The 57,003-nt window shown below is 55.4% G+C and carries 54 protein-coding genes and 1 pseudogene (2 of these 55 cut by a window edge); 26 read left to right on the plus strand and 29 right to left on the minus strand.

Features of this window, described 5'->3' with window-relative positions; translation table 11 throughout:
* A protein-coding gene (locus ABJL60_RS07390) for a ferredoxin--NADP reductase (RefSeq protein ID WP_348289648.1) crosses the window boundary here: on the plus strand, positions 1–332 show its final stretch. 517 nt of this gene lie to the left of the window's left edge; the window shows 332 of its 849 coding nt (coding positions 518–849); its start codon lies off the left edge, out of view; it ends in the stop codon at positions 330–332.
* Positions 333–388: 56 nt separating this feature from the next.
* On the opposite strand, the gene ABJL60_RS07395 is transcribed toward ABJL60_RS07390, so the two are convergent.
* Positions 389–1,207 (minus strand): TauD/TfdA family dioxygenase, encoded by an 819-nt coding sequence (locus ABJL60_RS07395; RefSeq protein WP_348373720.1) that lies wholly within the window; start codon positions 1,205–1,207, stop codon positions 389–391.
* A gap of 110 nt (positions 1,208–1,317) precedes the next feature.
* A complete protein-coding gene (locus ABJL60_RS07400; RefSeq protein ID WP_348373721.1) occupies positions 1,318–2,511 on the minus strand; it encodes a hypothetical protein in 1,194 nt (397 codons plus the stop codon).
* A gap of 229 nt (positions 2,512–2,740) precedes the next feature.
* Here ABJL60_RS07400 and infC point away from each other — a divergent pair, with 229 nt between their 5' ends.
* A complete protein-coding gene (infC, locus tag ABJL60_RS07405; RefSeq protein ID WP_108830075.1) occupies positions 2,741–3,292 on the plus strand; it encodes a translation initiation factor IF-3 in 552 nt (183 codons plus the stop codon).
* Positions 3,293–3,394: 102 nt separating this feature from the next.
* Here infC and ABJL60_RS07410 read toward each other — a convergent pair whose 3' ends face one another.
* The 6 genes from ABJL60_RS07410 to ABJL60_RS07435 form a co-directional block, all read right to left on the minus strand.
* Positions 3,395–3,862, minus strand: coding sequence for a hypothetical protein (locus ABJL60_RS07410; protein ID WP_348373722.1), 468 nt, complete (start codon positions 3,860–3,862; stop codon positions 3,395–3,397).
* A gap of 35 nt (positions 3,863–3,897) precedes the next feature.
* Positions 3,898–4,686, minus strand: coding sequence for a xanthine dehydrogenase family protein subunit M (locus ABJL60_RS07415; protein WP_348287608.1), 789 nt, complete (start codon positions 4,684–4,686; stop codon positions 3,898–3,900).
* A 99-nt stretch (positions 4,687–4,785) separates the two neighbouring features.
* Positions 4,786–7,152: a xanthine dehydrogenase family protein molybdopterin-binding subunit gene (locus tag ABJL60_RS07420; protein ID WP_348318677.1), complete on the minus strand. Its 2,367-nt coding sequence runs from the start codon at positions 7,150–7,152 to the stop codon at positions 4,786–4,788.
* A gap of 169 nt (positions 7,153–7,321) precedes the next feature.
* The gene (locus ABJL60_RS07425) at positions 7,322–7,807 is read right to left on the minus strand and encodes a (2Fe-2S)-binding protein (RefSeq protein WP_108828089.1); all 486 of its coding nucleotides are present in this window, start codon (positions 7,805–7,807) and stop codon (positions 7,322–7,324) included.
* 96 nt (positions 7,808–7,903) lie between these two features.
* Positions 7,904–8,926: a molybdopterin-binding protein gene (locus tag ABJL60_RS07430; RefSeq protein ID WP_348318676.1), complete on the minus strand. Its 1,023-nt coding sequence runs from the start codon at positions 8,924–8,926 to the stop codon at positions 7,904–7,906.
* A complete protein-coding gene (locus ABJL60_RS07435) occupies positions 8,923–9,891 on the minus strand; it encodes an XdhC family protein (protein ID WP_348373723.1) in 969 nt (322 codons plus the stop codon). The genes ABJL60_RS07430 and ABJL60_RS07435 overlap by 4 nt, the downstream gene beginning before the upstream one ends.
* A gap of 183 nt (positions 9,892–10,074) precedes the next feature.
* Between ABJL60_RS07435 and ABJL60_RS07440 the strand changes: the two genes are divergently transcribed.
* Complete coding sequence (locus ABJL60_RS07440; protein WP_348373724.1) at positions 10,075–10,317, plus strand: BolA family transcriptional regulator; 243 nt, start codon at positions 10,075–10,077, stop codon at positions 10,315–10,317.
* A gap of 59 nt (positions 10,318–10,376) precedes the next feature.
* On the plus strand, positions 10,377–10,739 hold the full coding sequence (gene grxD, locus ABJL60_RS07445) for a Grx4 family monothiol glutaredoxin (protein WP_348286806.1): 363 nt from the start codon (positions 10,377–10,379) through the stop codon (positions 10,737–10,739).
* A 159-nt stretch (positions 10,740–10,898) separates the two neighbouring features.
* Here grxD and ABJL60_RS07450 read toward each other — a convergent pair whose 3' ends face one another.
* Together ABJL60_RS07450 and ABJL60_RS07455 are read right to left on the minus strand one after the other, a co-directional pair.
* Positions 10,899–11,294 carry a cell division protein ZapA gene (locus ABJL60_RS07450; protein ID WP_348286808.1) on the minus strand — a complete coding sequence of 132 codons (396 nt, stop codon included), beginning with the start codon at positions 11,292–11,294 and terminating at the stop codon, positions 10,899–10,901.
* Positions 11,294–11,800 carry a hypothetical protein gene (locus ABJL60_RS07455; RefSeq protein WP_348286810.1) on the minus strand — a complete coding sequence of 169 codons (507 nt, stop codon included), beginning with the start codon at positions 11,798–11,800 and terminating at the stop codon, positions 11,294–11,296. The genes ABJL60_RS07450 and ABJL60_RS07455 overlap by 1 nt, the downstream gene beginning before the upstream one ends.
* A gap of 284 nt (positions 11,801–12,084) precedes the next feature.
* Between ABJL60_RS07455 and tkt the strand changes: the two genes are divergently transcribed.
* Positions 12,085–14,100 carry a transketolase gene (gene tkt / locus ABJL60_RS07460; protein ID WP_348373725.1) on the plus strand — a complete coding sequence of 672 codons (2,016 nt, stop codon included), beginning with the start codon at positions 12,085–12,087 and terminating at the stop codon, positions 14,098–14,100.
* Between the two features lie 222 nt (positions 14,101–14,322).
* The gene (locus ABJL60_RS07465) at positions 14,323–15,306 is read left to right on the plus strand and encodes a hypothetical protein (protein WP_348373726.1); all 984 of its coding nucleotides are present in this window, start codon (positions 14,323–14,325) and stop codon (positions 15,304–15,306) included.
* Positions 15,307–15,332: 26 nt separating this feature from the next.
* On the opposite strand, the gene ABJL60_RS07470 is transcribed toward ABJL60_RS07465, so the two are convergent.
* The gene (locus ABJL60_RS07470; RefSeq protein ID WP_348373727.1) at positions 15,333–16,298 is read right to left on the minus strand and encodes a DUF808 domain-containing protein; all 966 of its coding nucleotides are present in this window, start codon (positions 16,296–16,298) and stop codon (positions 15,333–15,335) included.
* Positions 16,299–16,498: 200 nt separating this feature from the next.
* Here ABJL60_RS07470 and gap (ABJL60_RS07475) point away from each other — a divergent pair, with 200 nt between their 5' ends.
* From gap (ABJL60_RS07475) to ABJL60_RS07485, 3 genes are all read left to right on the plus strand, one after another.
* Positions 16,499–17,500 carry a type I glyceraldehyde-3-phosphate dehydrogenase gene (gap, locus tag ABJL60_RS07475; protein ID WP_108828080.1) on the plus strand — a complete coding sequence of 334 codons (1,002 nt, stop codon included), beginning with the start codon at positions 16,499–16,501 and terminating at the stop codon, positions 17,498–17,500.
* Between the two features lie 102 nt (positions 17,501–17,602).
* On the plus strand, positions 17,603–17,746 hold the full coding sequence (locus ABJL60_RS07480; RefSeq protein ID WP_348286821.1) for a hypothetical protein: 144 nt from the start codon (positions 17,603–17,605) through the stop codon (positions 17,744–17,746).
* A gap of 110 nt (positions 17,747–17,856) precedes the next feature.
* Positions 17,857–19,293 (plus strand): FAD-binding oxidoreductase, encoded by a 1,437-nt coding sequence (locus ABJL60_RS07485; protein WP_348373728.1) that lies wholly within the window; start codon positions 17,857–17,859, stop codon positions 19,291–19,293.
* A 20-nt stretch (positions 19,294–19,313) separates the two neighbouring features.
* On the opposite strand, the gene ABJL60_RS07490 is transcribed toward ABJL60_RS07485, so the two are convergent.
* Both ABJL60_RS07490 and ABJL60_RS07495 read right to left on the minus strand, forming a co-directional pair.
* Positions 19,314–19,937 (minus strand): isochorismatase family cysteine hydrolase, encoded by a 624-nt coding sequence (locus ABJL60_RS07490; RefSeq protein ID WP_348373729.1) that lies wholly within the window; start codon positions 19,935–19,937, stop codon positions 19,314–19,316.
* Between the two features lie 11 nt (positions 19,938–19,948).
* Positions 19,949–20,386 carry a MarR family transcriptional regulator gene (locus tag ABJL60_RS07495; RefSeq protein ID WP_348373730.1) on the minus strand — a complete coding sequence of 146 codons (438 nt, stop codon included), beginning with the start codon at positions 20,384–20,386 and terminating at the stop codon, positions 19,949–19,951.
* 213 nt (positions 20,387–20,599) lie between these two features.
* Here ABJL60_RS07495 and gap (ABJL60_RS07500) point away from each other — a divergent pair, with 213 nt between their 5' ends.
* Positions 20,600–21,601: a type I glyceraldehyde-3-phosphate dehydrogenase gene (gap, locus tag ABJL60_RS07500; protein ID WP_348373731.1), complete on the plus strand. Its 1,002-nt coding sequence runs from the start codon at positions 20,600–20,602 to the stop codon at positions 21,599–21,601.
* A 131-nt stretch (positions 21,602–21,732) separates the two neighbouring features.
* Here the strand turns inward: gap (ABJL60_RS07500) and coaD are convergent, their stop codons facing one another.
* The 3 genes from coaD to ABJL60_RS07515 all read right to left on the minus strand — a co-directional run bounded on the left by coaD (position 21,733) and on the right by ABJL60_RS07515 (position 23,708).
* Entirely contained in the window at positions 21,733–22,224 is a 492-nt protein-coding gene (coaD, locus tag ABJL60_RS07505; protein WP_348373732.1) for a pantetheine-phosphate adenylyltransferase, read from the minus strand.
* A gap of 94 nt (positions 22,225–22,318) precedes the next feature.
* Complete coding sequence (locus tag ABJL60_RS07510; RefSeq protein WP_348286833.1) at positions 22,319–22,753, minus strand: CBS domain-containing protein; 435 nt, start codon at positions 22,751–22,753, stop codon at positions 22,319–22,321.
* A gap of 55 nt (positions 22,754–22,808) precedes the next feature.
* A complete protein-coding gene (locus ABJL60_RS07515; protein ID WP_348373733.1) occupies positions 22,809–23,708 on the minus strand; it encodes a LysR family transcriptional regulator in 900 nt (299 codons plus the stop codon).
* Positions 23,709–23,812: 104 nt separating this feature from the next.
* Between ABJL60_RS07515 and ABJL60_RS07520 the strand changes: the two genes are divergently transcribed.
* Positions 23,813–25,312, plus strand: coding sequence for a CoA-acylating methylmalonate-semialdehyde dehydrogenase (locus ABJL60_RS07520; RefSeq protein ID WP_348373734.1), 1,500 nt, complete (start codon positions 23,813–23,815; stop codon positions 25,310–25,312).
* Between the two features lie 125 nt (positions 25,313–25,437).
* Here ABJL60_RS07520 and ABJL60_RS07525 read toward each other — a convergent pair whose 3' ends face one another.
* Both ABJL60_RS07525 and ABJL60_RS07530 read right to left on the minus strand, forming a co-directional pair.
* Positions 25,438–26,808 (minus strand): metallophosphoesterase, encoded by a 1,371-nt coding sequence (locus ABJL60_RS07525; RefSeq protein ID WP_348373735.1) that lies wholly within the window; start codon positions 26,806–26,808, stop codon positions 25,438–25,440.
* Positions 26,809–26,816: 8 nt separating this feature from the next.
* A complete protein-coding gene (locus ABJL60_RS07530; protein ID WP_348286841.1) occupies positions 26,817–27,671 on the minus strand; it encodes a hypothetical protein in 855 nt (284 codons plus the stop codon).
* Between the two features lie 121 nt (positions 27,672–27,792).
* On the opposite strand from ABJL60_RS07530, the gene ABJL60_RS07535 reads away from it, so the two are divergent.
* From ABJL60_RS07535 to ABJL60_RS07555, 5 genes and pseudogenes are all read left to right on the plus strand, one after another.
* Positions 27,793–28,935, plus strand: coding sequence for an acyl-CoA dehydrogenase family protein (locus ABJL60_RS07535; RefSeq protein ID WP_108828069.1), 1,143 nt, complete (start codon positions 27,793–27,795; stop codon positions 28,933–28,935).
* Positions 28,936–29,007: 72 nt separating this feature from the next.
* Positions 29,008–29,313, plus strand: a complete 306-nt coding sequence (locus tag ABJL60_RS07540; RefSeq protein WP_348373736.1) for a hypothetical protein — start codon at positions 29,008–29,010, stop codon at positions 29,311–29,313.
* Positions 29,306–30,271 (plus strand): annotated as a pseudogene (locus ABJL60_RS07545) (enoyl-CoA hydratase/isomerase family protein); the annotation flags it as partial. The gene ABJL60_RS07540 and the pseudogene ABJL60_RS07545, both read left to right, overlap by 8 nt.
* Before the next feature lie 24 nt (positions 30,272–30,295).
* Positions 30,296–31,219: a 3-hydroxyisobutyrate dehydrogenase gene (mmsB, locus tag ABJL60_RS07550; RefSeq protein WP_348373917.1), complete on the plus strand. Its 924-nt coding sequence runs from the start codon at positions 30,296–30,298 to the stop codon at positions 31,217–31,219.
* 358 nt (positions 31,220–31,577) lie between these two features.
* A complete protein-coding gene (locus ABJL60_RS07555) occupies positions 31,578–33,140 on the plus strand; it encodes a choice-of-anchor L domain-containing protein (RefSeq protein ID WP_348373737.1) in 1,563 nt (520 codons plus the stop codon).
* Between the two features lies 1 nt (position 33,141).
* Here the strand turns inward: ABJL60_RS07555 and ABJL60_RS07560 are convergent, their stop codons facing one another.
* The 9 genes from ABJL60_RS07560 to ABJL60_RS07600 all read right to left on the minus strand — a co-directional run bounded on the left by ABJL60_RS07560 (position 33,142) and on the right by ABJL60_RS07600 (position 46,337).
* A complete protein-coding gene (locus ABJL60_RS07560; protein WP_348286846.1) occupies positions 33,142–33,402 on the minus strand; it encodes a hypothetical protein in 261 nt (86 codons plus the stop codon).
* A gap of 143 nt (positions 33,403–33,545) precedes the next feature.
* Entirely contained in the window at positions 33,546–36,416 is a 2,871-nt protein-coding gene (gene uvrA / locus ABJL60_RS07565; RefSeq protein ID WP_348373738.1) for an excinuclease ABC subunit UvrA, read from the minus strand.
* An 81-nt stretch (positions 36,417–36,497) separates the two neighbouring features.
* Complete coding sequence (locus ABJL60_RS07570; protein ID WP_348373739.1) at positions 36,498–37,649, minus strand: MFS transporter; 1,152 nt, start codon at positions 37,647–37,649, stop codon at positions 36,498–36,500.
* Entirely contained in the window at positions 37,646–38,206 is a 561-nt protein-coding gene (locus tag ABJL60_RS07575) for a methyltransferase domain-containing protein (RefSeq protein WP_348286851.1), read from the minus strand. The genes ABJL60_RS07570 and ABJL60_RS07575 overlap by 4 nt, the downstream gene beginning before the upstream one ends.
* A 36-nt stretch (positions 38,207–38,242) precedes the next feature.
* Entirely contained in the window at positions 38,243–39,637 is a 1,395-nt protein-coding gene (gene lpdA / locus ABJL60_RS07580; protein WP_348373918.1) for a dihydrolipoyl dehydrogenase, read from the minus strand.
* Between the two features lie 148 nt (positions 39,638–39,785).
* Positions 39,786–40,370 carry a DUF924 family protein gene (locus ABJL60_RS07585; RefSeq protein ID WP_348373740.1) on the minus strand — a complete coding sequence of 195 codons (585 nt, stop codon included), beginning with the start codon at positions 40,368–40,370 and terminating at the stop codon, positions 39,786–39,788.
* Positions 40,371–40,460: 90 nt separating this feature from the next.
* Positions 40,461–41,729, minus strand: a complete 1,269-nt coding sequence (locus ABJL60_RS07590; RefSeq protein WP_348373741.1) for an MFS transporter — start codon at positions 41,727–41,729, stop codon at positions 40,461–40,463.
* Between the two features lie 126 nt (positions 41,730–41,855).
* Positions 41,856–42,917 carry a tRNA preQ1(34) S-adenosylmethionine ribosyltransferase-isomerase QueA gene (gene queA, locus ABJL60_RS07595; RefSeq protein WP_348373919.1) on the minus strand — a complete coding sequence of 354 codons (1,062 nt, stop codon included), beginning with the start codon at positions 42,915–42,917 and terminating at the stop codon, positions 41,856–41,858.
* A gap of 21 nt (positions 42,918–42,938) precedes the next feature.
* Positions 42,939–46,337, minus strand: a complete 3,399-nt coding sequence (locus ABJL60_RS07600; RefSeq protein ID WP_348373742.1) for a DUF3971 domain-containing protein — start codon at positions 46,335–46,337, stop codon at positions 42,939–42,941.
* Between the two features lie 82 nt (positions 46,338–46,419).
* Here ABJL60_RS07600 and ABJL60_RS07605 point away from each other — a divergent pair, with 82 nt between their 5' ends.
* From ABJL60_RS07605 to ABJL60_RS07620, 4 genes are all read left to right on the plus strand, one after another.
* Positions 46,420–46,881: a peroxiredoxin gene (locus ABJL60_RS07605; protein ID WP_348373743.1), complete on the plus strand. Its 462-nt coding sequence runs from the start codon at positions 46,420–46,422 to the stop codon at positions 46,879–46,881.
* Positions 46,878–47,684, plus strand: coding sequence for a ferritin-like domain-containing protein (locus ABJL60_RS07610; RefSeq protein ID WP_348286858.1), 807 nt, complete (start codon positions 46,878–46,880; stop codon positions 47,682–47,684). Before ABJL60_RS07605 ends, ABJL60_RS07610 begins: the two co-directional genes overlap by 4 nt.
* 200 nt (positions 47,685–47,884) lie before the next feature.
* Positions 47,885–49,216: a M23 family metallopeptidase gene (locus tag ABJL60_RS07615; protein ID WP_348286860.1), complete on the plus strand. Its 1,332-nt coding sequence runs from the start codon at positions 47,885–47,887 to the stop codon at positions 49,214–49,216.
* A complete protein-coding gene (locus tag ABJL60_RS07620) occupies positions 49,206–49,703 on the plus strand; it encodes a polymer-forming cytoskeletal protein (RefSeq protein ID WP_108828057.1) in 498 nt (165 codons plus the stop codon). The genes ABJL60_RS07615 and ABJL60_RS07620 overlap by 11 nt, the downstream gene beginning before the upstream one ends.
* Positions 49,704–49,810: 107 nt before the next feature.
* Here ABJL60_RS07620 and ABJL60_RS07625 read toward each other — a convergent pair whose 3' ends face one another.
* Positions 49,811–50,362 (minus strand): peptidylprolyl isomerase, encoded by a 552-nt coding sequence (locus ABJL60_RS07625; protein WP_348286862.1) that lies wholly within the window; start codon positions 50,360–50,362, stop codon positions 49,811–49,813.
* Positions 50,355–50,861 (minus strand): peptidylprolyl isomerase, encoded by a 507-nt coding sequence (locus ABJL60_RS07630; protein ID WP_348286864.1) that lies wholly within the window; start codon positions 50,859–50,861, stop codon positions 50,355–50,357. The genes ABJL60_RS07625 and ABJL60_RS07630 overlap by 8 nt, the downstream gene beginning before the upstream one ends.
* 141 nt (positions 50,862–51,002) lie before the next feature.
* On the opposite strand from ABJL60_RS07630, the gene ABJL60_RS07635 reads away from it, so the two are divergent.
* The 6 genes from ABJL60_RS07635 to ABJL60_RS07660 all read left to right on the plus strand — a co-directional run.
* Positions 51,003–52,208 carry a phosphoglycerate kinase gene (locus ABJL60_RS07635; RefSeq protein ID WP_348373744.1) on the plus strand — a complete coding sequence of 402 codons (1,206 nt, stop codon included), beginning with the start codon at positions 51,003–51,005 and terminating at the stop codon, positions 52,206–52,208.
* 88 nt (positions 52,209–52,296) lie between these two features.
* Positions 52,297–53,073: an SDR family oxidoreductase gene (locus ABJL60_RS07640; RefSeq protein WP_348373745.1), complete on the plus strand. Its 777-nt coding sequence runs from the start codon at positions 52,297–52,299 to the stop codon at positions 53,071–53,073.
* Between the two features lie 88 nt (positions 53,074–53,161).
* Complete coding sequence (locus tag ABJL60_RS07645; protein ID WP_108828053.1) at positions 53,162–53,461, plus strand: septum formation initiator family protein; 300 nt, start codon at positions 53,162–53,164, stop codon at positions 53,459–53,461.
* Positions 53,462–53,610: 149 nt separating this feature from the next.
* The gene (pdhA, locus tag ABJL60_RS07650) at positions 53,611–54,600 is read left to right on the plus strand and encodes a pyruvate dehydrogenase (acetyl-transferring) E1 component subunit alpha (protein ID WP_108828052.1); all 990 of its coding nucleotides are present in this window, start codon (positions 53,611–53,613) and stop codon (positions 54,598–54,600) included.
* Between the two features lie 13 nt (positions 54,601–54,613).
* Positions 54,614–55,972, plus strand: a complete 1,359-nt coding sequence (locus ABJL60_RS07655) for a pyruvate dehydrogenase complex E1 component subunit beta (protein WP_348286871.1) — start codon at positions 54,614–54,616, stop codon at positions 55,970–55,972.
* A 12-nt stretch (positions 55,973–55,984) separates the two neighbouring features.
* Positions 55,985–57,003 carry the 5' portion of a pyruvate dehydrogenase complex dihydrolipoamide acetyltransferase gene (locus ABJL60_RS07660; protein WP_348373746.1) on the plus strand. It continues 283 nt past the right edge of the window, so the window shows 1,019 of its 1,302 coding nt (coding positions 1–1,019); it begins with the start codon at positions 55,985–55,987; its stop codon lies off the right edge, out of view.

The raw sequence follows: 57,003 nt of genomic DNA on the forward strand, positions 1-57,003 counted from the left end.
AATACAGCCGCAAACTGATCGAAGATTTGCAATCGGATGAGCTGATGCAGGAATTGATCGGCGCCGAGAACCTTGCGAAAATCCGCTATTACCCAACAACCACGCGCGAACAAAGCCCGAAGATGGGGCGGATCACGACGCTGTTGCAAGATGGGACCGTGTTCAAAGACCTCGGCATCGACGGTATTTCGGCGGACACAGACCGTGCAATGGTGTGTGGATCAATGGGACTGAACACCGATATCAAAGAGATCATGGAAGGGTTCGGGCTGGAAGAAGGCGCGAATTCAGATCCCAAACATTATGTTGTGGAAAAAGCGTTCGTCGGGTGAGGCGCACGGAAAAATCGAATTTTTCCGGCCCAGATTTTTTCAAAAAATCTGGGTGCCTACAAACCTGACAATGGCACACCCTGAACGGTGATCCGGTGCATCAAACGGTCGTGCCCCGCATAGTCAGCCGTTGCATAATGCTGCACCAAGCGGTTGTCCCAAATCGCAACCATGCCCGGACGCCACTGCACCCGACAGGTGAAAATCGGTTGGGTTGCATGTGTATAAAGATACGCCAACAAAGGCGCACTTTCCTCGCGGCTCCAACCCTCAAAGTGGGTGGTGAAATCACCATTCACATACAAACACGGCGCACCGGTTTGTGGATGCCGTACGACCACAGGATGTAACACCGGATAGCGGAATGCATCCGGACTTTCGTTTAAACCCAATTGACTGTCTGCAAAGCTGCTGTCGGAGTGCCACGCCTTCAAGCCCCCTAGAAGTTGCCCCAATCCGGGCGACAACCCGTGATAGGCCGCAGTCATGGACGCAAAATGCGTATCCCCGCCATAGGGCGGTAATTTTTGCGCTGATAGAATGGAACACATTGCAGGGGCGGCATCATAGGAATGATCGGTATGCCACGTGCCACCGATCACCGCAGTCTGAACCGACGTGGTACGGACTTCTGCGATCATCGGGTGGTCGTCTACAGGGGTGAAAAACCGATTGACCTCTATCGGTCCAAAGGCCTCGGCAACCGCGATATGGGCGTCTTGCGACAGATGCTGATCCGGCAAAACAACAACACCATGTTCAAACAACGCTTGCTTTACAAAGTCGAAGTCACTTGGCGTCATGTCATTCAGATCACGCCCCATCATCATGGCGCCGCAATACCCTGACAGTCGTCGCAATACCCACTTCGCCATAAACTACCCCTTTGGGCACTAGTTTGCATGAACCCATACGCCGATCACAACAAAAAAATCGCGCCCCCTCGGGAACGCGATTTCATCAACTTTTGTAAGGTGCTTAAGGCTTAGAGGCCCATAGCTTCTTTGATTTTGCCCAGTACAGTTTCCAGCACTTCAGGGTTGTCACGCGCTTTTTCCAAAGACGTTTTCAAAGCTGTTTTCTGGAATGCGCCCATCTCGGAACCTTCAACCATTTCAACAACTTTGTCGTAGTCGAAGCCTTCAGTTGTCAGCAAATCTGCTATTCCTCCAGAGGTTGCTTCAGTAGCAGCTTCAGTTGTCGCATCTACGGCTTCCGTTGTTGCGTCTGTTGCGGCTTCGGTTGTCGCTTCAGCAGCTTCGGTTGTTGCTTCAGCAGCTTCGGTTGTTGCATCGGTGGCTTCGGTTGTCGCTTCAGCCGCTTCCGTGGCAGTGTCTGCCGCAGCATCCGCTGTTGCGTCTACGGCTTCTGTTGTTGCGTCGGCGGCCTCAGAGGCTGTCTCCGTGGCAGCGTCCGCTGTTGCTTCCGCGGCATCTGTAGCAGTTTCGGTGGCGTCTGTTGCAGCATCAGCTGTTGCGTCTGCCGCTTCAGAGACCGTGTCTGTGGCAGCTTCCGTTGTCGACTGAACCGCGTCGGCAGTGGCGTCAGCAGCCTCAGAGGCCTTCTCTGTTGCAGCTTCTGCGGCGTCACTTGCAGCTTCTGTTGCTGTTTCTGTGGCATCGGCGGCAGTTTCCGTCACAGCGTCTACCGTATCTGCAACTGCATCAGTTGTCGCCTCTACCGCATCTGTGGCTGTTTCTGTTGCCGCGTCTGCAGCATCGGATGCTGTATCTGTGACCGCATCAACCGCATCGGATGCGGCTTCAGTTGCTGTATCCACAGCGTCGGATGCTGTTTCAGTAACCGCGTCGACTGCGTCGCTTGCAGCATCCGTGGCTGCATCAACGGCGTCACCGGCAGTTTCTGCTGCTGCAGCCGCTGTATCCGTTGCAGCGTCAACGGCTGTGTCCACTGCATCGGCCGCACCTTCGGCTGCATCGGTTGCAGCATCTGCCACAGCGTCCGCAGCTTCAGTGGCTGCATCGACAGCACCTTCAACAGCGCCCTCGGTTGCCTCAACTGCATCGCCAACAACGTCGGATGCACTTTCAAGCGCCTCAGGGGCATTCACAGCCTCGGCCGCTTCGTTCAACGCTTCGGTTGGTGTTTGGCCGGAATAGAGCAAATATGCCCCACCTGCGACAGCAGCAGCCACAACGATCCACAACAGATTTTTCATAACTCAAGTCCCCTCAGACAGTCTCGACACAGCATACGCACCTGATGGTGGCTATGTCGTTCACAATTGTGGGTGTCAGATGCGCTCTTAGATGGAAAGGTTCAAGGGGGAAAATAGCCACTTTCGGCGCAAGACAGCTTATATTGCGGCTTGCAGACCGGTCGCGGCAGGTTTACCTTGCGGCCTCAATATCAATCACACGCATCAAAACCACCGAAGGAAGACCACCATCGCTCGCAGACCTCATAACGCGCCGCCACAACGTGACACCGGCCCGCGCATCAACGACAAAATCCGCTCCAACGAAATCCGCCTGATTGGCGCTGATGGGGAAAACGTAGGTGTCGTAACGCCCGCCCGCGCCATGGTTATGGCAGACGAGGCAGGGCTTGATCTGGTCGAAATTTCGCCCAATGCCAATCCACCTGTGTGCAAGATCATGGATTTTGGCAAATTCAAATATGAGACACAAAAACGCGAAGCCGAGGCCCGCAAGAAACAAAAGATCATCGAGATCAAAGAGGTGAAGTTCCGTCCAAACACGGACACCAATGATTACGAAGTGAAAATGCGCAATGTGTTCAAGTTTCTTGAAAACGGCGACAAGGTGAAAATCACCCTGCGCTTCCGTGGCCGCGAGATGGCGCACCAGAACCTGGGTCGCGAATTGCTGGAACGGGTTGCAGAAGACACCAAAGAAGCAGGCAAAGTGGAAAACTTCCCCAAAATGGAAGGCCGCCAAATGGTCATGCTAATCGGGCCACTGCCACAAAAAGGGTAAGCTCGTTCTGACACACCACCGAACAAAGCCGCACATCGTTGCGGCTTTTTCTTTTTCACAACGGCGAGCCTTTGCGCAAAACGCGGCCAAGTTCCTCAAATTTCATGGCAATTCAATCTGCGCCAACCTTGCAGCATCCAGTGCCAGTTTCAGCCGCCCATAACTGCGCTGCACATCACAAAGCCCCCGACGCACGTCAACAGATACGGTCGCTATAGACGGCACCATGCATCCTTGGGGCGTGCTTGCGTCCTTCCGAAGCGATCTCAGCACGCGGGGGTATGACAATCCCTGCCCTTCACGCGACGCGATGGTGTCCGGCAAAAGTGGCACAATCCGGTCAACGTAATCTGACAGACTTAACGCAGTTGTACTGTAGCAAACCGCGACTGTGCCAACGACCCCGGTTTTGCACAAATCCCCTGCTTGCAGCAGGCATGCATCGCGTAATCCGCCACGCAGGCTTGGCTCCTCAACCTCTGCTGCAAGAATACAGGCAACAACGGCGTGCGTTTCCACGTTCGCGTCATCCGCCACAGCGGTCTGGCCAAAACACAAAAGGGCCGCCAAACAGCAGCCCTTTCGTAAAACTCCAAACGAAAGCGTCACGCAGCAGCCGCAACCGCCCGCTTTGCCATGACAGCGCATAGATGCGCACGGTAGTCGCCAGACCCATGCAAATCGCTGATCATGCCGTCACCCGAAAGGCTAAGACCTTCCAAAGCAGACGCCGAGAAATCGGCAGACAAAGCCGCTTCCGCCTCTGTCCAGCGGAAGACACCTTCTTCAGAAGCACCCGTAATCGCCACACGCACACCGTCCGCGTATTTTGCGACCATGACACCCACCAAGGCAAAACGGGACGCAGGTTGGACAAACTTTTGATAGTTTGCCTTTTCCGGAACCGGAAGACGCACTTCTGTGATGATCTCGCCATCATTCAGGGCTGTGTCGAACATGCCTTGAAAATAATCATCGGCCGCGATCTCGCGCGTGTTGGTGACGATTGTAGCGCCAGATGCCAGCGCCGCACAGGGATAGCAAGCGGAGGGATCGTTGTTGGCCAATGAACCACCAATAGTGCCACGATTGCGGACCGCGGGATCGCCGATATGGCTGGCCAGATCGGCCAACGCAGGATAAGCGCCTGCACCAGAGGCCACCGCACCATGGGTTGTCGCCCCACCAATGCACAAGGCACCATCGTCACCGGTGCAGATGCCCTGCATCTCGGAGATGCCGCTCAAGCTGACCAAAGTTGTAGGCGACGCCAAACGCTGCTTCATTGTGGGGATCAGGGTTTGACCACCACCCAACGCCTGCGCGTCGTCGCCACCCAACGCCGCAACCGCATCCGCGATCGTACCCGGCTTTTCAAATTCAAAGTTGTACATTCTCTTGTCCTTTCACTGGCAAGATGAACCGGATCCCGTATTCATCTCGCCAAATAAACCTCGGGGGTCCGGGGGCTGGCCCCCGGTCCGACCGTTCATTCATGCATTGTTGATTGCGGCCCACACTTTGTCAGGCGTCAAAGGCATATCGATATGACCGACATTCTTTCCACCTGATGCAAGCGCATCAATGACAGCATTCACAACGGATGGGGGCGACCCAATCGCGCCCGCTTCGCCGCAGCCTTTCACACCCAACGGGTTGTGTGTGCACGGCGTCTGGCAGGAATGGTCCACCGAATAGAACGGCAAATCATCGGCACGCGGCATGGCATAGTCCATGTAAGACGCGCTCAGAAGCTGGCCGTTTTCATCATAGGAACAGTTTTCCAACAACGCTTGGCCCACACCTTGGGCGATCCCACCATGCACCTGACCAGATACAATCATCGGGTTGATCACATTGCCGAAATCATCCGCCGCCGAGAATTTCTCGATGGTGACTTTGCCAGTTTCTGGATCGACTTCGACCTCACAGGCATAGGCGCCCGCAGGGTATGTGAAGTTGGCCGGATCATAAAACGCTGTTTCTTCCAGACCCGGTTCAATATCTTCCAGTGGGAAGTTGTGCGGCACATAAGCCGACAATGTCACATCGCCCCAAGCCACGGATTTATCCGTGCCAGCAACGCTGAACACACCGTCTTTCAGTTCCACATCCGCGTCAGACGCTTCCATCAAATGCGCAGCAATCTTGGTGGCTTTGGCAATGATTTTCTCAGTTGCACGCACCATGGCAGAACCACAGACCGCCAAAGACCGCGATCCATAGGTGCCCATACCGAACGGGATTTTGGACGTGTCGCCATGCACGATGTCGATCTGATCTTCAGGAATACCGATCATTTCGGCGACCACCTGCGGGAAGGACGTCTCGTGCCCCTGCCCGTGGCTGTGTGCACCCACCATGACGGAAATAGAGCCCGTCGCGTTCACGCGCACAGTCGCTGCATCGTAAAGGCCGGCACGCGCACCCAATTGACCCACAAGGTTCGACGGCGCAATGCCACAAGCCTCGATGTAGCTGTTGATGCCAAGCCCACGCCATTTGCCTTTGGCCTCTGACGCTTTGCGGCGGGCCTCAAAGCCCGAGAAATCACCGATTTCTTCCAGCTTATCCATGGTCGCATTGTAGTCGCCTGTGTCATATTCCACGGCCACTGGGGTCGCATAGGGGAATTCGGTGACATAGTTCTGGCGGCGCAAAGCAACCGGATCAACGCCCAATTCACGGGCGGCTTTGTCGATCACACGCTCCACCTGGAACGTCGCCTCGGGGCGGCCTGCCCCGCGGTAAGCGTCCACTGGAACCGTGTTGGTGAACATCGCTTTGACGTTGGTGTAGATCAGCGGTGTTTTGTAGTTACCCGCCAACAACGTACCGTGCAGCCATGTGGGCACCGACGATGCAAAGGTCGACAGATACGCGCCCATGTTGGCGTAGGTGTCGCAGCGCAACGCGGTAAAGTTGTTGTCTGCATCCAGCGCCAATTCGACTTTGGTGACGTGGTCACGGCCTTGCGCGTCCGAAATAAACGCCTCGGAACGCGACGATGTCCATTTCACCGGACGGTTGCAGGCTTTGGCGGCAAATGTGCAGAAGGCTTCTTCCTGATAGTGGAAAATCTTTGTGCCAAATCCGCCGCCCACATCCGGGGCAACCACACGCAGCTTGTGCTCTGGAATGCCCAGAACAAATGCGCCCATCAACAGGCGAATAACATGGGGGTTCTGGGATGTTGTATACAGCGTGTGCTGATCGTCGGACCGCGCATAGTCGCCAATGGCCACGCGGGGTTCCATGGGGTTAGCAACCAGACGGTTGTTGACCAGTTCCAGCGTTGTGACGTGGGCCGCATTCTTGATGGCCTCATCGACAGCGGCGCGGTTTTCTTCAACGAAGCCCCATTCGTAGCATAGGTTCGACGTCAGATCGTCGTGCACCTTGGTGGCACCAGCAGCGGCGGCGGCCTTCATATCGACAACAGCAGGCAATTCCGCGATGTCCAATTCGATGGCTTCCGCCGCATCACGGGCTTGGCCCAGCGTCTCGGCAACAATCGCAGCAATCGGTTCGCCCACGTGGCGCACTTTGCCTTCTGCCAAAACCGGATGACGGGGTTCTTGCATCGGCTCACCGTGCAAATCCGTGATCTGCCAACCGCAGGGGATGGATCCCACCGCTTCAAAATCAGCACCCGTGAAAATCTGCACAACGCCGTCCATTGCGGCGGCGGCTGTGGTGTCCAGCTTGGTGATCGTGCCGTGCGCCACATCAGAGCGCAGGAAATACACATGTGCTTGACCACGGATATTCATGTCATCTGTATAGTTGCCGGTTCCGGTCAAAAACCGGATGTCCTCGCGCCGCTTCGGGCTGGCGCCAATTCCATTGTCTTTAGGCATATTGATATTCCTCCATGTCGCCGCAGGTGCATTGCATCTTTGGCTTGTGTCGATGGGCGTTGACGGCCCTATCATTATCTCTTGTGTCCGGTCTCGGCAGCGTGGCCCCTTCTCCTCCCAGAGCTGACCACGCGCCGTCAGAGGGGGCTAAGCACCGCCCAAACGAGACCTATTCAGCAGCAATCGCACCAACGTCCTGACCGGACGCGGCCATGATCGCCTTGACGATGTTGTGGTAGCCTGTGCAGCGGCAGATGTTGCCTTCCAGATGCACACGCACCTCATGCTCGGACGGTTTGGGGTTTTCTTCCAGCAGCTTCACCGCTGTCATGACCATACCCGGTGTGCAGAAACCGCATTGCAGGCCGTGGTGATCCTGAAACGCCTGTTGCACAGCACTTAATGTGCCATCTGGGGCCGCTTGGCCTTCGATTGTGGCAACCTCTGCGCCGTCGGCCTCCGCGGCCAGCATCGTGCAAGATTTCACAGCCACGCCGTTCACATGCACCACACACGCACCACATTGGCTGGTGTCACAGCCCACGTGTGTGCCTGTCAAATTCAGCTCGTCACGCAAAAAGGACGACAACAAAGTGCGCCCTTCAACCGTTCCTTTTGCGGCCTTGCCATTCACCGTCATTGAGACTTGTGTCATGGTCTTCCTCCCTTGATATATTTTTACTTGCCCCGACTTAAGCACACGATTTGAAGCATGAGAACCTAAAAAGTGCGCAAATCCGTGTCACTACGACTAAGGTGTAGACGCCCTTGGACGGGGGCGCGTTGGAATTTCTTTCAACAAACCACCCACGCCCATTGCTGCGATATCTTCAGGACGCAATTCGACGCCGCATATGAGACGTTCCATCACCCAGTCCGCACCGTTCAGCGCAGGTGAGCGCGCACACCCCGGCAGGCCAATAACGGGCTTTGCCCCGCATGTCCCAAAGAACAACAAGTTGCCCGGATCGACAGGCATTCCATAAGACGTCACACGCCCCCCTGCCTGACGCAGCGCTTCGGGCCCCACATCATGCGTGTCTGATGTCGCGGATGCCGTCAGCAGAAACACAAAGTCTCCGGTGGCTTGGGAAATCGCCTGTGCGATATCGCCTGTTTTGTGGGGCACAATCACACGGTCCGTCAGCATCATGCCAAAGCGCTGCAAGCGTCCCAACAACGCATTGCGTCCTTTGTCCGACGGATCATCCCGTCCAACGCGCGTTTCGATCAAAGTGGCAGATGCAAATTGCGCAGGCAAAACACGCAAAGCATCGGCAAGGGCCGCGCTGGCACGGATGACGTCACGATCCGGGACCGCGTAGGAAATCACCTTGATCGTCGCAATCATCCCGTCGGCATCCACGCGGTGATACTGTGGCACCGTCGCGATTGTGATCATCGGGTTGACCGTGTTGAACGCGGCAATCGCCAAGCGGTCAATCTGCACGATGCCTGCATGTAGTGCGTAAAGGTTCACACGCCCAGCGCCGGCGGCCGACATTCTCAGGCCCAGCTCTGCCGGGTCTTGTGCCACTGCAGCCCCCAGCTGAGTGGCCGCATCATTTTCTTCCACATCGCCGGTTTCCAACCGGGCCACCACAAGGCTGTCGTGACCCTCTTGGGCGAAATCCGCGATATGCTCTGCCGTTAAAACCGTGCCTTTTGGCACGCGATACGTCATTTGCATTTCATAGGGTCGTTCCGCCGCCTCCATGCTGTGCGCAAGGATCGCACCCATTGCTTCAGCCGTTGCGACAGGTCCGAACTTCATGCGCCCTTCCGCAACACTTGCGTCATCTCTGACAAGATCGAAACAGCAATTTCCTGTGGGCTGCTTGCGCCGATATCCAGACCGATGGGGCCGTGAATACGGGCGATGGCGTCGGCTTCAAATCCGGCCTCCTGCAAACGCTCTACCCTTTTGGCATGGGTGCGGGTTGATCCCAAAGCCCCGATGTAGAAACACCCCGACCGCAGCGCCAGATGCAGCGCCGGGTCGTCCAGTTTGGGATCATGGGTCAGCAAGATCAGCGCTGTGCGTGTGTCGAGGCCAACCTGTTGCACGGCGGCGTCTGGCCATTCAGAAATCAAAGTTTCACCGGGAAAACGCGCGTGCGATCCGAAGGCTTCGCGTGGGTCAATGACGAAAGGGTCGTAGCCCGCGATCCGCGCCATCGGCACAAGCGCTTGGGCAATATGCACAGCGCCCACCACGGCCAGACGCAAACGCGGGTTATGGATGGCCACAAATGTTTGCGCATCGTCTTCAAAGCCGGACCGGTCGCGGGCGAAGCGCTGTGTATGGCCGTTGCTGGTAAGGCGGCGCTGACCGGTTTTGACATTCACTTCGTAGGCAATGGGTGTTCGGGCAGCACGTGCCGCAACCAGATTGTCCAGAATATCCTCAGCCATGGCGCTGCCGACAGGCTCGACATACACACGGATCGTTCCCCCGCATGCCAGCCCGACTGCAAAGGCGTCGCCATCGCTGACGCCGTATTCCAGCATCACAGGGTGCCCTGTTTCCAAAGCATCCATGGCCTCAAGAACCACAGCGCCTTCAACGCAGCCCCCCGACACCGACCCCTGCATGTCGCCCTCGCCCGACACAACCAACTGGGCACCAACGCGGCGTGGCGCACTGCCCCATGTTTCGACAACAGTGGCCAATGCAGCGCCCTTGCCTGCGCGGTGCCATTCCAGCGCTTGCTCCGGTGCGGTGTCAGTTGTGTTCATCTGCAAATCCCCTTTGGAGCATCACACCAAAGAATGTCGCCAATTACCAGAGCCGCAACCTACGACTAAAGCGCCATTCCACAATAGCGTGCAGGCTTTGACTGCACCTTTGGATCACCCGCGCTTGCACATCATGCAACACCTGCCTATTTCTGACCCGAACCGATACGCAGGACCACACACATGCCTATGCAAGCCCAAGACATCGAAGCTTTGATCCGTGAGAGCTTTCCCGATGCAGAAATCACCATCACCGACCTTGCTGGCGACGGCAATCACTATGCGGCCGAAGTGATAGACGCCTCTTTCAAGGGGAAGAACCGTGTTCAGCAACAACGTGCTGTTTACGCCGCCCTGAAAGGCAAAATGGACGGTGCGCATGGCGAATTGCATGCTTTGGCCCTGACCACAAAAGTTCCGGAATAACCCCTTAAAACCGCTAAATCGGGCCCGAAACGGGCCACCTGACATAGAAAGTGATGAAAATGACAGACGTAGCTGCGCAGATCCAAAGCCAAATCGGCGAGAACCCAGTTGTGCTTTACATGAAAGGCACCAAAGAGATGCCGCAATGCGGGTTCTCTTCGCGCGTGGCCGGTGTTTTGAATTACATGGGCGTCGATTTCGCCGATGTGAATGTGTTGGCCGATGAGGCGTTGCGCCAGGGCATCAAGGATTTTTCCGATTGGCCCACTGTGCCGCAACTATACGTCAAAGGCGAGTTTGTAGGTGGATGTGACATCATCACAGAAATGACCTTGTCCGGTGAGCTGGACACATTGTTCACAGAGAATGGCGTAACATTCGACAAAGACGCCGCAGATAAAATTCGCGAAGCCAACGGCTGACGACTGGTTTTGGTGGGGTGCACCAAGGTGCACCTTACCGCTTTACTTTTTGGTCGATCTTTGTACCGGCCCAAACAGGGGCTTTGCCCCCGGGGCATGCGCCCCTTCCCCCAAAGTATTGTTTTGCGAAAGGAAGGGATGACCAGCCCAGACCGGGTTTCAAGTCGCGGCCTTTTCTTCGACTTCTGCCGCCAAAGATTCGGCCCGTGCTGCAAGTTCTGCCAAAGTATCCGTCACCGAATCCGGTATAACCGGCACTTCAATCCGTTCCGGTTCGGGTGCCGCCACATTGCGCAGCCCCTCAATTTCCGCTTCTTTTTCTTCGAGCTTTGCCTCGACCTCTTTCACCCGGTCTTCAAAACTCGCTGTTTTGTCTGCCAACATCAGTCCCGCCATAAGCAACATCCGCGCTTCGGGCATCCGCCCGACCTGGTCCGACAGCACCTGTGCTTCGTCGTCGAGCATCTTTGCAGCTGTGTGCAGGTAATGTTCTTCGCCTTCCTGGCAGGCCACACCAAATTCGCGCCCCCCTATGGTGATTGTGACTTCGGGCATCAGGCGTCCTCCTCGGAAGGTGTTTGGGGCTCGGAAGGTGTTTGGTTTTCTGTCTGGATCAGTGGTGTCAGCGTGTCGATGATCGTGTTCATTTCCGACACATCTGCCGCGCGTGTTGCCCGCAGCCCTTCCAGTTCCGCCATCATCGCCTTGTTGATCAGATGCGCATCGCCGACGCCCGCTTCGTTGGCTTGACGCAGATCTTCGTTTGATTGCCGTAAGGCGTTGTTCGCATTTCGCAATCGCTGCAGTTCTGTATCCATTTCAGTCAATCGCCCTGTCACGATATCTGCTTGTGCCTTGGCCGCTGCAAGGTCAGCATCCTGACGCTGCGTGAGGGCACGTATCCGTTCGCTAAGTTGCGCGTTTACTGTTTTCTCATCTTCCAGCGCCTGTTCAAGCTCTGTTGTATCCGCACCAGTATCCGTTCCCAACCCGTCCAGCCCGACCGCCACGCGGTCCATGGCTGCGGTGATCCTGCGTTGAAGCTCCTCGATGTCGCTCATGCGTGCCCTCTTTCATCGTCACAACTGTGCCAGCCTGTGAACCGGCCTTGAACGCTTGCGACCTTCAATTCGAATTCACATACGAATCGCTTGGCCTGCGTGTTGCATCAAGTTTAACCAATGGACACAAAAAATACCCCCCCTTTGTGATCAAGCACTTGTAGCACGGCGTTGAAGTGCCACTGCGTGAGGATGCCGTTGTTTTCTTGATGTTTGCTTGATCTTTGCGCCTTGCCTGATATGCACCGCCCCAACCGCTCTTTCAGCTAAAGGATACGTTCCCCGTGGATCTTACCGCCCTGCGCACCGCACACCCCGATCATTGGTCCAAAGCGACCGCCATCCGCGCCCTGACTTTGGACGCCGTGGCCGCCGCCAATTCAGGCCACTCCGGCATGCCCATCGGGATGGCCGATGTGGCCACTGTTTTGTTTGAAAAACACCTCAAGTTCGATGCCTCTGCCCCGAACTGGCCGGACCGCGACCGCTTTATTCTAAGCGCGGGCCACGGGTCTATGTTGCTGTATTCCCTGCTGCATTTGACGGGTTATGCCGACATGACGCTGGAACAGGTCAAGAATTTTCGCCAATGGGGCGCGATCACAGCGGGCCATCCCGAATACGGCCACGCCACAGGCATCGAGACCACCACCGGGCCTTTGGGTCAGGGCATCGCAAATTCCGTGGGCTTTGCAATGGCCGAGGAGATCCAGCGCGCCACTTACGGCAAGAAAGCCGTAGACCACTATACCTACGTCATTGCAGGTGACGGGTGTTTGATGGAAGGCGTCAGCCAAGAAGCCATCACACTGGCGGGTCGCCATGCCTTGTCCAAACTGATTGTGATGTGGGACAACAACAACATCACCATCGACGGCACAGTCGAGCTGTCGGACCGCACCGATCAGGTTTCCCGATTCAAATCGGCCGGCTGGACGGTTCTTGAAATTGACGGTCACGATCCCGAAGCGATCGATGCGGCCCTGACCCAAGCCAAAAAGGGCAACAAGCCCACAATGATCGCTTGCAAGACGCACATTGCCTTGGGACACGCGGCACAAGACACCTCCAAAGGTCACGGCGCGCTCACCGATCCTGCACAAATGCAGGCCGCCAAAGAAGCCTATGGTTGGACAACTGGCCCCTTCGAAGTCCCCGCAGACGTCAAATCCGCATGGGAAGCCATTGGATCACGTGGCGCAGAAGAGCGTGCCGCATGGGAAGCGCGATTTGCGACATTGCCCAATTCCAAGCAAGACCAGTTTAACCGCGCCTATGCTTTGGACGCCCCCAAGAAACTGTCGGCCACGGTCAAAGCTTTCAAAAAGCAGATGTCCGAAACAGCGCCTAAACTGGCGACACGCGCCTCTTCCGAGAAGGTTTTGGAAGTGTTGAACCCGATCCTGCCCGAAACGGTGGGTGGCTCTGCTGATTTGACGGGCTCTAACAACACCAAAACAGCCGATCTGGGCGTCTTCGATCTGGACAACCGCGCGGGCCGTTACGTGTATTGGGGCATCCGCGAGCACGGCATGTCAGCGGCGATGAACGGTATGGCATTGCATGGCGGCGTGCGCCCCTACGGCGGCACATTCATGTGCTTTACCGATTACGCCCGTCCATCAATGCGGTTGGCAGCCTTGATGAAAATCCCAACAGTATTTGTGATGACACACGATTCTATTGGCCTCGGCGAAGATGGCCCGACCCACCAGCCTGTTGAGCATCTGGCCATTTCGCGCGCGACGCCCAACACCTATGTTTTCCGCCCGGCTGACACCATCGAGACGGCAGAGGCGTGGGAAATTGCCCTAACAAGCAAGCAAACCCCGTCCGTTTTGTCGCTGACACGTCAAGGTCTGCCAACAGTCCGGACCGAACACAAAACCAAGAACCTTTCTGCGCAAGGCGCGTATGTTCTGGCAGACGCCGAAGGCAAACGTCAGGTGATTTTGATGGCGTCAGGCTCTGAAGTGGAAATTGCGCTGGCTGCGCGGGACATTCTGCAAGCCGAGGGCATCGGCACCCGTGTGGTTTCAATGCCTTGCATGGAGTTGTTCGCGCAGCAAGACGAAGCGTACCGCAAGCGCGTTCTGCCCGGTGGGCCAGTGCGTGTGGGCGTGGAAGCTGCTGTGCGTCAAGGATGGGACCAGTGGTTGCTGGGCGAACGCGGCAAGTCCAACAAAGCGGATTTTGTCGGCATGGACAGCTTCGGAGCCTCTGCGCCTGCGGGCACATTGTACGAGAAGTTCGGAATTACAGCGCAAAACGTGGCCGAAAAAGCCAAGGCGCTGCTGTAAAAGCTGCCTGCCCCATTTAACAGAGGGTAAAATGATCTATGACGGGGCGGATTGGTGTCGAAACCATCCGCCCCGCTTGCGTGATATATCCCCATGCGTTGCCAATTGATCGGTATCCTTTGGATTTGGCGTTAGGTCCGGTTACAAGCCGCTTCCAATGTTGGAACAGGCCAAACACTTTCCGTGGTTGGCCTTTCGACAAAATGTCCTTAGTTTTCGGATATGGAAGAAAGTCGGCGGTTTAGCGTCTACCATGATCAAAACATTCTCAGCCATCTTCGCGAAGGTGAGCCGCACAGAGACGCCATCATGGTCATGTTGGATAGTCTTAAGTCGAAAGGTGGACACCTTGTTTATTCGCGGATTCATATTGAAGAGTGCCGTGCCTTCCATCAATCAGAGCAATTCATACAGGTTTTGAATGCCATCGGCGGCTTATACATCGTTCCGGAGGTCACTTTTAATCATCAATTGCTTTTAAGACCAAACGCTGCAGAAGGGCTGTTACGTGGTGAGGATGATTTTGCTGCCAAGAGCATTCAATTATCGAACGACAATTTACTGCTGTCTCAATATGCTTTTGGGTGGCTTGGTGCGCTTGACGCGTCGGACCTGAAAAATGACATGCAGAACGAAATTGACCTCTGGGTTGACGCGCTAAAGCGTGAACCTTTAGGACTGTTGGACACGCAGCCAATCCTGCAGCAGCTATCGGATAATTTGCAGTCAATCGATTTGAACAGGTTGCGCTATGAAGCCAAACAGGCGCAACTTGAAACCGACGCTGAATGGAACCAGCGCTACAGTGAGCTTGACGGCACACCGAATGCTGATTTGGTTGAGCGCGTATTGAGTTATATAGACAAAAAGAGCCAACACATCGTTAGCGATATGTTTCCAAAATCAAACTGGCAAGAAGGTGCGTATCAAGAAGCCGGTACACTCGCTGGGCTTTGCATTCTACTTTTCTCCCAAGGTGTCGGACGCAACCGAAAGGTGAAAAGTGGTAAACTGGAGAAACGCAAAAAGCACTTTCTGGCGCAATTTCGAGACTGTTGTCACATTGAAGAAGCGGCGAGATGTCATTTCTTCGTATCAGAGGACGCAGGCGCCATTAAACTTGCGCAGGCGGTCTATGCACATGCTGGTGTATCGACACAGGCTTGCTTGATTTCTTTACCAAAGGTTTCCGGCGCTGCTGACTGAATAGGTTCAGCACTGTAGTAACGCCCCTACCTGACAAACACTTTGCGCCACAGCGGCGTCACCACCTTTTCCCCCACAGGAATAAGCGCCAGCCCAAGTCCCAATCCCAACACCCCGTCCATGGCGGCTTTGGCGAACCATTCGGTGATGCCTTGCCAAGCCTGCGGCACTGCGTGGCCCACGGCATAGGCCAGATCGTGGATGGTGTGACCCAACCCGCCAAAGCCGAAGCCTTCCAGCCCGTGCACAATGATGGATCCCCCGACCCAAAGCATGGCCGCCGTGCCTATCACCGTCAGCGCATACAGCACCTTTGGCATCGCTTTGACGATACCGCGTCCCAAGGCCCGTGTGGCCCCAAGCCGAGCTCTGGCAGACATGGCCAGGCCCACGTCGTCCATTTTCACAATCAACGCCACGGCCCCGTAAACCGCGACAGTGATCATGACGGCCACAGCGGCCAGCGTTGCGGCTTCCATCCAGAAAGAGCTTTCGGGAATGGCGGCCAAAGCAATGGTCATGATTTCTGCAGACAGAATAAAATCGGTTTTGATCGCCCCTTGCGCCTTTTGTTCTTCCAGTTTGGCGGGGTCTTCGATCACCTCTTCTTTGTGGGCGTAGTCTTCGTGTCCGTGACTAAGGCCTATGGCATGGGCGATTTTTTCGGCGCCTTCAAAGCAAAGATACGCCCCGCCCAGCATCAACAAAGGATTGATCGCCCAAGGTGCAAATGCCGACAGCGCCAAACCAGCGGGCAGCAAAAAGACAAGCTTGTTGCGAATGGACCCTTTGGCGATGCGCCAGATGATCGGCAATTCGCGGCTGGCCTCAAAACCCTGAACATATTTCGGCGTCACCGCGGCGTCATCGATGACAGCGCCAGCCGCTTTGGTGCCTGCCTTGGCAGCTTGTGCAATGACATCATCAACAGAGGTTGCTGCCACTTTGGCAATGGCCGCCACATCATCAAACAATGCAATCAATCCGCTCATGTCGACCCTCTTAAATTGTGTTAGCGGTATAGATAGTTCACGCCGTCGTGAAAACAAAGTCGGCTGTTAGCGCCACCGTTAACCCTTTGGCAAGGTTTATCGCTAACAGACTGAAAAACCGCTTCTTTCCCCCTTTTCCGATGCTGTCCATGGGTCTAAGCAACCCCCAACGCATGGGGCGTAAACGAAGGAACCGGATTATGACAATCAAAGTAGGTATCAACGGATTTGGCCGCATCGGACGCTGCACCTTGTCCCATATCGCGCAATCATTGCGCAACGACATTGATGTCATCAAGGTAAACGCAACCGGACCTTTGGAAACAGCCGCCCACCTGATCAAATACGATTCCATCCACGGCCGCTTCCCCGGTGAAGTGACCGTCGGCAATGGCACATTGGATTTGGGTCGTGGCCCGATGCAGATGTTTTCCACCTACAACATGGATGAACTGGACTGGTCCGGTTGTGATGTCGTGCTGGAATGCACAGGCAATTTCAACGACGGCGAAAAAGCCAAGAAGCACATCGAACGTGGCGCAAAGCGCGTGTTGCTTTCGGCCCCCGGTAAAAACGTCGATAAAACCATCGTGTTTGGTGTAAACGACGACTTGCTGGCCGCCAATGACACCATGATTTCCAACGGGTCGTGCACCACCAACTGTCTCGCCCCCTTGGCGAAGGTTCTGGATGAAAGCATCGGCATCGAACGCGGCATCATGACCACCATCCACAGCTACACCGGCGACCAACCCACGCTGGACCGCCGCCACAACGATCTGTACCGCGCCCGCGCCGCCGCCATGGCGATGATCCCCACATCAACTGGCGCTGCAAAAGCTTTGGGCGAGGTGTTGCCAAACATGAAAGGCCGCCTTGATGGCACGGCCATGCGTGTGCCCACCCCAAATGTCTCTGCGGTGGATCTGACGTTTGAAGCAAAACGCGATGTCACTGTGGCCGAAGTCAACGCCGCCGTCGCAAAAGCGGCCGCTGGCCCCATGGGCCGCGTATTGGCCTATGATGATGAACAAAAAGTCTCAATCGACTTCAATCACACCGAACATTCCAGCATCTTTGCCCCCGACCAAACCAAAGTCGTTGGCGGTCGCACAGTACGTGTGCTGGCGTGGTACGACAATGAATGGGCATTTTCCGTGCGTATGGCCGATGTGGCTGTTGCGATGGGCCGTTTGGACTAACCCGCACGTCTTACACCGAAGGGGTCACCTTGCCCCCAAAGGGTTGCGACAATTGGGCGAGGCTGTCATATCAGTCTTGCCCATTTTCATTTGCAGGCTCTTATGACCAACTCAATCGCCATATTTCTCGGCCTGTTTTTGATCACAATCATCACTGTGGACATCATGGTCTACGGGTCCGATCATGTGATTTTCCTTGGCAAAAAGATGTTCGAGCTGATCGAATGGATCGCGTTCTGGCGGTAAAAGCACTTCGTTGGTCCTTGCCTGCCGATCGGATTCACAAAGATTGAATTGCCAAAGCAGCCGTCCCGCGAAACAGTGATGCGATCACAGGAGCTTAGGAGGCCCCGCCGATGCGCAAAGCCCAATTCAGCGAACCGGCCCCCAAAACACTGGAAGCAATCAAACGCGTCCTCGGCCCTGCCGGATGGAAAGCCCCGCAAGACGCATCACGCTATTTCGAAGACCCGCGTGGCCGTTTTCGCGGACAGGCCAGCCTGATTGCCCTTCCTGCATCCACCACACAAGTTGCAGAAATCGTGCGCCTGTGCGCTGCAAACAGCATCGGCATTGTCCCCTACAGCGGCGGCACCGGTGTTGTGGCCGGGCAGCTTTCCATTGACAGTGACAACGCCATCGTCGTGTCGCTGGAACGGATGAACAAGGTGCGACACCTTAGTGTAGATGACAGCGTGATCGTTGTGGAAGCAGGCTGCATTTTGGAAAACGTACACGCTGCAGCCCAAGATCACGACATGATGTTTCCCTTGAACATGGCGTCGAAGGGAAGCTGCTGCATCGGCGGTAATCTGGCAACCAATGCAGGCGGTATTCAGGTTTTGCGATACGGCAACGCGCGGGATCTATGCCTTGGGGTCGAAGCCGTTTTGCCCGATGGCACGGTTCTGGATGAACTTAGCCCACTGCATAAGAACAACACCGGATATGACCTGCGTCACCTGTTGATCGGCAGCGAAGGGACGCTGGGCATCATCACTGCGGCGACCCTGAAGCTGAAACCGCAAGATCCCGAAACAAGCACCGCATGTCTTGCCATCGGATCACCTGCAAACGGGCTGGCTGTGTTCCAAGAGATGAAGCGGCATCTTGGCGACAGTATCAGCGCAGTCGAGTTGATGCGCGGGCTTGGCCTGACGCTGGTGGTTTCCAAGTTTCCGGGCTTGCGCCCCCCTTTTGCGCAAACGCCCGATTGGGCCATTTTGTTGGAAGCCTCTGGGGCTTTGGGCCTTGGTGACCGGATGCATGCAGCGCTTGGGGCATGTTTTGACAAGCACCTTCTAACTGATGCAGTCGTGGCGCAGTCCCAATCCCAACGGGACAGCCTTTGGGCTTTGCGCGAAAACACTCCGGCCGCAAACCGCATGGCAGGCGCATTTTGCAACAGCGACACATCTGTACCGCTCAGCCATATCGATGACTTTGTTAAGGATACACTTCAGGCGATCTTTGACATCCACCCAGACGTTCAAATCAACAGCTACGGCCATTTGGGCGACGGCAATATACATCACAACGTCCTTCCCCCCACCGGTGTCAGCAAGACTGAGTTCGTGTCCGCAAACCCCGGCATTATCGACGCTGTTCGATTGGCAATCAATGACGTGACACAAAAACACAACGGATCAATCAGCGCCGAACACGGGATCGGGCGCTTAAAAACAAACGATCTGGAAACCTATGCCAGCGCCGCGCGATACGACACGTTGAAACGCATCAAAGCAGCACTTGACCCCAAATCCATCATGAATCCCGGCGCTTTGATCCGATGACACCGCGTCACTATGAGTGATCAGTCCAACACCACCTGCTGATCCGCAAGCTGTAAAAGCGTCTTTTCCGCCAGTTTTGCATCAGCTGACAACACACCGTCGCGAACAACGACAACCTCGTATCCACGGTGCCGTGCCGCAAAAGCCGTTTTGGCCACGCAATAGTTTAAGTCCAGCCCGACGATGCGCAAGTGGCCCACGTCCAATCGTGCAAGGATCTTGTCCAACTCATTGGTTTCAAACGCGTCTTGAACACGTTTGACCAAGGTGATATCGGCAAGATCCGCGAAAGATGCCGCTATTTCTGCGCCCTGCGTTCCCGCGATGGCTTGGCCTTTCATCAACAGTTTTGCCACAACTTTGGTTGCAGGAATGGACCATTCTTGCCGGACTGCAATGACAGCCTGCCCCTTTGATCTGGCTGTGTCTATTTCGGCCAAAATCCTTATACGGGCGGTTTCCTTTGCTGTTTCATCAAAGACGCCCGAGGTCCAAAAGACCCCTTGCAGATCAATCAGCACCAGTGCTTGTTTCGCGCGCCCCGAAATGGGGGCGCCGGTGCTGACGGCCCCTATTTTCCGGATGCCATCGATAATCCATAGAACGGCACCCAAAATGACCAGGCAAGGCAAAATCCAAAACATAAGAGCTTCCTTCAAATCCCTGATTTCAAACGATCAATTAATGTGTTTATCAAGCCAAGGGCGATTTTGACGTCTGCGCTGTTCAGGTCGTGGCCCAATGACGCGACAAGCCGTTTTTCACGGTGCACCACGTCTTGGATCAACACCCGCCCTTTGTCTGTTAAAGCGATGATCGTTGATCGTTTGTGGCGCGGGTTCTCGCGTTTGCGTGTCAAACCATCCGCAAGGGTTTCATTGACCATAACCTGAACATACTGCCTTTTTATCTCAAGCTTTTGGGCAATGTCCGGCACCGTTGCCGCATCCTGCGCAAGTAGGATTTCAAGGACGGCCCGCGTTCTGACTGTCAGTCCGGTATCTTCCAGACCCTGTTCGACAACGGTTTCCGCCGCCTGCATCAACGGGCGCGACATCCATATAAGTTGATAAAGATCATCTTGGTTCATCATGACAGTTTACATGTCATAATGACAGTAAACATGTCAAATGATTCATTGAAACCGCGATCTGGAAATACGGCAAAGCCACGGACCTAGGCAGTGCGTCAGTACATCTCGGGCCTTGTATTTGGATTGTGGGCTTTTTGTGTGGGTACAAAACTCTCTTTGACCACCCCCCTGACCTTGTGTGACATGCCCCCAACACTTGACCGGAGGCATGTCATGACGATCACATTGGGCATCAACGGATTTGGACGTATCGGCCGCAGCATCTTGCGGGCGATACTGGAAAGCGGACGCGATGATATGCGGGTCGTGGCTATCAATGATCTGGCTGATCTTGAAAACATGGCACATCTGCTTGAATTCGATTCCGTTCATGGCCGCCTGCGCCGCCCTATCACAACGGGTGACGGGGTGTTGGATGTGGGGACAGGCCCAATTCGTGTCACACACGTGGCGTCGCCAGATGCGTTGCCTTGGCAAGATGTTGACATCGCTTTGGAATGTACTGGCCATTTTCGCACCGCCGCTTTGGCAGGGCTGCACTTGAAGAACGGCGCGGGCAAGGTGCTAGTATCGGCACCCGCCAAGATCAATGACATCAAAACTGTTGTCATGGGCGTGAATGACGCTGCGATCACGGCAGATGACACCATTATCTCCAACGGGTCTTGCACAACCAATTGCCTGGCACCCGTGGCCCATCTTTTGCACGAAGCCTACGGCATTGTGCGTGGCACCATGACCACCGTGCACTGCTACACCGGTGTGCAGCCTGTGCATGACGCCTATGGCAAAACGCTGAACCGTGCGCGCGCGGCAAGCTTGTCGATGATCCCCACCACCACCGGTGCGGCCGAAGCCGTGGAAGCGGTTCTGCCCCACTTGAAAGGTCGCCTGTTTGGCACATCCATCCGTGTGCCTGTGCCCAATGTGTCCTGCATCGACCTGACGGTTGAAGTGCAACGCGAAACATCCACCTGCGCCGTCAACGCATTGTTTAGCCAAGCCGCACATGGTCCTATGGCGCGGATTATGGCCGTCACATCTACACCGATGGTATCTGTTGATCTGAACCACGACCCGATGAGCGCGACGGTGGCGCTGGATCAAACCCACGTACAGGACAAAACCATGATCCGCGTGCTGGCGTGGTACGACAATGAATGGGGTTTTTCCAACCGCATGATCGATATGGCGGAGCGTCTGGCTTTGTCCTAATCGAACGGGGGGGTCTAGGGAGAAATTTGAGCTTAGGGGCGCTGCCCCCGGCCTTCGGCCTCCCCCGGGATATTTTTGGCGAAAAGAAGTCAAAGCGTCCCGGCCCCGTTAACGGGGCTTTGTCCCGGCTTTTATCCCAAACGCTTTGTCAGCTCTTGATTCACCAAAGGCGGGACAAACTTTGTCACATCCCCGCCAAGCCGCGCGATTTCTTTGACCAACTTTGACGCGATGGCTTGATGTTTGGCTTCGGCCATCAAAAACACAGTCTCGATGCTGTCGTCTAGAACGCGGTTCATGCCAACCATTTGATATTCGTACTCAAAATCGGCCACTGCGCGCAGACCGCGTATGATCATTTGTGCGCCCACGTCGCGGGCACAATCAATCAACAGGTTCTCAAACGGGTGGGCCACAATCTGGGTGCCGGTTTGTTCGGACAGTTTGGCGCATTCCGCTTCGATCATCGCCACACGCTCTTCCAGACCAAACAGCGGACCCTTGTCGCGATTGATCGCAACACCAATCACCAGCTTGTCCACAAGCGCACTGGCCCGCCGGATGATGTCGATATGACCCAAAGTGATGGGATCAAAGGTTCCCGGATATAGTCCAACGCGCATAAGGATGCTCCGTTTCAGCAATAGTGTTGCGTGCAAGAAACAGGGTCGCGCCGGGGAATGCAAGCAGGTGTTAACGCAAACTTGGCAATTGGGATCAGTGCCCCATAATCATTCCCTGCAGCGCGTCCTTTTCCATGGCCAATTCTGTCAGCCGCGCTTTGACCACATCGCCGATTGTGATCAGACCAACCAACGCGCCATCTTCGACCACTGGCATGTGGCGAAACCGCCCTTCGGTCATCATTTCAAGCACCTTGTCCGCACTTTCATTGCGCCCGCAGGTGATCAGCTTTGTGGTCATATAGCTGTCAACTTTGTCGCTCAGGCAAGAGGCCCCCCGCTTGCCGATCTCGCGTACAATGTCGCGCTCGGACAAAATGCCCGCCATGCTTTGCCCGTCCTTGGACACCACAACCGTCCCGATGCGCCGCTCTGCCAGTACTTTTGCGGCATCGGCCACAAGTGTGCCGGGCGCCACGGTCACCACCGCGTCGTCGGATTTGGATTTGAGAATCTGCTGTACCAGCATGAGACGGCCTCCTGTCATTTGTAATGTAGAAGTCCAGCGTCGGCGCAAAGCCTTCTCAAGTCAAGGTTGCTTCCAGATGCGCCACCTCTTGGCGCAACCCAGCGCTTAGATCATCAGCCAGTTGTGTCAGTTTTGTATTCTTTCGGTCTGCTTCGTGGCGGATCATATAAAACGCGCGTGTCAGGCTGATTTTGTCGGTGAGGATACGCACCAAATTAGGGGCCGCTGGCAGGGCAAAATCATGCACCACGCCAACCCCGCCACCATGGCGCAGCAGGTTCAGTTGCACAGACACAGAATTGGACGCCAAGGGCACCCGCGCCACACCAATGTGGGCCAGATAGTCCAGTTCGCGGTCAAATATCATGTCGGGGATGTACCCCACAATCTTATGAGATTTCAGATCTTGAGGCATCCGGATCGTGGCACTTGCCTGCAAATAGTCCTCGGCAGCCGCCAGATGCAGTTTGTAGTCTGTGATCTTTTGCACAGTCAGGCGCCCCGCTGTTGGCGCACTGACCCCAATCGCCAAATCCGCTTCACGCCGCGACAGATTGAAAACACGCGGCAATGCAACAATCTGAATATCAAGATCCGGATGACGCGCACTGAGCCGCGCACAGACTTGCGGTAAAACATAGTTCGCACAACCATCCGGCGCACCGATACGGATTTGGCCCGTCAGACTTTCACTGGCGGTTGGAAAACTGGCCGTTGCCGCGCGCATCGCGGTCTCAGCAGCTTCAGCACGGGCCAAAAGCTGCGTTCCTGCCTCCGTCAGCGCATATCCCTGCGGCGACTTTACAAACAACGCCGTGCCGGTAGTGTCTTCCAGGCGTGTCATCCGCCGCCCCAAAGTTGCAGGATCAAGCCGCAGTATTTTGCCCGCCGCCGACAGCCCCCCTTCGCGTGCAACACTTAAAAATAAACGGACATCGTCCCAATTGGCGTGCATCCCAACGTCCTGACATTTTTGCAAAGCGATTTTGCCATCTTTCCTCTGTTGCTGGCGTTTTTGCAAGACTAGGATGCGCCCAAACACACCTTAGGGAGAATTCCATGCAAGAGCTGACCCACTACATCAACGGCGCCCACGTCAAAGGCACGTCAGGCCGCTTTGCCGACGTCATGAACCCCGCCACAGGCGAAGTGCAGGCAAAATGTCCGCTGGCATCTTCGGCTGAAATGGACGAGGCCGTGAAACATGCGCAGGCAGCACAGCCTGCTTGGGCAGCAACCAACCCACAACGTCGTGCCCGCGTCATGATGAAGTTTGTGGGCTTGCTCAATGACAACATGGACAAACTGGCCGAGGCCTTGTCGCGCGAACACGGCAAAACCCTGCCGGACGCCGCAGGCGACGTGCAACGCGGTTTGGAAGTGGTCGAATATTGCATCGGCGCACCTGAGTTGCTGAAAGGCGACTACACGGATTCAGCAGGCCCCGGCATTGATATGTATTCCATGCGCCAGGCGCTTGGCGTCACGGCCGGCATCACGCCGTTCAACTTCCCGGCCATGATCCCGATGTGGATGTTTGCCCCTGCGATTGCCTGTGGCAACGCGTTTATCCTGAAGCCATCCGAACGTGATCCATCCGTGCCTTTGATGTTGGCCGAACTGATGGAGGAAGCGGGTCTGCCCAAAGGCATCCTGCAAGTGGTGAACGGCGACAAGGAAGCGGTTGACGCGATCCTGCACCACGATGTGATCCAGTCCGTTGGCTTTGTGGGCTCCACCCCGATTGCGGAATATATCTACGCAACGGGCTGCGCCAACGGCAAGCGCGTACAGTGCTTTGGTGGTGCCAAGAACCACATGATCATCATGCCGGATGCCGACATGGATCAGGCCGCTGACGCGTTGATTGGTGCGGGCTACGGTGCCGCGGGCGAACGCTGCATGGCGATTTCCGTAGCGGTTCCTGTGGGCGATGAAACGGCAGATCGCTTGATCGAAAAGCTGGTACCGCGCATCGAAAGCCTCAAGGTCGGCCCATACACATCCGGCAACGACGTGGACTACGGCCCGGTTGTCACGGCAGCGGCCAAAGCCAACATCGAACGCCTTGTGCAAACGGGCGTGGATCAAGGCGCCGAACTGGTGGTCGACGGTCGCGACTTCAAATTGCAGGGTTACGAGGATGGCTTCTTTGTGGGGCCGCATTTGTTCGACAAAGCCACCAAAGACATGGACATCTACAAGCACGAAATCTTCGGGCCTGTGCTGACATGTGTGCGTGCACAAAGCTACGAAGAAGCCATCGGCTTGGCGATGGACCACGAATACGGCAACGGCACGGCGATCTTCACACGCGACGGCGATGCGGCGCGTGATTTTGCGAACCGGATCAATGTGGGCATGGTCGGCATCAACGTGCCAATCCCTGTGCCGCTGGCGTATCACACCTTTGGCGGTTGGAAAAAATCCGTCTTTGGTGATTTGAACCAGCACGGACCGGATGCGTTCAAATTCTACACACGCACCAAGACTGTGACAGCGCGTTGGCCATCGGGAATCAAAGAAGGCGGAGAGTTCTCTATCCCTGTTATGGAATAACCCCCGTTATGGAACCCCTCCCCGCCCCCGTTTCTTTTCGCTAAAAATATCCCGGGGGTGTGGGGGCTGGCCCCCACCTTTTACAAATAGAAACCGCCGCTCGTTCATCCGGGCGGCGGTTTTTTCTATTGCGCGACGCTGGTGCTGTGCATCTTCTGGCCCGCTGCATCATGAAATGACACATCCCACACACCACCGCCCGGCGTGATCAACCCGTAGCTGAAATGATAGGACCAGAAAAAATCATTGGTATTGGCCCCAAGGCGTCCCAAAGCCCGCTTTGCGTTGCTGTGCAGCACACCACCTGTGCCCAATTCAGGATCGCGTTTGGTGCCGGAGTTACCGAAGACAAATTGCGATGGTCGACCATCTGAAAAGCTAAGCTGTTGCGCCAGATGGATATGGCCTGCCATGGTCAGTTTGATTTGGGATGGCAGCGCCTTTTGTACAGATTGCGCCAATGCCACTTGCAACGTCTGATCTGTGGGTGAGGCTTTGGGCGCAGCCTCTGACCCGTAGCTGGCAATCGCCCAAAACGGCCGGTGCGTCACCAACCATGAGGGCACAGCGGCCTGCTCTGCAATCAGTTCAATGCTCGAAAACTCAACTTTGTACTGATCCACAGCCCCTTGATCGGGGCGCGATCCGTAGTCATTGTCGATGCGGGCGGTGTCCATCACGATCACCTGGAAACTGTCAAATGGGACAGGGTACGGCAATGTGTAACTCCAATCGTTGCCGCCGCCATCCAAAGGGGCTCCGTTTTTGCCGGGGCAGGATGCGGGCCAACTGGTGGTTTCGATCGGATTGGGATCAAGCAGATAGAACCAGCCTTTCCAAGCCCGCGTACAGTCCTCGTGGTTGCCACGCACAGGGATCAAGGGGGCTGTCTGGAACACAGTGGCTGAGGGGTCAAAGAAATCCGCCTTCCAGCTGGCCCATGAATATCCGATGTTGGACTGGTGGCAGCCTTCATCGCATGTGCCTGTTTCACGGTAGTGCATATCGCCTACATGAATGAACAAATCGGGGGCATCCTGCGCCGCGCGATCAGCCACCGCCTCATAGTCCCATGCCTTGCCCTGCCCGTCGCCAGTGCAATTTTGCACAATGCCATAAGCCACGCGGCACCCCGTATCGCCTAGAACAGCAATCTTTTGCGGATCCGTTGACGGGGTCGGCAAACGCAAGGCGGGGGGCACAAACATCCCCACCATCGTGCTGTCTACAGGAGCCACGCAAACGCGGACCCCTTCAAAGCCCAAAGGCGCAAAGCCGCTGCGCAACGTCATGGGTGTTTTGGTGTTGCCATGCCGGATATCGGGGCATTTTGTGCCCGCAGGATTGGCGGGATCGGTGTCGATGACCACCCGTGCCTGCGCGGTACCGTCGCCGGTGTATTGCACCCACCCTGCGTAGATATTGCCCTTGAATTCCGCGCTGGCTTGGGTGGCCATCAGGCCGAATGCTGTTAATGTAAGTGTCAGTTTTTTCATAATGCCCCCTAACGTAACATGTTCTGAATAAAGCGAACAATTGGATCGATGACATCGCTGTCGCGCCAATAAGCGTTGTGCGATAGCGGGTTCCAGGCGCTGAATGTGCTGCCTGCGTTGATCGAAACATCACGCAATTTCTTGGCCTTGCTCAGATCCCCGTAGGCCGGTGACGTGTCCGCCATCGGATAGCCCAGAATGTCTTGCTTGTCGTAGAAATTGTACCACCACGTTTTGAAGCGTTTGGCATCCGGCAGCGCAGTGCCCGGAAAATCAATTGGTGTGACGTCTTCTTCGGGATAAGAGAACACAAACACCGGAATGTTGCAGCCAAAGGTGATCAAGCCGGACACCGTCGTCATGTTTTGCAAGGCAGAGCCGTGCATCCCCTGCCCGTCATTGCGCCGCATATGCGCTTGCTGGTCGTAGATATAGTTGGACATGATATGCCCACCCAACGAATGGGCCAGAATAACGATCTGGCCGTCGGGGCCTATGTCGGCTTCCATGTCACGGATCGTGTCTTCGACCCGTTGATGGATGTCCTGATAGGTGCGGTCCAACCCGTCTGGCGTCAATTGGTAGCTGGCCGCATCGGACAGGTTGCTCATGACAAATTTGCGAACAGTGTCCCAGCCTGTTTTGCGTTTGATCTTTTTCAAATACGCATCTTGCCGCCCTTGCAACACATCGGACCAAAACACCTCTCGCCATGCCACATCCGCCGTTTGGGGGCCGAGCCCTTTCATCACGCGTTTGTGCATTTCTCTGGAAAAGGTTATTTCGCCTGACGTATCGGGCCGCTTGTCCCCCTGACTGCCAATGCCATGTACGACAACCACGCCAATCTTTTTATCTGGCATACGTTTGCTCCCAAAATCATTAATCAATGCCGAAAGCTTAACCGCCTTGCCTTTCTCCTTGCAACATTTGTGAAAACCTTAGAATTTAACACATGTTCAATTCGAACCAGGGAGCCGCCGCATGGATTTCGCACTGACAGAAGAACAAACAGCTATTTTCGACATGGCCTACGCCTTTGGCCAAGACGCCATTGCGCCCAATGCACGCCAATGGGAAGCGGATGAAACCATCCCCAAAACCCTGTGGCCACAGCTGGGTGAATTGGGGTTTGCGGGGCTATATGTCTCCGAGGAAGGTGGCGGTTCTGGTCTGTCGCGCCTGGATGCCACATTGGTGTTTGAGGCCCTGTCGATGGCCTGCCCGTCTGTTGCGGCCTTTTTGTCGATCCACAACATGTGCGCCAAAATGCTCGACACTTTTGCGTCCGACGACATGAAAGCACGGGTGATGCCGGATGTGCTGACCATGAACACTGTCCTAAGCTATTGCTTGACCGAACCCGGATCGGGGTCGGATGCCGCAGCCTTAAAAACCCGCGCAACACGCACCAACGAAGGGTACACCGTCAACGGCACCAAGGCCTTTATTTCGGGTGGCGGCTATTCGGATGCCTATGTTTGCATGGTGCGCACCGGTGACGACGGACCATCCGGCGTGTCCACATTGTACGTTGAAGATGGCGCCGAGGGGCTGTCGTTTGGTGCACTGGAAGACAAGATGGGCTGGCGATCCCAACCCACAGCGCAAGTGCAGTTTGACGATTGCAAAGTGGCGTCTGAAAACCTTGTGGGTGAAGAAGGCAACGGCTTTAAATACGCCATGATGGGTCTGGACGGCGGCCGCCTGAACATCGCCGCCTGTTCCTTGGGGGCTGCACAGACCGCGCTGAACGCCACGATGGACTACATGGGCGAACGCAAAGCCTTTGGCAAATCCATCGACCAGTTCCAAGGGCTGCAATGGCGCCTTGCTGACATGGAAATCGAACTGAGCGCCGCCCGCGTGTTGCTGCGGCAAGCGGCATGGAAGCTGGATCAAGGCGCACCGGATGCTACGAAATACTGCGCGATGGCAAAGAAATTCGTGACCGAAGCCGGATCGAAGATCGTCGACCAATGTCTGCAATTGCACGGCGGCTACGGATACCTCGCGGACTACGGTATCGAGAAACTTGTCCGCGATTTGCGTGTGCACCAGATCTTGGAAGGCACAAACGAGATCATGCGCGTGATCGTGGCGCGTGAGATGTTGAAGAATAGATAAATGGTCAACCCCTTCAACCTTATCCGTATAGTCTTTCGAAGACACGAATTGAGTAGCGTTGAAAAGGCGATAATGTTGCCTTCTTTTGCTATTTTTACCTTTCTGTTTCTCTGGATCCCATGGTTCTGTGCGACACTTATCGCCTTCGTCAGCTTGCAGGCTGTGTTGAGTTGGTTGGCCGCTTTGGGTCCAGACGCGATGACGGAGGTGATGCACTACGGGATGTCTGTGCTCAACTTCTGTGTTGTGGTGGCATGGGTTTGGTGGGCGATTGTCTGGATTAGGCTGTGTGGGCAATTGCGCGTTGGACGCACAGATCGAGCGATTCAAAAGAAATCCTGGCTTGAAGGCCACATGAAAGAGCTGACACATGACTGACATCTCAATCCGCATCACAGGCCGCGCGGGGCGTATTACGTTGCAACGCCCGGATGCGCTCAATGCCATGACCTATGACATGTGCTTGGCCATTGAAGCAGCCTTAGACGACTGGCGTGATGATCCGGCGGTGGCGCTTGTGGTCATCGACGCGATGGGTGAGCGCGCGTTTTGTTCGGGCGGAGATATTGCGGATTTATATGCCACGGGCCGTGCGGGTGATTTTGCCTATGGCCAAAAGTTCTGGGCCGATGAATACCGCCTGAACAACAAGATTTTTGAGTATCCCAAACCCGTCATCAGCTTCCTGCAAGGTTTTACCATGGGGGGCGGCGTTGGCATTGGCTGTCATGGGTCACACCGCATCGTGGGCGACACCTCCCAGATCGCAATGCCCGAAGTTGGCATCGGTTTGGTGCCGGATGTGGGGGGATCATTGATGCTGGCCTTGGCCCCCGGACGATTGGGCGAATATCTGGGCTGTACGGCGGCGCGCATGAATGCGGCGGATGCGATTTTTGCAGGGTTTGCAGATATTTACCTACCCGAAGCGGCCTGGGACAGCACCATCAAAACGCTTGAACTGACAGGTGATGTGGACCACATCAAAGCGCAAGACGTACCGGCCTCTGGCCCGATCGAGAACAATCAGGACGCGATCAACCGCCACTTTCACGGCGCCTCACTTGGGGATATCTGGATCACCTTGGAAAGTGACACCAGCGATTTTGCCCAAGCCACCCTGAAACAGATGAAGCGCAACAGCCCGCTGTCCATGGCCTGCGGTATCGAAATTCTGTCGCGTTTGCGTGGCCCCTCTTTGACAATGGGCAAAGCGCTGGATCTTGAATACCGCTTTACGGCCCGCGCCATGGAACACGGCGACTTTCTGGAAGGCATACGTGCGGCGATTATCGACAAGGATCGCCAACCCAAATGGCAATTCGCAGACGGCGTTGTGCCGCCGATGGCCGTGTCCAAAATGTTGCAACCCTTAGGAGCACAGGCCCTGAAACTGAAAGAGGAAAAGCAAATGAAAATCGGATTTATCGGACTTGGCAACATGGGTGCACCTATGGCGACCAACCTGGCAAGCGCTGGCTTTGAAGTTGCCGGATTCGATCCCGCAGGCACCTCTGCGCCCGGTGTCGGCGTTGCAAGCACAGCGGCGCAAGCCGCGTCGGACGCTGATGTGGTGATCACCATGCTGCCAAACGGCGCGATCTTGCGCAGTGTTGCGGATGAACTGGTGCCAGCCATGAAATCCGGTGCTGTTTTGCTGGATTGCTCGACTGTGGATGTGGACAGTGCCCGCACCGTGGCCAAACAGGCGCAGGACGCGGGCTTGATGGCTGTGGACGCGCCGGTGTCTGGTGGCATCGGCGGCGCGTCTGGCGGCACGTTGACGTTTATGGCGGGCGGCACTGAAGCGGGCTTTTTGAAGGTCACACCGCTGTTTGACATCATGGGCCAGAAGGCCGTGCATTGCGGCGAAGCTGGCGCAGGGCAAGCCGCCAAAATTTGCAACAACATGATTTTGGGGGCGACGATGATCGCCACCTGTGAAGCTTTTGCACTGGCGGACAAGCTGGGGCTGGAACGGCAAAAGATGTTTGATGTTGTGTCGACGTCTTCGGGGTATTCATGGTCTATGAACGCCTATTGCCCTGCCCCTGGTGTTGGCCCACAAAGCCCGTCTGACAATGGCTACACCCCCGGATTTGCTGCCGAATTGATGTTGAAGGACCTCGGATTAAGCCAACAGGCTGCCGAAGCTGCGGATGCAGACACGCCTATGGGCGCATTGGCTTTGGCGCTGTACAAGCGGTTCGTCGAAGAGGAAGACGGCATGGGGCGCGATTTCAGTGCGATGTTGCCACGGTTTGAAGGACGCGGTCGCGACTAACCTATTTGGTGCGGGCCGCGGTGTCTCTGCCAGCTACAAATGACAATGGACAGGGTGCGCAAATAGGGCAAACCCGTGGCGCCACTGAATAAACCTCTGAATATCTATCAAGGTCTGCCTGCAAAAACATGCTGGCAGACCTTTTGTTTTAGCGCTTGGATCACGCCGCCGTGGTTTTACACGATTAATTCCAATACCTAGACAATTTTCCAAAAATTACCCCATTTGTCGCCCAATCCGGTCTAATTCATCCTTCATATCTTGGACTTGGCGCATCCAGCATTGCGCTCAAAATGACGAGATAACGATGCCTACAGCAACAGAGCTCCCGATTAACGCCTCCGCGACAGCGGATGACATGGCGACAGAAATTTTCGGAAACGGAGTGACAGTCAACTCCGCGACCTACACAGGCGATCCCAATTCCTCTGGCACCTATTCAAACGGGGATGCTGTATCGGCCGAAGCGACCCCCGGCGACACCGGTGTGATCCTGTCAACCGGGAATGTTGCCGATTTTACAAACTCTGACGGCACCACAAACACAAACCAGAACACAGGCACGTCAACGAACACAGCTGGCGTGGACAATGACGCGGATTTCAACTCCATTGCTCCAACGAATACGTTTGACGCGTCATTTCTAGAGGTGAACTTCACCCCGGATGGCGACACAATCACCATCGATTTTGTGTTAAGCTCCGAAGAATACCCGGAATATGCAAATTCCCAGTTCAACGATGTTGTCGGCGTTTGGGTCAATGGCGTTGAAGCCACTGTCAGCATCGGCAGCGGCGCGGCCTCTGTTGGCAACATCAATGGCGGCACCACCCAGAACCTGTACAACGACAACACAGGTGACCAGTTCAACACGGAAATGGACGGATTTACCGTTACATTGACCTTTGTGGCGCCCGTAAACCCCGGCGTGCCCAACACGCTGAAAATCGGCGTCGCGGATGTGGCGGACAACCAGTTCGACACCAACCTTCTGATCGCTGGCGGTTCGGTCCAATCGACGATCGTCGCAGACGACGATTCCGTTTCCTTGGGCAACAACGACACAAAAATTGTGGACGTGCTGGCAAACGACAGCTCCACAGCTGGCACGTTGTCAATCACGCATATCAACGGCACGGCTGTGGTTGCAGGCGACACCGTGACCCTTGCCACAGGCCAGCAGATCACGCTGAATGCGGATGGCACCTTTACTGTGGTCGGCGACAGCGATGCGGAAACCGTCTACTTCAACTACACAATCGAGGATTCCAACGGAAACACGGACAGCGGTCTGGTCGAAATCGAACAAGTGCCCTGCTTTGTGTCTGGTACGTGGATCACGACAGAATTCGGACCGCAACGGATCGAAGACATCACAGCGGGTACGCGCGTTATGACCCGTGACGACGGTTTGCAACCGGTGCTCTGGATAGGCCAACGCCGTGTGCAAGCCACCGGGACCTTCCGCCCCATCCGTTTTGCCGCTGGCTCTTTCGGGGCCGACAGCCCGCTGCTGTTGTCGCCACAACACCGCATATTGATCGAAGGCTGCTGGGCAGAATTGCTGTTTGGTGAGGATGAAGTATTGGTCAAAGCCAAAGATCTGGTCAACGACTGCACGGTCCAGATCGTGCGTGATATGGATCAGGTCTGTTACCACCACATGCTGTTTGCCCATCACCAGATCATCGAAGCAAACGGTGTCGCCTGTGAAAGTTACCTGCCTGGCCCCATGACCATGAAAGGCTTTGACTGCGGAACAAAAAATGAAATTTACAATTTATTTCCAGAACTTGAGACGAATTTCTTAAGTTATGGTTCATCGGCCAGACCCATGATCACATCACGTGAATCTCGCGGTCTACGCCAAATGATGCCGCAAGCAATCGCGCCCGCGGCACAGCTCAGGCTGGCCGCCTGATCTATTTACCGACGGTGATCAGGATCAGCACCACAAACATCGAAGGCACTGCCATAAGCACAGGAATGATGAACGCGGCGTAGCCCCAAGTCAAAACCGCAAGCAGCCATAAAGTAAAGACGGTAAACAAGAAGTAATAGATGTTGTCTTTGTCGCCATAGGCGACCTCATGCAGCATGCGCCCGAGGATGGGAATGCCAAACACGAACCGCTTCAGAAAGCCGGAAACCGTGCCTTTGGGAATATCAACGAACGCAGTCATCTCGTGTGCTCCTTGTCTGTACATGAACAGATAGGAAGTCAGGAAACTTAAACCATGCGACAAACTGTATAAAATCGCTCGGGCTTTCAGTAAATGCGCAGAGTAGCATTCCAGCCCTGCGCATCCTGCCTGCCGCGACACCACTATTCGGCGGCGACGCGTTTCGGGTTCAACATATCTTTCAGGTAATACCCAGTGTGGCTTTCCGCGACACTTGCCACGTGTTCTGGTGTGCCAACAGCCACGACCGTTCCACCGCCATCGCCGCCTTCCGGACCGATGTCGATGATATGGTCGGCGGTTTTAACAACGTCCAGATTGTGTTCAATCACAATGACAGAATTGCCCTGATCCACCAACTCATGCAGCACCTCAAGCAACTTGCGCACATCTTCAAAGTGCAAGCCGGTTGTTGGTTCGTCCAGAATGTACAACGTGCGCCCGGTCGAGCGTTTTGCCAATTCTTTCGACAACTTCACCCGTTGTGCTTCACCGCCCGATAGGGTCGTCGCCTGCTGTCCGACTTTGATGTAGCCCAACCCCACCCGCATCAGGGCGTCCATCTTTTCACGAATGCTGGGCACCGCCGTAAAGAACGTTTGGGCATCTTCCACTGTCATATCCAGCACATCTGCAATGGATTTGCCTTTGAATTTAATCTCGAGCGTTTCGCGATTGTACCGTGCCCCTTTGCAGGTTTCACATTCCACATAAACATCCGGCAAAAAGTGCATTTCGATTTTGATGACACCGTCGCCTTGGCACGCTTCGCACCGACCACCTTTCACATTGAATGAAAAACGACCCGGTTTATAACCACGCGCCTTGGATTCCGGCAGTCCAGCAAACCAATCACGGATTGGCGTAAAGGCGCCGGTGTAGGTGGCGGGGTTTGATCGTGGCGTACGTCCGATGGGGCGTTGGTCAATGTCGATCACCTTATCGAGCAGTTCCAGCCCTTTGATGGTCTCACAGGGCGCTGGCGTTTGTCGTGCGCCGTTCAATTGCATCGATGCTGTCTTGAACAAGGTTTCGATGGTCAAAGTCGACTTACCGCCCCCGGACACGCCCGTGACACAGACAAACTGGCCCAGCGGAAACTCGACCGTGATGTCTTGCAGGTTGTTGCCTGATGCTTTGACGACTTTGACCGACTTTTTCTTGCCCTTGCGCCGTTCCGCCGGAACAGGGATTTCGCGCACACCCGTCAGATATTGGCCGGTGATCGACTTCTTGTTGGCTGCAATCTTTTTGGGCGTGCCGTGCGCGACGACTTCACCGCCATGCACCCCGGCGCCCGGACCGATGTCAAAAACATAGTCGGCTTCGCGGATGGCTTCCTCGTCATGTTCGACCACAATCACCGTATTGCCCTGATCACGCAGGTTCTTCAACGTACCCAGCAAGCGGTCGTTGTCGCGTTGGTGCAACCCGATAGAAGGTTCATCGAGCACGTATAAAACCCCAGTCAGGCCAGAGCCGATTTGACTGGCAAGGCGGATACGTTGGCTTTCGCCGCCACTTAAGGTGCCGCTTGAACGTGATAACGTAAGATATTCTAATCCCACATTATTTAGAAATCCGAGACGCTCACGAATTTCTTTAAGAATAGCCTTTGCGATTTCGTTTTTCTGCACGCTTAGGGAATGCGGAACGCTTTCGCACCACTCATATGCTTCGCGGATCGACATGTTCACAACTTGCCCCGCATGCATCAAAGCATCTTGCGGACCGATCTTCACAGCCAATGCTTCTGCACGCAGGCGGTAACCTTCACATGTGCCGCAAGAGCGGTTGTTTTGATAGCGTTCAAATTCTTCGCGGATCCAGTTGCTGTCGGTTTCGCGGTAGCGGCGTTCCATGTTGGGGATCACCCCTTCGAAGACGCGGGTCACCTGATAGACGCGCCCCCCTTCGTCGTAGCGGAACGGGATTTCTTCATCGCCTGAGCCGTGCAAAAACACCTGCTTCACATGGGCAGGCAGGTCTTTCCATTTACTTTTGGCATCAAATTCATAGTACTTTGCGATCGCTTCAATGGTCTGCAAGAAATACGGGCTTTTGCCTTTGCGCCATGGGGCCAAAGCACCATCATACACCTTCAGATTTTGGTCCGGCACAACAAGGCGTTCGTCGAAAAACAACTCCATCCCCAAGCCGTCACAATCGGGACACGCCCCGAAGGGCGCGTTGAACGAAAACAGGCGCGGTTCGATTTCGGGGATCGTGAAACCGCTGACAGGGCAGGCAAATTTCTCGGAAAAGGTGGTGCGGTCGGGATCGCCTTCGGTCGGGGCGGTCTCGAGGATCGCAATGCCATCCGCCAGATCAAGCGCTGTGCGCAGGCTATCCGCCAAACGCGTCTCAAGCCCCTCGCGCACAACGATACGGTCTACAACCACGTCGATGTCGTGGCGGAATTTCTTGTCCAGCGTTGGCGGCTCATCCAATTCATAAAATGCGCCGTCCACTTTCACACGTTGAAAGCCTTGTTTGCGCAGTTCGATAAATTCCTTGCGGTATTCGCCTTTACGGTCGCGGATGATCGGCGCCAGCAGATAGGCGCGTGTGCCCTCTTCCATCGTCATCACTCGGTCCACCATGTCTTGCACCTGTTGTGCTTCGATGGGCTTGCCCGTAGCCGGGGAATACGGCGTACCGACACGCGCAAACAGCAAGCGCATGTAGTCGTAAATTTCTGTCACCGTGCCCACAGTGGATCGCGGATTTTTTGATGTCGTTTTCTGTTCGATCGAAATGGCTGGCGACAAACCAGCGATGTGATCGACGTCAGGTTTCTGCATCATATCAAGGAATTGGCGGGCATAAGCGCTTAGGCTTTCGACATAACGCCGCTGCCCTTCCGCGTAGATGGTATCAAACGCCAATGATGATTTACCAGACCCCGAAAGCCCGGTGATCACAACCAGCTTATCGCGCGGGATATCCACATCGATTGATTTCAGATTGTGTTCACGCGCGCCGCGAACTTCGATGTTCTTTAACTCAGCCATGATATGCCCCCGAGGTGTTACGTCACACATAGTGGGCTGCGCGGGATTCTCCAATGAAAAAAAGAGAACATAGGCGGAACATTAAGTGTTGCGTAACCGCGCCAGCACCAAATGTGTACAAAGTCCCAAGGCCAACGCGGTGCCGACAAAAATTGGCAAAGCGGCATATCCCAACCACAACAAGCCCGCCACGATGACCGGTGTGCCCAATGCGTTTCCCAGATTGCCCATCTGCGCCATAGCACCGTTAGCCTGCGCCTGTGTCGCGGCACTATCGTTTAGCTGCGGTACAGCCGCAAAGCTTGCGCCCTGAATGAGCCCCAGCGTAGCGGCTAACGCCAGACACGCCCACGCATGGCCCGGAGACACCCAAAGCCAGCCCATCACCGCCAAGCTGCTGCCAAAACCCAGGACAACCACGTCGACCGCAGACATTGAGCGCAACAGATACACGCCCAAAGTCATTGAACTGACGATAGACGCCAGCGGCATCGCCCCCATAACAATCGCCCGGTATTCGGGGGCCAGAAACGGCGGCATCACGGTTAACACCGATACAAAACAAAAGGTGTAAAACAACCAGCCCATCCCCGCAGCCGCAACACGGGGTGACCGGTAAATAGCGACGTGATCTTTTATGAGTTGGCGCAGCGAAAACCGCGTGATTGGGGTGTTTTCAGGCAAAAATTGTAGTGAGAACGTCAAAATCACGGCTAAAACAGCCATATACAAGCCATGCGCCCAAAACAGGCTTGTAACCCCGTAGGCTGCAACCATGGGCAAACCGCCCCACGTCAGCACAGCAAATGCGACACCAAAGAACGTCCCCCACAAGGTTAACGTAAATCCGCGATGCTGCGGCGCGGACAGCTGCGCGATCAATGTGGGTGCTGCCACAACAAGGCCCAAATGGGACAGCCCCTCTATGGCACGCAGCGTCAAAAATCCCCAAAGCGGCAAGCCAAGGCCCTGCAGCGCAGAGATCCCTGCCCCCAACCAAAGCGCCCAGATCAACGCGCGTTTGTAGCGCAGACGTGCCACCAAAAACCCGGCTGCAACGCCAAAGATGATCCCGACCAAACCAACAAGGGACACAGCCCACCCCAACCACGCGCCAGCGTCAGGGTAGAGATCCGGCAATTGGTCAAAAATCACGCTGACCTTGGCGTATTGCGCTGCAGCCCCCAACCCCGCGCCCCACAACAAAAACACACGCCCAAAAGATGTGGTCATGTTTTTTGGGCCAACGCCCAGGCGCAAATCGGCATTTCGGGATCGTTTTCAAGACTGTCTACGTCTTTGCGATACGCGGGCGGCCAGAGATCTTCCATGTTACGCCGCGCCGCGTTGCGGTTGCCCCATTGCTTAGCCACGATGGCATCTTCATCAAAACCCGCTTCAATCAACAGGTTTTTCAGGCCGCGTGCAGACCAGCGCGAATTGTCCATCGGGGCTGCATGAAACGGGATATAAAAAGGCACAGCCACCCAGAAATACCCACCTTTGCGCAGCATTTTCAGTACGTTGCGTGTCGCGGCATAGGGACGGTCAAGGTGTTCCCAAACTTGGTTGGCCAAGATCAAATCAAACTTCAAAGGCTTGCCTTGCGCATCCTCGTAGGGCCCTGCGCAGACATCGTATTCGGGGTAACGGTACTGCTTGTAGGATTTGAAGGTGAACATTTCACCCCATTTGCCAGACACTTCAGCCACGTCCAGCAAGTTAGGCTCCAGCCCATTGATCATACGGCGGCTGTTGCGCTGCATTACGACACGGTTCAAGCTGGGCATGGGGCGACCTTCAGATTGCGGACGCCCCGTCGCGGATCACATATGGATCACACGGTCGTAGGCGTCCAAGACACTTTCGTGCATCATTTCAGAAAGGGTCGGATGGGGGAAGACCGTGTTCATCAAGTCTTCTTCCGTAGTCTCAAGTTGGCGTCCTACGACATAGCCTTGGATCAGTTCCGTCACTTCGGCCCCGATCATATGCGCGCCCAACAGTTCGCCTGTTTTCGCATCAAAGATCGTCTTGACCAAGCCTTCAGGTTCCCCCAATGCGATGGCCTTGCCGTTGCCGATGAACGGAAAACGGCCAACTTTGATGTCATACCCAAGTTCTTTTGCCTTGGCTTCGGTGTACCCCACCGATGCCACCTGAGGATGGCAGTATGTGCATCCGGCGATGGTTTCGGGCTTCACGGGATGCGCATGTTTTCCTGCGATCAGGTCCGCCACCATCACACCTTCATGGCTTGCTTTGTGTGCCAGCCAAGGTGCGCCTGCGATGTCACCAATGGCGTAAAGCCCGTCGATGCCGGTTCGGCAGAATTCATCCGTCACAACATGGGTGCGATCCAGTTTTACGCCCAGTTCTTCGAGACCCAAACCTTCTACATTTCCAACAATTCCGACAGCTGAAATGACAGTATCGAAGTCAATCTTTTCAATCTTGCCATCTTTTTCGATATGGGCCGTCACCTTACCTTTGCCACGGTCAAGCTGTTTGACCATGGCTTTTTGCATGATGTTCATGCCCTGCTTTTCGAAGGATTTTTTGGCAAAGGCCGAAATTTCCGCGTCCTCGACCGGCAACACGCGGTCCATCACTTCGACGACTGTCGTGTCTGCACCCAGCGTGTTGTAGAAGCTGGCAAATTCGATACCGATGGCACCGGACCCAATCACCAAAAGTTTCTTCGGCATACGCTTTGGCGTAAGTGCGTGTTTGTAGGTCCAGACCAGATCACCGTCTGCCTCTAGTCCTGGCAGTTCGCGGGCGCGCGCACCTGTCGCCAGCACGATGTTCTTCGCAGTCAGGTCTTCCGAACCTTTGTCGGTTTTCACGCTGACTTTACCTTTGGCAGGTAACGAGGCCGCGCCCATGTAAACGGTAACTTTATTCTTTTTCATCAGGTGCCCGATGCCACCCGACAACTGCCCTGCCACTTTGCGCGATCTTTTCACCACGGCATCAAGGTCGTATCCGATGCCGTCCGCCTTCAGGCCAAATTCCTTGGCGCGGTGCATCAAGTGGAACACTTCTGACGATCGCAACATCGCTTTGGTCGGGATGCAGCCCCAGTTCAGACAAATGCCGCCCAAATGCTCGCGTTCCACAATGGCGACTTTCATACCCAGCTGCGCACCGCGGATCGCAGCGACATAGCCGCCCGGTCCTGCGCCAATCACGATAAGATCATAAGAAGTCGCCATAATATTGCCCTCAGCTTGCAGGTATCTCAAAAAGTAGTTTACCATTAAACTAATTTTTGAAAACACACAATCCAAAGTCCCGCGACATAAACGCCGCAGGATGCATCATGTTTCGCGCCTACTGTCTTTGTCCAAACGGACAGGTATCGGTTTAAGCCGCTTTGGCCGACTGTAGCTGACGCAGGGTGCAGCCGTACCCGCCACTGGCCAAATAGGCATCTTCCTGCGACGTGGAACTGCGCCCAAGAGCGGCGTTCCTGTAAGGGAAGCGACCAAACTGGCGGATGACATCCCGGTGCGCACGCGCATGGATCAAATTGTCCTCGCGTCCGATCGGCATGCGTTCACAGATCAAACGCACGCAGCGGTCCTGATCACACAGGTTTTCGGAATGCATCAAAGGCAAATAGAAAAATTGCCGGGCGGGTTCGTCGATTTTCATGTCCCAGCCCTTGGCGATTGCAGATTTCGCAGCAGCCAACGCAAGCCTGTCACTGGAAAACGCGCGGCCTGTGCCACGGAACATGTTGCGTGACAACTGATCCGTTAGCAAAATGTAGGCCAATACGCCGCTGGGATAGGTCAGCCACAGCGAAAATCGCCCTTCAGATGCCCCTTCCCATGTGGTCAGAAACGTGTCGCGGATCTGTTGATCCAACATCTCGTCGTCTTTGTACCAGTCCTTTGGTTGCAAATCATCCAACCAAAACTTTAACACGTCCTCAGGACCAACCATGGTTTTACTCCCGTTTCCACAGCGCAGTTTCATCTATGTTACCCCGTTGAGATAGGGAGGCGACTCACGATTTGCGACATCTCCGTCACATTATGATGCGGTTTGGTCGTTTTCTTCCTCAAGTTCCGTTTCAATGGCGTATTCCTGCGCAATTTCAACCGCAACAGCCGTCATGGCAGTTTGGGCCATAGGAACGTAACTGCTTGTTTCTTCGACAGGAACTGTGGGGCGCTGCGTTGTGCGATACCCTGTGTAGATCACCAAGGCCACGAACAAGATCGCTGTGAACAAAAAGAACCCCGACGGCCCCATTTCACGCATCATCCAGCCCGTGATAATGGGACCAAAAATTGCCCCCAGCCCGTTCACAAAAACCAGTCCCCCTGACGCTGCGGCCATGTCGTCGTGATCCAGGAAGTCGTTTGTGTGTGCCAAAAGCAACGAATAAAGTGGGTTGGACATTCCGCCCATCAAAAAGGCGGACACCAGCAGCATGTTGAAATCTTCGCCATAGATCATACCGACAATAGCGCCAAACAGGCCACCAATCGCCACAAACAGAACCAAGACCCGCCGGTCCACCCGATCTGACATCCACCCGATGGGGTATTGCAGGATCATCGCGCCGATAAAGAACGTCGCAACAAAGGTCGAAATCTGCGCCACGCTCAGACCCGCTTCGGCGCCATAGACCGAAGACATCCCGAATTGCGCTGCAAAGATGCCGCCCAGCAGAAACATCCCCACAAATCCCAATGGCGATACTTTGGCCAACTCACGCAAGCTCATGGGTTTTGTCGTGTCAAACGCGGGTGTCGGACTGATCGACAGCAAAATCGGCGTCACGGCGATGCTGACCAAAATCGACGGAATGACAAACAGAACATAGCCCGACGGGTCCGCTGTTACCATCAAGACCTGTGCCAGAACGATCCCGGCTGTTTGCACAATCATATAAAGCGACAAAGCCTGTCCGCGGTTTTCGTTGCTGGCCGCATCGTTCAACCAGCTTTCCGCCGTCACATACACCGCCGAAAAGCAAAATCCGATCAAGACCCGGCCCAAAGTCCAAACCCAAACTTCTGTGTAGGTCGGATACAAGATCATCACAGCCGAAATCAACGACGCCAAAGCCGCAAAAACCCGTACGTGACCCACACGGCGGATCATACCTGTGGCCATGCGCGATCCGCCCAGAAACCCCATAAAATACGCAGACATCACAATAGACATCTGAAGCGTATCAAAGCCTTCTATTTCACCCCGAATGCCCAATAATGTGCCTTGCATACCGTTGCCGATCATCAGCAAACCAATGCCAAACAGCAACGCCCACGCGCTGGAAAGAACTTGAACCATGACAATCTCCGATTGATGTTGCCCCGCTGTGACACGAAGCGAAGCGCCCTGTCAGCACTGTCTGCGACGCGGGCGAGGTCGTATTTGATTTAAAATAATTGTCGGATGCGAAAAGACGCAAAAAGATCAATCTGTGGGCGGTTTGGGAAACAGCAAAGACGAATCCCCATACGAGAAAAAGCGATATCCGTCCGATATGGCATGCGCGTAAATATTTCGTATCGCATCCTGCCCCATCAAGGCAGATACAAGCATCATCAGTGTCGATTTTGGCAGATGGAAGTTGGTCATCAACCCGTCGGCCACACGAAAGGTGAAGCCTGGATAAATGAAGATGTCGGTGTTGCCCTCAAAGGCGCGTAGACGGCCGCTTTGCGCCGCCGTTTCGATCAGTCGCAACGCCGTCGTCCCGACAGGGATCACCCGCCCGCCTGCCGCTTTGGTGGCTTCGATCTCATGCACTGCCGCAGCCTCAACACATCCCCATTCCGCGTGCATTTTATGGGTCAGTATATCGTCGACTTTCACCGGCAAAAATGTGCCCGCCCCCACATGCAACGTCACGTAGCTGAAGGTCACGCCCATATCGCGCAGCTTTTGCAGCAATGCATCGTCAAAATGCAGCGACGCGGTTGGTGCTGCCACTGCACCGGAATGTTTTGCAAAAACAGTTTGGTAGTCGGTGTGATCTTGTGCATCTGCTGGTCGTTTGGCCGCAATATAGGGCGGCAGTGGCATGGCGCCAGCCTGTGAAAGGGCCGTGTCGAAATCATCCCCAAGCAAATTGAACCGCAGATGTCCCTGCCCGTCTTCGGTGCCTTCAAAAACCGCAGTCAAAACATCGGAAAACCGGATTGTTTCGCCAATTTTGACCTTTTTCAAGGGCTTCAACAACGCCGACCATGCCCCATCGGGACGCGGTTCCAGCAAGGTGACTTCGATACGGGCCTCGGTGGCTCCTTGTGCCGATTGTCGCGCCCGCGTGCCAGACAACCGCGCCGGAATAACCCGCGTGTTGTTCAAAACCAGCCGATCGCCGGGTCGCAACCACGATGTCAAATCACTGACTGTGCTGTCGGTGATCTGATCGGCCTGCGCCACCAGCAGACGCGCGGAAGTGCGCGGCACCGCAGGGCGGGTCGCAATCAATGCATCGGGCAGGTCAAAATCGAAATCACTCAGTTTCATAAGCGCCATTTAGGCACTTGGTTACCGATCCTCAACCAAGTTCGGTTGCCGTTTTGGTTTTTCTTTCACCGCGCCCCCGTCTGGCAAAAGCGCTTTGGGTGTGGGTGCACCGCCCCCTTCCAATTCCGGCACCTTTGGCGGAGGCGCACGGAAGATATTACGAAACATTCCGGGTGTCAGAGCCGACAAAGGGTTCACTTGAACCCGCGGACTCTTGGCTTGCCCGGACAGATTATAATTGAACCCGATCAATCCTTCACCTTTGCGCGTGAACAAACTGCCGATCCCGTTCACAAGATAGATTGGCGAGACAACACCGCGCATGTCCAAACGCCCTGAATCCACCGCATATACTCCGTCCATCGAAATCCCCATTGACGGGCCCACGGCGCTGGCCTGCGTCAGTGTCATTGTTGATGGCGTCAGGCGGAAATCAGCTTCGATTTCCTGAAAGTGAATGCCCGATCCTCCCATCTGTTCCAGCAGGCCCACAATGCTCAGTGCGTTCAACAAGGCCGCGATGGCAGGCGCGTCTTTGATGCGAGTGCTTGTCACAGTCAATTTGCCATCAAACGCACCGTCACGCCCCACTGGCAACAAAGTCAGTGACAGGTCCCCGCCGCGCGCCTGTTTCAAAAGCCCTGCAGATGCAAACACCGCGCCCGCGTCAATGCCCGTGATCCGAACCGCGCTGCGCCCGTTTTGTGGCAAAATGCGGCCTGTGACGGTTGCACCACCGTTCACGCGGCCGCTGAATTTTCCGTCCAAACCGCCTTGGGTTTTAAAGGATCCGCGCATATCCGTCAGCGCGATGCTATCGGTGATCTGCAAGCGATCAAAGCTGACTGTCATAGGGCCACTGCGCCCGCCCGCACCCGCACCCGATCCGCTAAAATCGGCTGTGCGCAGATCAAGTGTGCCACCGCGCGCCTCAATGCGTGGCGGGGCATTTCCACCCTGTCCGACAAGTGTGATGGGCGCATCCAGCCATGTGCCTGCACGTACCCGCGAAAAGCTGGCGCGATCAAGCCCGCCATTTGTTAAAGTCACGTTACCAGCGGCAGACAACCCCGGCGCATCTATCGCCAGTTTGTTCACACGCACTTGATCGCCCAAGGTTGCGACGATATCCATTTTTCCGGCTGTTTGCGCCGGTTTGGACCACCCGAGCGGGGCAAACCCCATTTTCAGGCCGCGCAAATTGGACGTTAGCCGCAGACTTGGGGCGGTATTGGGCACCAGATCAAGCGCGATCTCACCGATACCCCGCCCCGACACTGTGCCCGCAGGCAAGCCAATGTTGAATTCATCGATGGTGCGCTCAGACAATTCGACTGTGCCACGCACTGTGCTGCCAGAAGCCGCCTCTGCACCCAGCGGCTGCGCCCAAACCGCATCAAACGGCACAGCGCCAAGCCTGCCCTGACCGCTGATCTCGACCCCGGACGACGAAGCCACAACTTGTAGTGTGTCGGCAGCCATAGTCTTTCCGGGCACAAGCTGGTCCGTTTTCACACCCCGCAAAACACCCACAACGTCATAGCCGATCTCTTGGGTGGTCAGCCCTGTTTTCAAAGGGATGGATAATGTGCCTTCCAGTTCGGCCTGACCATCTGCAAGAGTCTCTGGAAACCCTGCCTTGGTCATCACATTCAAAGGCGGCGCGTTCAGCATGGCCAGCGCCGATGTGATCGTACCGGACGTGCGCAGCCGTGCAACAGACGGCGGCCCACCTTTAATGGTGACATCGGGGATAATAAACGCGGAGCCCGCAACGTTGATCCGCCCCCCCTGCGGCGCCACAACATGCCCCACTTCCACCGCAGCCACAAAGCGATTGTCCAAAAAGCTGGCTTGGCCCTGCGCCCCTTCGACAGGAGGCAGCGTTTTGGTGTAGCGCACGGTCGCGTCGAAAAAGTCGAAACTTGCATATACATCAGGTGCTTGATTCGGGGCGCCGCGCAACGATGCGTCCAGAGCACGCAAGTTCCCTTTGATGATGTTCTGTGCGATCCAGTTGCGCGTCGGAGGCACCAGACGTTCCGGCCAAAGCGCCAGCAAACGATCCAAGGCGATGGCGTCCATTCGCGCATCCACACCGTAGCGCCAGCCCTTTGCCTCCGCAGCAAGGTCGCCTTTCAGGATCAGCGACTGATCTGCGTCGCGCACTTGCATCTGCCCCAAGCTGACCTTGAACGGATTAAGCGTCAGACGGAAATCCATGTCCGCCGCATCAAACGCGATCGCCTGATCATACAAATCGGCGGGATTAAACTGCAGGTCGCTAAAGCGGAACTGCCCGATCAGGTCCTCTAACGCGCCGGCCTCCATCCCGCCTAGAAACGCCTGGCCCTCCATCCGACCAGAGACCCATTTGCTTTTTACAGACAGTTCTGCAAAATCAATGACTTGCTGGCTAGGATCGTAGGTAAAGTAGCTGCGCGCACTGTCAAAAGGGATGGGTTTGGTTTCTTCGGTCGGTTGCAGCACCCCGGCGCCGATTTGCAGTGTCGCACTTAGCGGGGCCAACCCCCCGGACGTGTTCACGCCGCTGCGCAAAGCCCCCGAAATCGGTGCACGCAGAACCTCAAGCCACGCCAAAGCGGGGCTTTGCGTCGCAATATCATCGGCTTGTACGTCGGAAATATTCACACCAAACTCGGCCTTGGTTTCGCCGATCTTTGATGCATAGTTCGCGGAAAGGGTTGCAACACCTGCCCCGCCACTCAGCAAGGCCAAATCCGCCGCCAGCGCAAGATCAGAGCCGTCGCGCAACAGACGCAAACGGCCGCCATCCACCACCCAGACTTCTCCAATGCGCACGTCTTCGTAGCGCAGCGTCAGCGCTTGCAGCTCTGCATTGACCAAAGCAGACAGCCCCGGCAGTTGCAGCACACGGTCCAGCCCTTCGATCAGTTCTGGCAAGGTCGCGGCAGTTTGCGCCGGGGCCTGTGCCAGACCGTCACCGCCACGCAACGACACCGACCCATCGGCATCCCGTAACAAAGTCGCAAACACGCCTGTCAGATTGATCGACTTGGGAATGATTTCGCCACGCAACAAAGGGCGCATTGCAAGGCTGGCTTCCGCCTGAGAGAACGCAACGATCTGGATGCCCTGATTGTTTTTGACCTGCAAGTCTTCCACCCGCACACGCGGACGCCAACCGTTGTTCACCACAAATTGCGCTTCACCAAAGACAACGCTTCCGCCCGGAAACGCCGTGCTTGCACGTTCTTCGATGCGGTCATGCAACCAATCGGGCACCGTCACCGTGCGCCCCGTCATCGCGACTATTCCGACAAATGCGGCCAAAGACAGCACAAAAAGAACGCTGAAGATCCACGCGCCAAACCGGCGCAAACGGCGCTTTGGCGCGGCCTTTTGGGGCGCGACTGGCGTGTCGGTTTTTGTGCTCATGTCTTTATTCTTGTTCGCCTCGACCTATTATGTGATCCCTCAGTGACTTTTATACAAGTCGATCCAACCGATAAGGCCCAGCATGCTTGAGATTTCCGCCCCAGCCCCTGATTTTACGATGCCCCAACACGAGGGCGCCGATGTGACCTTGTCTGCCCTGCGTGGACAGAAAGTCGTCCTTTATTTCTATCCTCGCGATGATACGCCGGGGTGCACCAAGGAATCTATCGCATTTTCCGAACACTTGCAGGCTTTCGCCGATGCGGGCGCCATCGTTTATGGCGTGTCTAAAGATACTGTCGCCAAACACGGTAAATTTTCCGCTAAACACAATCTGACTGTCCCTCTTTTGTCCGACGAACATACCACGGTCTGCGAAGATTACGGCGTATGGAAAGAGAAAAACATGTATGGCAAAACCTATTTCGGGATTGAGCGCACCACAGTGCTGATTGATGCGGCAGGCAACGTGGCGCAGATTTGGCCCAAAGTGAAGGTTCCCGGCCACGCCGAAGCCGTTCTCGAAGCGGTGCAAGCCCTATGATCCCACTGGCTGAAATGGCCGTGCAGGTTCTTACCTGCGCGGGTGGTCGTGAAAAAACTGCTTTGTCGCGCCAACATGCCGCCGCTTGGCAAGCAGCGCGTGCCAACGGGGACACGCCAGACATCGGTCAGGCGGCCCCGCCCATGCAACCCTCGCGCCCGGATAAACCGGACCTCTTAAGCCCACGCGACGTGCCCCATCGCAAACCGGGTTCCGAAGCGGGCCGTATCGCTTTGCTACATGCCGTCGCCCACATCGAATTGAACGCTGTTGATCTGCATTGGGACATAATTGCACGCTTTTGCCATGTGAAAATGCCAATTGGTTTTTATGACGATTGGGTGAAGGCCGCCGACGAAGAATCCAAACATTTCAACCTGATGGCTGACTGTCTTGAAGAACTCGGCAGTCACTACGGTGCCCTTCCGGCCCATGCAGGCATGTGGCGTGCCGCAGAAGACACCGCCGAAGATTTCATGGGCAGACTGGCCGTTGTTCCCATGGTTCTGGAAGCGCGCGGGCTTGATGTCACACCGGGCATGATCAAGATATTCAAACAAGCCAAAGCCGCCAGCGCGGTTGCCGCATTGGAAACCATTTACGCCGAAGAAGTGGCCCATGTGGCCTATGGATCAAAATGGTTTCACTTCCTGTGCGGGCGCCATGAAATGGACCCGAAAGACGCTTTTCACGATCTGGTGCAGCGTTATTTCCATGGCGCTTTGAAGCCTCCGTTCAATGAAGAAAAACGTGCAGACGCAGGCATCCCCCCCGACTTCTACTGGCCACTCGCTGTATCTTAGCAAGAACACGCACGTTAAAGTAGTCTGCCAAGTCCTTTTAAGTCGGCGGTTTTTTGCCAATTTGACACAATTGGACGCAGTTGTGCTGATCCACATGCCCTAAGGGTTGCCGCAAGGCCGCCAGACCTCTATCCACGGGCCTGACAAGGTGCGGTGTGGGGACCGAAGCGCCACGATGGGATGAGAAGAGGGCAGATTTCGTGCGAAATGGTCTCGGTACAAAAATTAATTCAATTCTGGAAAAATATTTTCCGGAACGCCGCGTGTTTTTGAAATCAGACACGGACACACGATTTATTCGATTACGCCCCGGCACCCAACTGCTGGCATTCGCAGGTTCTGCGATGTTGGTGGCATGGGCCATCGTGGCAACTGCGATCATCTTGATGGACAGCATTGGCGCTGGAAACTTCCGCGAACAAGCCAAGCGCGACCAAAAGAACTATCAAGCCCGCCTTCATGAACTGTCGTCACAACGTGACAGCCGCGCCGAAGAAGCTTTGGCCGCGCAGGAACGGTTCAACGCCGCGCTGGCGCAAATTTCAGTCATGCAGTCCGAGCTGTTGAACTCTGAGACGCACCGCCGTGAATTGGAAACGGGCATCGAAGTGATCCAGGCCACGCTGCGCGGCACGATGAAAGACCGCGAAGCCGCACGCACCAAATTGGCAGAGCTTGAAGAACAAGTGCAATCAGGCGGATCCGGTACAGCCCTGGCCAGCGCCGGTGGCGGCGCACCAATGGGTTTTGTGGCCGAAGCCCTCGCCGCAACAGCCGCCGAACGTGACCAGATCGAACGCGATGCGCAGGACGCCTTGTTGGCAGCCGATCAGATGCAGAAGCAAATCGCGGTCATGAAAGACCAAAACGATCAGATTTTCCGGCAGCTTGAAGAAGCGATGACTGTCTCTGTGGCGCCCTTGGACAAAATGTTCCGCGCCGCTGGCATGCCAACCGAACAGATCATCAACCAGATCCGCCGTGGGTATTCCGGTCAGGGTGGTCCTTTGACGCCGTTGTCCTTTTCGACACGCGGTGAAGAAGCATCCGCAGACACGCTGCGCGCCAATCGAATCCTGTCCGAAATGGACCGTTTGAACCTTTACCGTATTGCCGCAGAAAAAGCGCCATTTGCGAACCCCGTGAAAACGGCATTCCGCTTCACATCGCAATTTGGCCCGCGCCGCGATCCAAAAACGGGTGGCCGCCGGATGCACAAAGGCGTCGATTTTGCCGCCGGTTTGGGCACGCCTTTGTATGCAACAGCGGACGGTGTTGTGGTTCACGCCGGTTGGTCCTCAGGATACGGTAGGTTGGTCAAAATTCAACATGAATTTGGCATTGAAACCCGCTACGCGCACTTGTCTAAACTTCGTGTGAAAGTTGGACAAAGGGTCTCGCGCGGGCAACGCATTGGTGATATGGGAGCCTCCGGACGGGTTACCGGCGTTCACCTGCACTATGAAGTGCGTGTCGGTGGACGCGCAGTTAACCCAATGATCTATATCAAGGCAGCAAACGATGTTTTCTAAGAGCAAAATCAACGAACCCGGCCCTAAAGATGACGCGGCAAAGCCTGCGGCACCAGCGGCACCTGCACAATCGGCGGCCCCTGCCCCGAAGCCAAGTGAATTCAAGGCAAGCGCGCCCAAAGCCAAGCCCCCTGCCTCTGTGTTGTCCACGGACCTGCACATCACAGGCAACATGAAAACCACCGGTGACATTCAAGTTGAAGGCACCGTGGAAGGCGACATTCGTGCGCACCTGCTGACCATTGGCGAAACCGCAACCATCAAAGGCGAAGTGATTGCGGACGACGTTGTCATCAACGGTCGCATTGTGGGCCGTGTGCGCGGTTTGAAAGTGCGCCTGACATCTACGGCGCGCGTCGAGGGTGACATCATCCACAAGACCATTGCGATCGAATCCGGTGCACATTTCGAAGGTTCGGTGCAGCGTCAGGACGATCCGCTGAATTCCGGTTCCAAGCCTGTGGCGCCTAAGCCCCCGCAGGGTTAAACACATACAATATCTGTCGGGATGCGGCGTCAGGGGGAACCTCTGACGCCGTTTTCTTTGAAAGAAAACGGAGCGGAGAATTTGAAATTCTCCGCGCCCAGATTTGATCAATCGATCACAGTTACTTTTTTCATATAGTCAGGCGCGCCAATCACAGCACCGTTGCGGCCTTTGCCACGTTTGATGGCATCAACAACGTCCTGCCCTTCGGTCACTTTGCCGACCACGGTGTATTGCCCGTTCAAGGACGGATAGGCGCCGAACATGATGAAAAACTGGCTGTTGGCGCTGTTCACATCCTGACTGCGTGCGATACCCACGATACCGGCGCTGTCGTAGGGAATGTCCGAGAACTCTTGGTTCAGGTCATCCATTTGTGAGCCGCCCGTGCCAGCACGGCGCATATCGGCACCGACTTTGCCAAATTCGACATCACCTGTCTGCGCCATGAAACCGTCAATCACGCGGTGGAACACAACATTGTCATACGCCCCTTCCGCCGCCAACTGTTTCAACCGTGCCGCGTGGTTGGGTGCGACATCTTCAAACAAATCGATAGTAAAGGTGCCATTGGCCCCTTCGCCCGCAACTTCGACCTGAAGGCCGCCCGCAAACGCAGGCGCCCCCAGAACCGCCAAAAGGCATGCAAGCTTACGCATCTGCAGCGACTTTCATCGAAATCATGCGGTCCGGTGACACAGGCGGTTCACCACGTGTGATCGCATCGACGATGTCCATGCCGGAAGTAACCTGCCCGTAAACAGTGTATTGTCCGTTCAGGAAATCATTGTCCGAAAAGTTGATGAAAAACTGGCTGTTGGCGCTGTCTGGGTTCGCCGAACGCGCAGCACCAATTGATCCACGGCAATGCGGCAGTTTTGAGAATTCCGCTGGAAGATCAGGATGGTCAGATCCGCCTGTGCCAGCCATACGGATGTTGAAATCCTGTTCCATGTTGCCGTTGGCCACATCGCCGGTTTGCGCCATAAAGCCATCGATCACGCGGTGGAAGCACACGTTGTCATAAGCGCCGGCACGCACCAAAGTCTTCATGCGTTCTACGTGTTTCGGTGCCACTTTTGGCATCAGTTCGATGGTCACTGTACCATCTTTAAGTTCCATGAGGATCGTGTTTTCGGGGTCTTTGATGTCGGCCATGGGGCTCTCCTGTCATTATACTTGTCCGATACCTAAGCTGTGGCGCGATGAAAGCCAAGTCGCACCCGTAATCTCCATTGACCTTGCAAGGGATTCCAGCAAAACAAAGCGCGATTGCGACAAAACCAGAAGGAACGCGACATGGCCTCACCCAAAGCTTGGAAGACGTTGGACGACATGGATTTGCACAGCAAACGCGTTTTGGTCCGTGTCGACATCAATGTGCCCGTTGAAGCAGGTCACGTCACCGACGCCACGCGCATTGAACGCATCGCCCCCACCGTCGCAGACATTCTTGCAAAAGGTGGACGCCCGGTTTTGATCGCCCACTTTGGACGCCCCAAAGGCAAGGTTGCGTTAGATTTAAGCCTGCGCGTCTGTCTGCCCGCCCTTGAAGACGCGTTCGGGCGCAAGGTCGTGTTGGCTGAAACCCTCGAAGGCGCCGAAGCCCGAACAGCGGAAGCCGAAGATGCGGATATTCTGCTTTTGGAAAATATCCGCTTTTACCCGGGTGAAGAAGCAAACGACCCAGACTTTGCAGCCCGTCTGGCCCGTTTGGGTGACGTCTATTGCAACGATGCCTTTTCTGCTGCCCACCGCGCCCACGCCAGCACTGAAGGTTTGGCTAAACTATTGCCATCATGTGCGGGCCGCTTGATGCAGGCGGAATTGACCGCACTTGAGGCGGCCTTGTCAGCACCGGAACGCCCTGTCGGCGCAGTCGTGGGTGGCGCGAAGGTATCAACAAAGATCGATCTGCTGACCAACCTCGTCACCAAACTGGATGTGCTGATCATCGGTGGCGGCATGGCCAACACCTTTTTGGCGGCCCTTGGGGCGGACATGGGCAGTTCATTGCGTGAGGATGATCTACTAGACACGGCACGCGAGATTTTGGACAATGCCAAAGCCACAGGGTGCAGGGTGATTTTACCCGTCGACGGCCGTGTGTCGCGGGAATTCAAAGCAGGTGCCGCCTATGATCTTATCCCTTTGAATGCAGATACAAAATTGGGCGCGGACCAGATGGTTCTGGATGCGGGCGACGCATCCGTCACAGACATTCTTACTGCCTTTGAGAATCTCAAGACATTGATCTGGAACGGACCTTTGGGCGCTTTTGAAATTGCGCCCTTCGACATTGCCACAATGAAAGCCGCCAAGGCCGCGGCCGAATTGACACAAAGCGGCGCCTTGATCACTGTGGCAGGTGGTGGTGACACTGTGGCCGCGCTGAATTTGGCCGAGGCAGCCGATCAATTCACTTATATCTCGACGGCCGGTGGTGCATTTTTGGAATGGATGGAAGGCAAGGAATTGCCCGGTGTCGCCGCCTTAACCGCATGATCCACGCAGGCGTCAGGATTGAAGAACCACTATCCGTTTCCTATCCTCACACCCGTACGATCCGTTAAACCGAACACAGGGGGCCGACATGACACCTTGGACACTTATCACAGGCGCATCGTCAGGGCTGGGCGTCGAATTTGCCCATATCGCTGCAAAGGCCGGTCGCAATCTTATCCTGACCGCCCGCTCCGAAGACAAGCTGACTGCGGTGGCCGAAGACTTACGCCGTTTTGGTGGAGACGTCGTTGTTCTGCCAGCCGACCTGTCTGATCTGGATGCGGTGCAAGCCTTGTGGGAAGACGCAAGCGCCGACCGCCACATTGACGTGTTGGTGAACAACGCAGGCCTTGGGCGAAATGGCACCTTCGGCGATGGCGGTGATTGGGCACGTGAACTGGCCTCCATGCAGGTGAATATGACCGCGCTGACCTACCTCATGAAAGCCGCCATTCCGCATATGGAAGCTGCAGGTGGCGGTCGCATTTTGAACGTGGCGTCTTTGGCGGGCTTCATGCCGGGGCCGAATATGGCGGTTTATTCTGCATCAAAAGCCTATGTACTGTCCCTGTCCGAAGCGGTCGCAGAAGAATTGCGCAACAGCTCAGTGACCGTGACCGCCTTGTGCCCCGGTGCGACGCAAACCGAATTCTTCGACAACGCCAAAATGGACGGTGTGCGCATGTTGAAAACTGGCATGATCGCGAAAGCCTTTGACGTGGCCGAACTGGGTTGGCTTGAAAGCCGGATCGGCAAACGCATCGTTGTGCCGGGTCTGATGAACAAGGTTTTTGGTTTCATGCCCCGGATCGCCCCGCGCTTTGTCGTGTCGCGTCTGGCCCATTACCTGATCGGAAAAGGGTAGCTGCGTGGTTTTAAGGGATTCACTTAGCGAATCACCTATGGCATACTGTGTTCACCCACCCGCAAAGAGGTGGTCTGAGGCAGACACAATGAACCGCACATCCCGCCCCGCTTTGGGTACATTTTTCTTTTTCGCTGTCGCCTTTGCGCTGGCAGTGTATTTCACCTTTGCCGCCGTGCAGGGCGACTTTGGCCTATTTGCGCGCGTCGAAATTGAAGCAGAAGGCGCGGATCTGGCACAGCAGCTTGCCATGGTGCAGGCTGAGGTGACAGTCATGGAAAACCAGACCAAGCGTCTGTCGGATGACTATCTGGATTTGGACTTGCTGGACGAACAGACCCGAAAAGTTCTAGGCATGCTGCGGGCAGACGAAATCGTCATTCGCTAATTTTAACCAATTAAAGTACTGAATTCACATGGGTAAGCTTTGCTTTATCCGCATCAGTTTCCTTTGCTTCATATTGTCACTCGCAATGCTGGCACGTTTCCTGTAAAAGATAGTTTAACACTAAACTACTTTTGATTGGAGGGGGCCGCATGGCTGCGCGCAAAACCACAAAGAAACCGAATGTTTCTGCCGAGGAATTGAAAGCATATTACAAAGACATGCTATTGATCCGACGCTTTGAAGAAAAAGCAGGCCAACTGTACGGCATGGGTCTGATCGGCGGGTTTTGTCACCTTTATATTGGTCAAGAAGCAGTTGTTGTTGGCCTGGAAGCCGCAGCAGAGGATGGCGACAAGCGCATCACGTCTTATCGTGACCACGGTCACATGTTGGCCTGCGGTATGGACCCCAACGGCGTCATGGCCGAGCTGACGGGCCGCGAAGGCGGTTATTCCAAAGGCAAAGGCGGCTCCATGCACATGTTCTCAAAAGAGAAACATTTTTATGGCGGCCACGGCATCGTTGCTGCACAGGTTCCATTGGGCGCCGGATTGGCCTTTGCCGACAAGTATCAGGACAATGGACGCGTCACCTTTACCTATTTCGGGGACGGTGCCGCCAACCAGGGCCAAGTCTACGAGACTTTCAATATGGCGGCGCTGTGGGATCTACCTTGCATCTTTGTCATCGAGAACAACCAATACGCCATGGGCACATCGCAGCAACGCTCAACCTCTAGCGCGGAAATATACGAACGTGGGAAAAGCTTTGGTATCCCGGGCCAAGCCGTTGACGGTATGGATGTTTTAGCCGTTAAAGCCGCGGGCGAAGAAGCGGTCAAGCACTGCCGTTCGGGCAAAGGCCCCTACATTCTGGAGATCAAAACCTATCGCTACCGTGGCCATTCCATGTCGGACCCCGCCAAGTACCGGACCCGCGAAGAGGTCCAGAAAATGCGCGACGAACGTGACCCCATCGAACAGGTGCGCGAATTGCTGCTGACTGGCAAACACGCCACCGAGGACGACCTGAAGGCCATCGACAAAGAGATCAAGGCCGTCGTTAATGAGTCCGCCGAATTCGCCAAAACATCCCCAGAGCCCGCCTTGGACGAGCTTTGGACAGACATCTACGCCTGAAGGAGAGACTGACATGGCTACCGAAATTCTTATGCCCGCCCTCTCCCCCACCATGGAAGAAGGCACATTGGCCAAATGGCTCGTCAAAGAAGGCGACACCGTCAAATCCGGTGACATCATGGCTGAAATCGAAACCGACAAAGCCACGATGGAATTTGAAGCCGTCGATGAAGGCGTCATTGGCAAGATCCTGATCGAAGAAGGTACAGAAGGCGTGAAAGTGAACACTGCCATCGCCATTCTGGTCGAAGAGGGTGAAGAGGTCGGCGATGTGGCTGCAACCCCTGCCCCAGAACCTGACGCAGCACCTGCGCCAACCCCTGCGGCCGTCTCTGATGCGCCCGCAGCCCCCGTTGTCGACACCTCGCCCGACTGGCCCGAGGGCACAACACTAAAGCAGCAAACCGTCCGTGAAGCTTTGCGCGACGGAATGTCCGAAGAAATGCGCAGCGATGAGAACGTGTTTTTGATGGGTGAAGAAGTCGCCGAATACCAAGGTGCGTATAAAATATCCCAAGGTATGCTGGATGAATTCGGGTCCAAGCGTGTGATCGACACGCCAATCACCGAACACGGATTTGCGGGCATCGCCACTGGTGCCGCTTTCGGAGGATTGCGTCCGATTGTTGAATTCATGACGTTCAACTTTGCCATGCAGGCGATTGACCACATCATCAACTCTGCCGCCAAGACGCTCTATATGTCCGGCGGTCAGATGGGTGCGCCCATGGTCTTCCGTGGCCCCAACGGTGCTGCGGCCCGTGTGGGTGCCCAGCACTCTCAGGACTATGCCGCGTGGTACATGCAGGTCCCCGGTTTGAAAGTGGCCATGCCTTATTCTGCCTCGGATGCCAAAGGTCTGATGAAAACCGCCATCCGCGACAACAACCCTGTGATCTTCCTTGAGAACGAAATTCTTTATGGCCGCAGCTTTGATGTGCCCGAAATCGAGGACTATACGGTTCCCTTTGGAAAGGCGCGCATCTGGCGCGAGGGCGATGATGTGACCATCGTCAGCTTTGGTATTGGCATGCAGTATGCATTGGAAGCTGCAGACAAACTGGCCGAAGAAGGTATATCAGCAGAAGTTATCGACTTGCGCACGTTGCGTCCAATGGACACGCCAGCCATCATCAAATCTGTCATGAAAACAAATCGTTGCGTGACTGTTGAAGAAGGTTGGCCCCAAGGGTCTGTTGGCAGCTACATCAGCTCTGTCATTATGCAGGAAGCTTTTGATTACCTGGACGCCCCTGTCATCAACTGCACCGGCAAGGATGTTCCGATGCCCTATGCCGCCAACCTTGAGAAACACGCGCTGATCACCACCGAAGAGGTCATCGCAGCCGTCAAGCAAGTCACATACAAATAAGGAGAAGCCGTCATGCCCATTGAAATTCTCATGCCCGCTCTCTCGCCTACCATGGAAGAAGGCACATTGGCCAAATGGTTGGTTAAAGAAGGCGACACCGTGTCCTCTGGCGATTTGCTGGCCGAAATCGAGACCGACAAAGCCACGATGGAATTCGAAGCTGTTGATGAAGGCGTCATTGGCAAGATTTTGGTCGCGGAAGGTTCTGAAGGGGTCAAAGTAAACACCGCGATCGCCGTGCTTTTGGAAGATGGTGAAAGTGCCGATGATATCGGGGCCGCGTCTTCTGCACCAGCGGCGGCACCTAAGGCTACGGAAGCCGCGCCTTCTGCACCTGTTGCTGAAACTGCCACGCCCGCCCCGGCAGCGCCAGCGGCCGCTGATGGGTCACGTATTTTTGCATCCCCCTTGGCCCGTCGCATTGCGGCCTCCAAAGGTATTGATCTGGCTGCTTTGACTGGATCCGGTCCACACGGCCGTATCGTCAAAGCCGATGTGGAAGCGGCACAACCGGGTGCTGCGGCCCCGGCTAAGACTGTATCTGCTGCTGCAGCGGCACCCGCCGTTGCTGCGGTTGCTTCTGGTCCATCATCTGACGTTATTGCCAAGATGTATGAAGGTCGCGAATACGAAGAGATTGCGCTAAATGGGATGCGCAAAACCATTGCCGCGCGTTTGACGGAAGCCAAACAAACCGTGCCGCATTTCTATTTGCGTCGTGACATCAAATTGGATGCGCTCTTGGAGTTCCGTGGCACCCTGAATAAGCAGCTTGAAGCGCGTAACGTGAAGCTGTCTGTCAACGACTTCATCATAAAAGCCTGTGCATTGGCCTTGCAAAGCGTTCCAGATGCAAATGCAGTTTGGGCAGGTGACAAAGTCTTGAAACTGAAACCATCTGATGTGGCTGTTGCTGTCGCAATAGAGGGCGGCTTGTTTACGCCTGTTTTGCAAGACGCTGAAACGAAATCACTTTCAGCACTTTCAGCACAAATGAAAGATTTGGCAGGCCGGGCCCGCGATCGCAAACT

Source organism: Ascidiaceihabitans sp. (genome assembly GCF_039986515.1).
Taxonomy (GTDB): Bacteria; Pseudomonadota; Alphaproteobacteria; order Rhodobacterales; family Rhodobacteraceae; genus Ascidiaceihabitans.

Bases quoted from the DNA above. Each gene is read 5' to 3' on its own strand.
- ABJL60_RS07395 (WP_348373720.1), bottom strand. From the start codon at position 1,207: ATGGCGAAGTGGGTATTGCGACGACTGTCAGGGTATTGCGGCGCCATG.
- ABJL60_RS07400 (WP_348373721.1), bottom strand. From the start codon at position 2,511: ATGAAAAATCTGTTGTGGATCGTTGTGGCTGCTGCTGTCGCAGGTGGG.
- ABJL60_RS07415 (WP_348287608.1), bottom strand. From the start codon at position 4,686: ATGTACAACTTTGAATTTGAAAAGCCGGGTACGATCGCGGATGCGGTT.
- ABJL60_RS07420 (WP_348318677.1), bottom strand. From the start codon at position 7,152: ATGCCTAAAGACAATGGAATTGGCGCCAGCCCGAAGCGGCGCGAGGAC.
- ABJL60_RS07425 (WP_108828089.1), bottom strand. From the start codon at position 7,807: ATGACACAAGTCTCAATGACGGTGAATGGCAAGGCCGCAAAAGGAACG.
- ABJL60_RS07430 (WP_348318676.1), bottom strand. From the start codon at position 8,926: ATGAAGTTCGGACCTGTCGCAACGGCTGAAGCAATGGGTGCGATCCTT.
- ABJL60_RS07435 (WP_348373723.1), bottom strand. From the start codon at position 9,891: ATGAACACAACTGACACCGCACCGGAGCAAGCGCTGGAATGGCACCGC.
- ABJL60_RS07440 (WP_348373724.1), top strand. From the start codon at position 10,075: ATGCCTATGCAAGCCCAAGACATCGAAGCTTTGATCCGTGAGAGCTTT.
- grxD (WP_348286806.1), top strand. From the start codon at position 10,377: ATGACAGACGTAGCTGCGCAGATCCAAAGCCAAATCGGCGAGAACCCA.
- ABJL60_RS07450 (WP_348286808.1), bottom strand. From the start codon at position 11,294: ATGCCCGAAGTCACAATCACCATAGGGGGGCGCGAATTTGGTGTGGCC.
- ABJL60_RS07455 (WP_348286810.1), bottom strand. From the start codon at position 11,800: ATGAGCGACATCGAGGAGCTTCAACGCAGGATCACCGCAGCCATGGAC.
- ABJL60_RS07465 (WP_348373726.1), top strand. From the start codon at position 14,323: ATGGAAGAAAGTCGGCGGTTTAGCGTCTACCATGATCAAAACATTCTC.
- ABJL60_RS07470 (WP_348373727.1), bottom strand. From the start codon at position 16,298: ATGAGCGGATTGATTGCATTGTTTGATGATGTGGCGGCCATTGCCAAA.
- gap (WP_108828080.1), top strand. From the start codon at position 16,499: ATGACAATCAAAGTAGGTATCAACGGATTTGGCCGCATCGGACGCTGC.
- ABJL60_RS07480 (WP_348286821.1), top strand. From the start codon at position 17,603: ATGACCAACTCAATCGCCATATTTCTCGGCCTGTTTTTGATCACAATC.
- ABJL60_RS07485 (WP_348373728.1), top strand. From the start codon at position 17,857: ATGCGCAAAGCCCAATTCAGCGAACCGGCCCCCAAAACACTGGAAGCA.
- ABJL60_RS07490 (WP_348373729.1), bottom strand. From the start codon at position 19,937: ATGTTTTGGATTTTGCCTTGCCTGGTCATTTTGGGTGCCGTTCTATGG.
- ABJL60_RS07495 (WP_348373730.1), bottom strand. From the start codon at position 20,386: ATGATGAACCAAGATGATCTTTATCAACTTATATGGATGTCGCGCCCG.
- gap (WP_348373731.1), top strand. From the start codon at position 20,600: ATGACGATCACATTGGGCATCAACGGATTTGGACGTATCGGCCGCAGC.
- coaD (WP_348373732.1), bottom strand. From the start codon at position 22,224: ATGCGCGTTGGACTATATCCGGGAACCTTTGATCCCATCACTTTGGGT.
- ABJL60_RS07510 (WP_348286833.1), bottom strand. From the start codon at position 22,753: ATGCTGGTACAGCAGATTCTCAAATCCAAATCCGACGACGCGGTGGTG.
- ABJL60_RS07515 (WP_348373733.1), bottom strand. From the start codon at position 23,708: ATGCACGCCAATTGGGACGATGTCCGTTTATTTTTAAGTGTTGCACGC.
- ABJL60_RS07520 (WP_348373734.1), top strand. From the start codon at position 23,813: ATGCAAGAGCTGACCCACTACATCAACGGCGCCCACGTCAAAGGCACG.
- ABJL60_RS07525 (WP_348373735.1), bottom strand. From the start codon at position 26,808: ATGAAAAAACTGACACTTACATTAACAGCATTCGGCCTGATGGCCACC.
- ABJL60_RS07530 (WP_348286841.1), bottom strand. From the start codon at position 27,671: ATGCCAGATAAAAAGATTGGCGTGGTTGTCGTACATGGCATTGGCAGT.
- ABJL60_RS07535 (WP_108828069.1), top strand. From the start codon at position 27,793: ATGGATTTCGCACTGACAGAAGAACAAACAGCTATTTTCGACATGGCC.
- ABJL60_RS07540 (WP_348373736.1), top strand. From the start codon at position 29,008: ATGTTGCCTTCTTTTGCTATTTTTACCTTTCTGTTTCTCTGGATCCCA.
- mmsB (WP_348373917.1), top strand. From the start codon at position 30,296: ATGTTGCAACCCTTAGGAGCACAGGCCCTGAAACTGAAAGAGGAAAAG.
- ABJL60_RS07555 (WP_348373737.1), top strand. From the start codon at position 31,578: ATGGCGACAGAAATTTTCGGAAACGGAGTGACAGTCAACTCCGCGACC.
- ABJL60_RS07560 (WP_348286846.1), bottom strand. From the start codon at position 33,402: ATGACTGCGTTCGTTGATATTCCCAAAGGCACGGTTTCCGGCTTTCTG.
- uvrA (WP_348373738.1), bottom strand. From the start codon at position 36,416: ATGGCTGAGTTAAAGAACATCGAAGTTCGCGGCGCGCGTGAACACAAT.
- ABJL60_RS07570 (WP_348373739.1), bottom strand. From the start codon at position 37,649: ATGACCACATCTTTTGGGCGTGTGTTTTTGTTGTGGGGCGCGGGGTTG.
- ABJL60_RS07575 (WP_348286851.1), bottom strand. From the start codon at position 38,206: ATGCCCAGCTTGAACCGTGTCGTAATGCAGCGCAACAGCCGCCGTATG.
- ABJL60_RS07585 (WP_348373740.1), bottom strand. From the start codon at position 40,370: ATGGTTGGTCCTGAGGACGTGTTAAAGTTTTGGTTGGATGATTTGCAA.
- ABJL60_RS07590 (WP_348373741.1), bottom strand. From the start codon at position 41,729: ATGGTTCAAGTTCTTTCCAGCGCGTGGGCGTTGCTGTTTGGCATTGGT.
- queA (WP_348373919.1), bottom strand. From the start codon at position 42,917: ATGAAACTGAGTGATTTCGATTTTGACCTGCCCGATGCATTGATTGCG.
- ABJL60_RS07600 (WP_348373742.1), bottom strand. From the start codon at position 46,337: ATGAGCACAAAAACCGACACGCCAGTCGCGCCCCAAAAGGCCGCGCCA.
- ABJL60_RS07605 (WP_348373743.1), top strand. From the start codon at position 46,420: ATGCTTGAGATTTCCGCCCCAGCCCCTGATTTTACGATGCCCCAACAC.
- ABJL60_RS07610 (WP_348286858.1), top strand. From the start codon at position 46,878: ATGATCCCACTGGCTGAAATGGCCGTGCAGGTTCTTACCTGCGCGGGT.
- ABJL60_RS07620 (WP_108828057.1), top strand. From the start codon at position 49,206: ATGTTTTCTAAGAGCAAAATCAACGAACCCGGCCCTAAAGATGACGCG.
- ABJL60_RS07625 (WP_348286862.1), bottom strand. From the start codon at position 50,362: ATGCGTAAGCTTGCATGCCTTTTGGCGGTTCTGGGGGCGCCTGCGTTT.
- ABJL60_RS07630 (WP_348286864.1), bottom strand. From the start codon at position 50,861: ATGGCCGACATCAAAGACCCCGAAAACACGATCCTCATGGAACTTAAA.
- ABJL60_RS07635 (WP_348373744.1), top strand. From the start codon at position 51,003: ATGGCCTCACCCAAAGCTTGGAAGACGTTGGACGACATGGATTTGCAC.
- ABJL60_RS07640 (WP_348373745.1), top strand. From the start codon at position 52,297: ATGACACCTTGGACACTTATCACAGGCGCATCGTCAGGGCTGGGCGTC.
- ABJL60_RS07645 (WP_108828053.1), top strand. From the start codon at position 53,162: ATGAACCGCACATCCCGCCCCGCTTTGGGTACATTTTTCTTTTTCGCT.
- pdhA (WP_108828052.1), top strand. From the start codon at position 53,611: ATGGCTGCGCGCAAAACCACAAAGAAACCGAATGTTTCTGCCGAGGAA.
- ABJL60_RS07655 (WP_348286871.1), top strand. From the start codon at position 54,614: ATGGCTACCGAAATTCTTATGCCCGCCCTCTCCCCCACCATGGAAGAA.